Genomic DNA, 57671 nt, shown 5'->3' with positions numbered 1-57671 from the left:
GGCAGTGGAACTGTTATCGGTAATAATTGTACTATCTTGCAACAAGTAACGTTAGGCGAAAAATACGGTGATGGGAGAGATTTACACCACAGATATCCAAAGATAGGCGATAATGTTGTCATTAGTGCAGGAGCGAAAATTATAGGTGGAGTTCATGTTGGAAATAATGTAACAATTGGTGCTAATGCTGTTGTTACCAAGGATGTTCCTAGTAATTCAGTTGCTGTTGGTATACCAGCAAGAATAATTAATCAAGAAGGATAGAAACGAAGGTGGCGTTTTGCAAAGCTATATAGGAAAATACTTAGGGAAATTAAGAAATAATAGTGATGTAAAAAATATTTTTTATAATTTGTTATCATATTTAATCTCTCCATTAGTTATATTAGTTAGCACTCCTATTTTGCTACAAAATCTTGGACCAAGTAATTATGGATTATGGGTTCTAATAAATTCTATAATAGGTATCTTAAGTATATCGAACTTTGGATTAGGAAATTCTTTAATTAAATTAGGAGCAGAGCAAGTTGTTAATAATAATATTGAATACTTAAAAAGAATAGTAAATGTTACGTTTTCTTTTTCCATAATTTCATTTCTATTTGTTAACGTATTTGTTTTACTCTTTGGTAGAGAGATAGTAAAGCTATTTGTAGATAGCCCTATTTATGTTGAAGATATTGCAAATAATATTTATATACTTGGCTTGATTGTAGGACTAAGAATTATTAATAGTGTATTTAGCGCTACTTTTATGGCTAAACAACGTTATGACATCAATGGAAAAATTAATATTATTTCCAATTTATTAACAGTTATAGTTAATACTACTCTGGTTATGTTTTTCGCCAATATAAAAGTTTTAATATTAAACCTATTAATCATGACAGCAATTACTATGTTTATAACCTATTTAATATCAAAAAAAATTACTCCAGAGCTAAATTACCAATTTTATTATGATAAAGAGATTGGAAAAAATATATTGAGTTATAGCTTATATTCTTGGTTTCAAGTAATAATAAATGCTCTTTACACTCAAGGGGATAAGCTTTTAATTAGCACATTATTGGGGACAAAATTCTTAGGGTATTATACTGTATGCATGCAGTTAGCAATTAAAATTCACGAAATTCCTGCTGCAGCTGGGGCTTATTTATTTGCAAAGTTTAGTGCAATGCAAAGAAATAAAAGTAATAGTGATGTTTTATTAGAATATATAAAAGCTTCTAACATCGTTTTAATATGTATAGCTTCCATAGGTATTCCTATGTTTATATTTTCAGAGGATATTTTAAGACTTTGGATATCTCCTGAATTTGCTAGTAAATATTCATTTTTGCTTAGGATGTTGGTAATAGCTATTTCGGTTAGTGCTTTAGGGGTAGTTCCGCATTATTTCTTAAACTCAATTGGTTTTGTCAGATTTAATACAATTAATTCTTTGTTATTATCTTTAACAAACTTATTAGGAATTTTAGTTTTCGCTCCTATACTAGGTCAAATCGGAGTTGGCCTTAGTCGGATAACTGGTATTCCTTTTATAATTTATTCAAGGTATTTAATTGAAAAACGAATTTATAACTTTGGACTAAAGCATCTATTATATCATTTTATTTTATTGTCAATAATGTATTCAATTAGCTTTTTATTTGTTTGTAGATTTGAATTTTTGGGAAATATTGAATTTATAAATTTAATAGTTTTAGGATTGATTATATCTATCTTTTTGATAGGTATATTGTATTATTTTCTAATAAAGAGAATAGGGTTGGAAATAAAATAGGTTATAAAAATTGATTTTTCTTTCACATTTTGTTTAAGCTTGAGTTATGTATCGCTATCGTCAGTCTTTTATTGAATAGTCGATTTTTGAAAGGCTTCTTCATGATAGCCAATCTATTATTACCTTAAGAATCATATACACATGTTGGCATTGGTAACAGTATGCGGTTGATACAGAATGATTGATATAGAAGAAACTTTCAATGTTGAGGGAAGTTAGATGAATCTAATGAAAAATGTAATAGTTTTATTACTGATAATTACAATTTTACTAATAAGACCAGCTATTCTAGGAGAAGTATATACGCCTATAGGGGTCATTTTATCTTCTCTTGGTCTTATTTTTTACGTCATATATAGAAAGAGAGAGATAAATATCTATAAATACGGTTTAAGCATATATATTATTAATTTATTTTATTGGGGGTACCTTTTAGTCCAAACTGTTATTCTGTCTTCTACTGCTTATGATATTGTAATTAATGGACTTATAATTAATGGTATAGTCATCTTTGCATTTGTTACAATTTTGTCCGATGTAGCTATTAGATATAAGTTTTTTAGATCTTTGATAATGTTAATGTATTTGATATCAGTTTCTTATATTGTAACTATTATACTAGGGCTTTTTGTTAAAATAGATAATCTTTATTACTTTCAGTTAAATATAGGAAATTACCATGCTGGTGGCTCGATTTATTTTCCATTTACTCCTTTGTATGGAATTATGCATACGGGAGATTTTGCATTTCCTCGATATCAATTAATATTCCGTGAATCGGGGATAGCTCAAGCTTTTATAACATGGGCTATTTTTAATCTTAAAAAGTATAATTTAGGAAAAAAGAGACATTATATAGTTATGCACTTAGGGTTATTAGGCACTTTATCAACTATAGGTATTTTTATATACTTTAGTACTTTGGCAATTTATTTATTACTAAAAAAGAAAAATAAAATAAATTTATTAAGAATTTTAAAAGGAGGGGTTGTTACTGCTATAGCATTGTTTTTATTATACAATACCCCTTTTATCGGAATAAAAGATAAATATGTTACTCATCAAGATTCTTTTACTGATAGATTTGAAAATAGTTATAATGGAATAAAAAACATGATAAATAACCCTATCGGAATAGGATTTCAGAAAAATAGTGCCCCAAATTCTGGTATCAGTATTATAGCTATATCTCAAAAAATTGGATTTATAGGTTTTATTATTTTAATACTAACATTCTGGTTACCTATTAAATATACTAATGACAAAGAAAGCTATATTATAAATATATTTCCTATATTTTTAACAGCGTTATTAGCACAACCTATATCAAGTGATCCTATAATAGCAATTGTTTTAATGAATAGCATTAGAAATAATTAATGATGTTGTAAAGTTAAGATAAATATGCAATGTTATGCATAATAGATGGTGTTGCAAAACTAGAGTAAAAACTCAAAATTATGGATAAGTATGCATAATTGTACATGTAGTAAATAGCGATTAAAACCATACCAACGTGGTTGTTCTAAACCATCATTCTTTAAGCGGTTAAATGTCTGCTCAATTGAGTTGCGGAAACGAAATAGCCACTTTCCCAATTCTGTTTTCAGAAACTGAGGAATCACCCGACCGTAGGCATCTTTTCGTTCCTCACTATTTCGAGGATTAATGGGTGAAACGAAAAAGATTCCTGTTTGTTCCGCCATTTGACGGACTTTTTCACTGTCATAGGCGGCATCTCCCAGGGCAAACTCAATCTCCCATTCCTTTAAAGATGGAAATAATTCGAGCGCAACGGCTGCATCATTTCGATTCGCAGTCGTGAAGACATGGGATAAAATGACTCCCTCTGCCGTTGTACAAAGATGTAATTTATAACCTTTAAACCAACTATACCGAGTGGAGACTCCCCATCTAGCTTGAGAATCATAAAGACTGCTTCGGAGTGCCGTACTGTCGATGATCACTACTTTTGGATACCGAACGCCTAAATCGTTTAAAAGTTGGGCGTTAAAAGCAGAAAATCCTTGTTCTTGAAACCATGTACTGGCGCGTGAAAACGTAGAAAGATGCGGAACCTCTTTGAGTCCACAAATACGCCGGAAGTAGCCAAATCGATCGAGGGTTTCCACTAACTGACGTAAAGAATCAATGGAAAAATAGGTTTTTAAAAAGAAACATTTTAACAATGATTTTTTTGGAATCGGTGGTCGTCCTGTCACATAAGGTGCTTCTGGTAAAGAAAGTTGGTCAATGTACTGAAATAAAGCCTGTAAAAGAGGATCGATTTCGCTAGACAGTGCATGTTTGATGACAATATTGGAAATCATGATAGTGTCCACCCCTTGGAATAAAGGATTTTTGGTCACTGTATATGATTTCCAAGACGGGTGGATTTTTTGCGTGCTTTTATGCATCCATTATGCGTTTTGCAACACGTTCCATAATAGTGTGTAGTTTTACACGTATCAGAAATCATGTAATCTCGAATGTTTCTGTATATCATTTTTCAATTCATATTTTCGCAGATTAATGGGTGATAGTAACGAATATTGATTGTAGAGTTGGTAATGTAAAAAATACCAAAATTAATATTGAGTGATACAAGAGGGATATAGTTAATTATGGAAAAAATAATATTGTTTGATACTACAACAAGTGGTCATCATTTTGTTTACAATACTGCAATAGTAAATGGATTACAAAAAAGAAAAATTCCCGTTTTATTTATTTCTAAATTTACTGAAAAAGACAAAAAGAGGTTAAAAGCCAGTGGAACAGCTTATTATAACGTCTCATCAAATATACAAAATAGATTCTTTTTGGATTTAATTTTATTGTTAAAATTGATTATTATTTCAGTAAAGAAAGGGTATAAAAGAATTCATTTATTATATCTTGATAGTATATTATTTCAACTTCTAATTTTATTTCCTATATTTGTTGTATTTAAAATCCATGTAACAGGAACATTACATTGGTTACCGAGAAGAAGAATAAAGAGAGAGGTTTTTAATAGCTTATTAAAGCTTAACTTTATAAAAAAAGTTGTTGTCCATGGAGAGTATACGAAACAAGAAATTTTAAGAAATTACCAAATAATTGAAAGCAGAGTATTATCCATACCTTACCCCAATCTTCATATGAACTATGATGTGAATATGGATCTAATGCCGAATATTTTTCCGAATCATAAATATGATAGACCTTATCTTCTTTTGTTTGGTGGATTGAGATATGATAAAGGGCTTGATATTCTCCTAGAGGCTCTACATTTAATAAGAGATGAGAAATTTACAGTTATAATCGCTGGAAAGGAAGACTATTTTACTAAGGATTCAATTCTAAAATTGGTTAAAGATTATAACCTTTCTGATAAAGTTTATTTACAATTAGGTTATATACCTGATGAACATGTGGGATTTTATTTTTTGCTTTCTGATATTGTGGTTTTACCTTATAGAAAAATTTTTGGTGGGCAGAGTGGTCCCTTAACTGAAGGTGTTGTCAAGTCAAAAGTCATCATAGGGCCTAATATTGGAGAAATTGGTTACACTATAAATAAATATAATCTAGGGTATACGTTTATACCAGAAGACGTTAAGAATCTGGCTGATACAATTAAAAAATGTTTGAAAGAGTTTCATATAAAAAAGAAGGAGTTCAATAAAAGCTTAGTTGAGTATCAGAAAATTATAACGGTAGAAAACTTTGTCGGAAATTATATATCCTTTTTGAAAAATAAATTATAAATAAGAGAAATTTTGTATGTTGATAAGTTAAAATAGTCAGAAATAATAATTGTAAAGGTGATAATGTGAACAAACTTGCTCCAATTATTTTATTTGTATACAATCGGCCAAATGAGACGTTAAAAACGATAGAGGCTTTAAAAAATAATGAACTAGCTGCAGAGAGTGACCTATTTATTTTTTCAGATGCCCCAAAGAACCGTAATCAAGAGGAAAAGGTTAATGAGGTAAGGAAAATAATAGATAACATAGAAGGTTTTAAAAGTGTTACAGTTTTTAAATCCGATTACAATAGGGGCTTAAGTAGTTCAATAATTAATGGTGTAACAAGCATAATTAAAGAATTTGGAAAAGTTATTGTTTTAGAGGACGATTTGATTACATCTCAATATTTTATTAGATTTATGAATGAAGCCCTTGACTATTACTATGTTAATAAGGAAATATGGTCGATTTCTGGTTATACTCCTAAACTAACATTTCCTGCAGACTATAAAGCTAGTATATATATAGTACCTAGAGCGTGTTCATGGGGATGGGGTACTTGGAGGGATAGATGGGAGCATATTGACTGGAACATAACCGATTATGAGAATTTTAAGAAAGATAAAGAAAAAAGGCAGAAATTTAACTTAGCAGGCAATGATATGTCTAGAATGTTAGATGAACAAATTAAAGGTTATATTGATTCTTGGGCAATCAGATGGTGCTACAATCAATTTAAATATGGGACTTATACTGTCTATCCTAGAACCTCTTTTATTAACAACATAGGATTAAAAGGTGATGCTACACATGGTTCTTTTAATTCTAAATTTGAAACTGATTTGGCAATGAGTTACGATATTGAGTTTGAAAATGTTGGTTTGAATTATGAAATATTAGAACAGTATTCGAGCTACTATAATTTAAGCTTCGTAAATTATATTGGAGTTGTTTTAAAGAAGTTGGGTTTATATAAACATACGAAACAGTTAATAAAAAAAATACGAAGGTGAATATATATATGAATATTTTTGTAAATGCTACAGCTGCGGATGTAGGTGGACTGCATACAATAGTAAATTTGTTTTTGCAATCGATCAAAAGATATGATAGCAAAAATAAATATTATATTTTCGTAAGTAATAATCTATTTGATCACCATGAAACGCATAATATAAAGATTATAAAAGTGTACAAGAAAAGATGGATAAAAAGATTTTTTTGGGATGCATATGGTGTAAAACAGTGGTCAAAACGAACAGGTATTATTGCAGATAAGATTATTTCTCTGCAAAATACTCCGATTAGATATAATGAACAAACACCTCAGATTATATATTTGCATACTCCTCTTCCTTTTGTTAGATATAATTGGAATTTATTAAAAAGTCATGAACGGAAATTATGGTTCTACAAAAATATTTATCCATTCTTTATTAAAATGTTCTTAAATGAGAATTGTAAAATAATAGTGCAAGGAAACTGGTTAAAAAGAGAAATTACTAGTAGATACAAAATTGCCAAAGAAAAAATCTATGTGATACCACCAAATGTAAATATTTCAAATAATATCTCCCAAAAAGAAACTATTTTATCGTCAGATCACTATATAACGTTTTTTTATCCAGCTAAAGATTATATTTATAAAAATCATTTAACCCTCTTAAAAGCGTTAAAATATATAAAATTGAACAGAGAAGATATTTATAGAAAAATTAAACTAATTTTTACTTTAGATCAGAATAGCTGGGTATTCCAAGAAGCACAAAAACTTTTAGTAAGTGATAGTATAGATTTTGTAGGTAATTTGAAGTATGAGGAAGTTTTAAGCATTTACAAAGAATGTAATAATGTTTTATTTCCAAGTTATGTTGAAACATTTGGATTACCTCTTATTGAGGCTGCGTATTTTAGAAAAAGGATATTATGTGCAAATGAGGAATATGCTCGTGAAGTTATAGGTAAGTATAAAGGTGCGATTTTCATTGAGTCAAAAAATGCCGTTGAATGGGCTAAAGCTATATTGAACTCATTTAACAATACAGCAAATATTAGCTACAATTTTTCTGCGTTTACAAATGAAGATAGTTGGAAAAAATTATTTGATATTTTATTAATGGAAGAAAGGATAGACAAATGAAGTGAAAGTAGATCTATCAAAATATAACCAGACTGAGTATTCAAGAGGTAGGAGTAAAGTATATATATTATTGTGGTGGTTTGTTCAAGGAACTATATTTCGCTTTTCTCTCCATAATATGTATAGATGGCGAAATTTTTTACTGCGTTTATTTGGTGCTAAAGTTGGAAAAGGAGTGAAAGTTCGTGCTTCTGCGAAATTTACATATCCCTGGAAGGTTTCAATTGGCGATTATTCTTGGATAGGAGACAATGTAAAGCTTTATAGCCTTGATGAGATTATTATTGGTAGTCATTGCATCATTTCACAGGAGTCTTATCTATGCACTGGTAGCCATGATATTAAAGATCCGCATTTTGGCTTAATTACTAAGCCGATCGTTATTAAAGACGGGGCTTGGGTCGCGAGTGATGTGTTTGTTTATCCAGGTGTAACCATTCATGAAATGGCTGTTGTAGCGGCTAGAAGTACTGTTACTAAGGATGTCCCAGCAAATGAGGTTCATGCTGGATCACCAGCTAAATTTGTAAAGAAACGATTTGAGGAAGATGAACTATTATGATAAAAAAGAAAAAAATCACTTTTGTAATTAACTACTTTTATCCTGATTTAGCTTCAACTGGTCAATTAATGACCGAACTTTGTTTAGATTTACAGAATGATTTTGATATTACCGTTATTGCTGCTCAGCCGGGATATGCAGGAGAAGAAGTAAAATCAAATCAAGTATTTGAAACAGATTATTTGGAGAATATAAAAGTCATCCGAATCCGTTTACCTAAAGTTGATAAAACTTCTAAATTGAGTCGGATGAAGTATATATTCTCCTATTTTATTTTAGCTAATATCGCTTTATTAAAAGAGAAGGCAGATATTATCTATACCATCTCCCAACCACCGATTTTGGGAGGCTTGATTGGGACAATTGGAAAGTTTATTAAACGATCAAAGCATGTCTACAATATTCAAGACTTTAACCCGGAACAGGCGGAAGCAATTAGTTATACAAATAAACAATTTATCTTTAAAGTCGCAAGAGCGATTGATAAGTTAAATTGCCAATATGCCGACCAAATTGTGGTGGTTGGTCACGATATGGCAGAGACGCTGAAAAAACGTTTTAACAATAAAAAGGTTCCTAATCATGTTGTCATTAATAACTGGACAAATGAAAAGGAAATAGTTCCTTTAGATAAAAATGAGCTACATGTAGCGGGGTTTTTAGAAAGACATAACTTAACTGATAAATTTATTGTCATGTATTCAGGTAATTTAGGTTTGTATTATGACCTTGAAAATATTATTAAAGTGACAAATGAGTTTCGAAACTATAAAGATTTGGTGTTTGTTTTTATCGGTGAAGGCGCTGTTAAAAAACAGATGCAACAATATGTAAAAGAAAACCGTATAGAAAACGTATTATTTTTGCCTTATCAACCAAAAGAGTTTATTAAGTATTCATTAAATGCAGCGGATGTTCACTTTGTTGTGAACCAAAAAGGAATCAAAGGAGTTTCTGTGCCAAGTAAGATTTACGGGGTTATGGCAGCTGGGAAGCCAATTCTTGGGGTTTTAGAACAAGGTAGTGAAGCTCAGTTATTGATTGATAAGAGCAACTGTGGAGTAGTAGTCGAGCCAAAAGATTATAAAGGAATTGTTGAAGCTATTAAATATTTTTATAGCTTAGATCGAGAGCAACGAAAACAAATGGGGCTTAATGGAAGAGCATATTTAGAGAAGTATCTAAAAAGGGAAACTTCTATTAACAAATATCGTAACTTATTAAAATCTATTTAATTTAAAAAGAGGGGAATAAAAGTGAAAATCTCTGTTGTAGGGACAGGTTATGTAGGTCTAGTTACGGGCGTTGCTTTATCTCATATTGGTCATCATGTGACATGTATTGATATAGATGAAACAAAGGTAGAAAAAATGCGCCAAGGAATTTCACCTATTTATGAGCCCGGACTTGAAGAGTTAATGAAGGAAAATATTCAAGCTGGGCGCTTATTTTTTACAACAAGCCATCAAGAAGGCTTTAAAGATGTTGACGTGATTTATATCGCTGTTGGTACGCCTGAAAAAGAAGATGGCTCTGCTAATTTAGAGTATATTGAACAAGCGGTTCGAGATATTGCGGCGAATATCACGAAGGACGTCATTGTTGTTACGAAAAGTACAGTACCGGTTGGAACGAACCATTATATAAAAGAGTTGTTAATTTCTTTAGTTCCTAAGCATATCAATGTCGAAGTAGTGTCAAATCCAGAGTTTTTGCGTGAAGGTTCCTCGGTTTATGATACGTTTCATGGCGATCGTATCGTCATTGGAGCGGATAATGAAGAAGCGGCAAAGGTCATTGAAGAAATTAACAAACCTTTTGGTATTCCGATTTTTAAAACGGATATTAAAAGTGCGGAAATGATTAAATATGCTTCGAATGCCTTTTTAGCGACAAAGATTAGTTTTATTAACGAAATTTCCAATATATGTGAAAAAGTGGGAGCTGATGTGGAAAGTGTTGCGTTAGGCATGGGAATGGATAAACGCATCGGTTCTATGTTTTTAAGAGCAGGAATTGGCTATGGAGGGTCTTGTTTCCCAAAAGACACAAAAGCTTTGGCAAAAATTGCAGCGAACATTGATCATGATTTTGAATTGTTAAAAGCAGTGATAAAAGTAAACAATCAGCAGCAACGCATTTTAATTGATAAAGCAAGAGAACGTTTTGGAAGTCTAACTGGTAAAAAAGTCGCTTTATTAGGCTTATCCTTTAAGCCGAATACGGATGATATGCGTGAAGCAGCTTCGATCGTTATTTCCAAAGAGCTAATTGCTGAAGGAGCAGAGATTGTTGCTTACGATCCGGTTGCGATTGAAAATGCGAAGAAGGTCTTGCCTCAAGAAGTGATATATAAGAAATCCATTGAGGATGCACTGGAAAATGCCGATATGGCGTTTATTCTTACGGAATGGGCACAAATTAAGGGATTGGATTTAAATATATACGTTGAGAAAATGAAACAACCGATTGTTTTTGACGGACGGAATTGTTATAGCATAAATGAAGTACAGCAATATCCTATTGAATACCATTCGATTGGTCGCAAACCAATTTATAATTATCAGTTCCAAACAGTTTAATAATGAATGCAAAGATCAGATCGTTTAAGATCTGATTTTTTTATTATGGAGCATTCCTGTTAGAAAGGTTTTCGGGGACTTGAAAGAAAAAAGCCCTCTTGGTATGATGCAGGGGTGTCAATGGAAAGTTGACCCTATCATCAAACCAAGGAGGACTTACTATGAATTGTACACAAAATCTCAAAATTGAACAAGTCACCGATCAAACATTAGTGATAGGAATGGATATTGCCAAACAAAAACATTACGCAGCGATCGTAGATGCACGAGGTCGGGTACTAAAAAAGTCATTTTCGGTGTCCCAGTCAAGAATCGGATTCGAGCAGTTCTATGCGTTGATCCAAGAAACGATGAGGGAGTTTGGCAAAACGGAAGTCATCGTCGGAATCGAACCGACCGGACATTACTGGTTGAACCTCGCCTATTTCCTTGAGGAAAAAGGGATCCCATTGGTGATGGTCAATCCGATGCATGTCAAACGGTCGAAAGAACTGGACGACAACTTGCCAACGAAGCACGATGCCAAAGACGCTCTCGTCATCGCGAAGTTGGTCAAAGATGGGCGCTTTAGCTATCCGCGTATTTTTCACGAGGTGGAAGCGGAATTGCGGACAGGAAGCACGTTTCGAGAGTCATTAATCAAGGAACGAAATGCCATTCACAATCAAATCATTCGATGGACGGATCGCTATTTTCCTGAGTTTCCACAAGTGTTTCCATCGTTCGGAAAAATGGCATTAGCTGCATTAGAAAAAACGCCGTTTCCGATGGATATCGTCGATCAGACCGTAGAGGAATTAATCGAGCTCTATCGAGAGAGCGAGGCGTTGAAATATCCACAAAAACCAAAAATTCAGAAGCTGTTAGAGGTTTCCCGTCACTCGATTGGGATCACAGAAGGACAACAGATGGCCCGTATCGAAATCACCACGTTGGTCCGCCGATATCGCCAATTGGAACAGGAAATCGCTACGCTAACGGAACAGTTAATCGTACTTGCCCAAACGACTGTGGAATATGAATGGCTTCAAACGATTCCTGGGCTTGGTGATGCGACGATTGTGGAACTATTATCGGAAATCGGGAGTTTCGCTCAGTATCAAGATCCACGACAGCTCATCAAATTAGCGGGCTTGACACTGAAAGAAAACTCGTCAGGACAACACAAGGGGCAAAAACGCATCTCGAAGCGAGGACGAAAACGGCTACGAGCTCTCCTCTTTCGGGTGATGATGCCACTTATTCGCCATAATGAGGCGTTCCGAAAGTTGCACGAGTACTACACGACACGCCCCGTTAACCCTTTGCGTAAGAAACAATCGATCGTTGTATTATGTGGCAAGCTATTGAAGATTCTATACGCGGTTTGTGCGAAACGGCAAGCATTTGATGGGGAACGGATGATGCAAGATATCTTTACCCAATCCCAAGCGCAGGCAGCCTAGAGCCTCCTCCTTTCGCAAAACAAACTGTCTGAACAACCAGATGACACGGAGAAGCTGGCACGATGTTCTCCATTCGACCTAGAGTCCCTTGAGGAGCTTAGCCGGCCTCTGCCTGGTGAAGAGACCGAACGAAGGAATGTTGGCGCGTGGATGCCCAGAGATATGGGAGGGTTCGTCCTCATCAGTTATGCAGAGATCCAAGGTGCATCGCATATGTATTCTCCATTGGTTTTAACATACAAAAATAACCAGTGGTCGCGAAGCGTACCTATGGATTGTTAGATATCAACAAAAATGAAAAAGTATGTGATTTATTTTGTCGAAAAAATTTTTTTTGGCACCCCTATGATGCCAAGAAACCTTGATATATCAACATTTCTAGAGGGAGGGAGGGTTATAAATGAAACTAGTCCTTTTATCCGGCGGTTCCGGAAAACGCCTTTGGCCTTTGTCGAATGATACGCGTTCGAAGCAGTTTTTAAAAGTGTTGGAAGGAAAAAATGGCGAGAAACAGTCGATGGTGCAGCGCGTGTGGGGGCAGTTGGAAGCGGTTGGTCTTGCCGAGTCTGCGGTCATTGCGACATCGAAAATGCAGCGTGATATGATTCATCGCCAATTAGGGACAGATGTGCCGCTGATTATTGAGCCGGAGCGTCGCGATACGTTTCCAGCGATTGCGCTTGCGGCTTCTTATTTATATACCATCGAGAATGTATCAGAAGATGAAACGGTCGTTGTGTTGCCGGTGGATCCATATGTAGAAGATTCTTTTTTCCAAAGAGTGAAAGAATTAGAAAGTATTCTTGAGCATTCGAAGGCCGAGCTTGCGTTAATCGGCGTGAAACCAACGTATCCTTCTTCTAAATACGGATACATCGTTCCTAAGGAGAAGGCGGAAGGTGCAGAATATTTTGTTGTAAATCACTTTACAGAGAAGCCAAGTGAAGAAAAGGCACAAGCGTTAATTGCGATGAACGCTTTTTGGAACTGCGGTGTATTTGCTTTTAAATTGAAATATTTAGTAAATCTTTTAATGGAGAAGGGCATTTCCCTTCATTTTGATCAACTTTCCAACCAATATAGCACGTTGCCGAAAATTAGCTTTGACTATGAGGTAGTTGAAAAAGCGAATCATATTGTTGTCCTTCCATATGATGGTTATTGGAAAGACCTCGGTACATGGAATACACTCACAGAGGAAATGGCAACGAAGCAAATTGGTAAAGGTGTATTAGCGGAAGATGTGGTGAATACCCATTTAGTCAATGAGCTTGATATTCCTGTGACAGTGATTGGCACAAAAGATCTTGTTGTGGCAGCAAGCCCAGACGGAATCTTAGTTGCCGATAAAGCTTCCAGTCCGAAAATTAAAGATTTAATTAACGGCTTTCATCAGCCGCCAATGTACGAAGAGCGGATTTGGGGCTGGTCGCGCGTTCTTGACTATGCCAAATATGAAGATGGACAAGAAATGGTAACAAAGCGAATTTGTATTCATGAAGGGAAAAACTCAAGCTACCACTACCATAATTTACGAGACGAAGTATGGACGATTGTTCGCGGTGAAGGAGAACTAGCGTTAGATGAACATATCACCCGCGTGAAAGCGGGAGATATTATCCATCTTCCAGCAGGACGAAAACATGGAATTCGGGCGATTACGGAATTAGAGTTTATTGAAGTGCAAACAGGTTCTGGTATTAGTGATGAAGATTTTGTACGGCTTTATTTTGATTGGGACGATGTGATTCGTCACTTCCAAAAATCAAAGGCAAAAGTAATTTCTTAATAGTTAACGGGGATTTTTTCCCCGTTCTTTTTTTGTGCAAAGAAATAGAGAGGCTTGGATAAACCAATGAAGACGATTGCTTACTACATTTCTGATTATGGTTTCGGTCATGCCGCAAGAAGTGTCGCGGTTATTCGTCATTTGCTGGCGATGGAGGAAGATGTAAGGATTATTATTTGTCATTCTTTTGCCCTTCGCTTTTTACAGGAGTCTTTTAAGGGTGAGAATCGCGTAACATTCCGCACGATTGCAACGGATATTGGTTATGTGTTGCAAAAAGATTCGATTGAGCCGGATATCAAAAAGTTAAACGTTGAATATAAAAAATATCTGCAAAAGTGGAATTTTCTAATCGAACAAGAACGGGATTTTTTACAGACAAATAGAGTAGATTTAGTCATTTCCGATATTTCCGCTTTTCCGTTTGAAGCAGCGTATACACTAGGAATCCCTTCCCTTGGTATATCCAACTTTACTTGGCACACGGCATATCAAGGATTAATTGCTGATTCGTTGCTTGAACCTTTAAAAGAGGCCTATGAAAAAATGACTTACTTCTTCTCTTTAGCTGGAAGCAAAGAGCCGAATTGGGGGATGAAAGGAATAGAGCAGTTTGGCTTTTTCGCAAGAAACGTAGACAGCAATGAAGTTAATAGGATAAGGAAACTTGTGAATCCAATTGGCGATAAATTGGTCGTTTTTTTCGGACTTGGGATGAAAATTGATATCGAGCAATTAGAACGTCTGCCGATTTGGGGTAGTCCTAATTGTATGTTTATCGTCTCATCGAATGTTCAAGTGAAACGGCCAAACGTTCTCCCAATTCCCAAAGACTATCTCGAATCGCAACATTATATTGCTGCAGCGGATTTAGTCATTTCAAAACCAGGTTGGGGAATCGTCAGCGAAGCAGTATGTAATCGTAAACCATTATTGATTTTAGAGCGACAAACGATGAAAGAAGATCAAAATACGATTTCATTTTTAAAGACCAATCATTTGTGTAAGACGATTACATGGGATGAATTATGTCAGTTTGTCATTAACGAAGAATTTATCGATGAGCTGCAGAGTCAGCATACACATGATGGTGGTTTTTTTGGAAATCAAACAGATATCATCTCAAAAGAAATTTTGCGCGTGTTAAGAACGAAAAACGAAAGGATTTAACTAGATATGACATTCCTTCCAAGCGAACAGGGGAGTGTTGGTCAATTTCTGCACATTCAAACGATCAAAGTGTAAGTCGCTTTGGAGAATTTACAGGAACGATTGTTACGGAAGAAGGGGAACCTGCTTGCCTCTTCCTTATCAACTTGGAACGTTTCAAGTGAAAGGAAATGTGCAAGTGATCGTGTCGCATCCATAGACAAGGAGGGAAAGCAACATGAGTTGGAAAGAAAAAAATGAAAAATGGCTTTCATATCCACATTTAGATGAACAGTTAAAACAGCAATTACTTTCGATGCAAGCAGATGAAAAACTGCTTGAAGATAGCTTCTACAAAAACTTAGAATTTGGCACAGGTGGGATGCGTGGAGAGATTGGACCTGGGACGAATCGGATGAATATATACACGATTCGAAAAGCGTCGGAAGGATTGGCACGTTATATTGTCGAGAAAGGCGAAGAGGCAAAAGCGCGTGGGATAGTCATTGCTTATGATTCCCGGCATAAATCGCCTGAGTTTGCGTTAGAAGTAGCCAAGACGGTAGGAAAACATGGTATTCGAGCGTATTTGTTTAAAGAGCTTCGTCCGACGCCAGAGTTGTCGTTTGCGGTTCGTTATTTAGGCGCGTTTGCGGGAGTCGTTATTACGGCGAGCCATAATCCACCAGAATATAATGGATTTAAAGTGTATGGTGAAGACGGAGGACAAATTCCTCCAGCGATTGCAGATGTATTAATTGAATATGTGAATGCGGTAGAGGATGAATTAGCAGTCGATGTGGCGAGCGAGCAAGAGCTAATTGAGACAGGGTTACTAGTGTATATCGGGGAAGAAATTGATGCAGCGTATATTGCGCAGTTAAAAACAATTCAATTAAATCCAGAGCTTGTGGCGAGTGTCGCGAAAGATGTAAACATTGTTTTTTCCCCGCTTCATGGAACAGCGAACATGCTTGTCCGAAAAGGGTTAGAAGCATTTGGATTTCAAAACGTTACCGTTGTTAAAGAGCAAGAACAACCAGATCCGAATTTTTCGACGGTCGCCTCACCGAATCCAGAAGAACATGCGGCGTTTGCTTTGGCGATGGAATACGGTGAAAAAATAAATGCCGATCTTTTAATGGCGACGGATCCGGATGCCGATCGACTTGGAGTAGCGGTGAAAAATCAAGATGGCGAGTATGTCGTTTTAACTGGTAATCAGATGGGCGCGTTAATGTTAGAGTATTTATTATCACAAAAACAAGCAAAAGGCATCTTGCCAGCGAATGGTGTCGTTTTGAAGACGATCGTGACATCGGAAATCGGTCGGGAGATTGCGGCGCATTATGGATTGGAAACGATCGATACGTTAACAGGATTTAAATTTATCGGTGAAAAGATCGGTGAGTTTGAGCGCACGAAAGAATACACGTTCCAATTTGGATACGAAGAAAGTTACGGTTATTTAATCGGTGATTTTGTTCGTGATAAAGATGCCGTGCAGTCGGCGATTTTTGCGGCAGAAGTAGCCGCGTATTATAAAGCGCAAGGAAAAACGTTATATGAAGGACTAATAGACATTTTTGAAAAGTATGGCTACTATAAAGAGTCATTGCGTTCGTTAACGTTAAAAGGAAAAGAAGGGGCAGAGCGAATCGCTCACATCATGTCTTCGTTCCGCAATCAACCGTTACGTGAAATCGCAGGTGTGGGGGTTGTTGCGGTGGAAGATTACGCTGTGGGCAAACGATGGGAGAACGGAACAGAGCAATCGCTTTGTTTGCCACGATCGAATGTGTTGAAATATGAACTAGCCAATGGTTCATGGTTTTGTGTTCGCCCGTCAGGCACAGAGCCGAAAGCGAAATTTTATTTTGGCGTAAAAGGCAAGTCACAACAAGAAAGTGATGCGCTGTTAGCCGAACTTGAACAAGCCGTTATGTCGCTTGTGGAAGATGCTCTATATCAAATGAAGTGATGGGGAGTTTTTCCCCATCTATCCCCTTTCATACAACTCAATTGGTAATTGATCTGGATCTTGAAAGAATGTGAACTTTTTCCCCGTTATCGGATCGATGCGAATCGGTTCGACTTCAATGTGATGCGCTTGTAAATAAGCGATCGTTTCCTCAATACAATCTACTGCAAATGCTAGATGACGTAAGCCGCATGCTTCAGGATAGCTTTGTCTTTTTGGTGGATGTTCGAAAGAAAAAAGTTCTAGTTGTAAATCCCCGATTTGCAAATCTAACTTATATGATCGTTTATCAGCGCGATAATGTTCGTGAATGATTGGTAGTTGTAAAACACGTGTGTAAAAATGTTTGGATCGTTCATAATTTGAACAGATAATTGCTATGTGATGTAGTTGTGTGAACATTTGTCTTCTCCCCCTTGCACGGTAATGATTTGTATTTTACCACAATTTACGGTAAAAATTTGTGACAATGTTGGTCGGATTGTCCGTTATGATAACAGTGTAACGAATAAAGCGCTTACATAAGGGGGAGAGATGGATGAAATTTGTAGCGATTACGTCTTGTCCAAATGGAATTGCCCATACGTATATGGCAGCAGAGAAGCTAGCGAAAGCAGCTGAACGGATGGGGCATGAGATGAAGGTGGAAACTCAAGGATCTATTGGTGTGGAAAATGAGTTGACACGAGAAGATATTGAACAGGCCGATGGGGTGATTATTGCGGCGGATAAGCAAGTGGATAAAAGTCGTTTTCGAGGGAAACGGGTGCTGGAAGTGTCGGTTACGGATGGTATTCGTCGTCCGGAGGAGTTGATTGCGCGCTTTGAGCAAAATGAAGTGCCAGTATATGAAGGAGTAGAGAAGCTGAAGAGTGTAGCGGAAGCGAAAAAAGAGCGAAATGAGAAGCAAAACCCTATATATCGAAATTTGATGAATGGTGTTTCATATATGATTCCGTTTGTTGTGATCGGCGGATTGCTTATTGCACTCTCGCTTGCGATTGGCGGGGAGCCAACGGCAAAAGGGTTAGTCATTCCCGAAGGTTCGATTTGGAATCGTATTTTAGACGTCGGTGTAGCGAGTTTCACATTTATGGTACCAATTTTGTCAGGTTTTATTGCGGTTAGTATTGCTGACCGACCAGGTCTTGCGCCAGGGATGGTTGGCGGTTACATTGCGGCGAACGGTAGTTTTTATGGTAGTGATGCAGGAGCTGGATTTATTGGCGGTATTATTGCAGGATTTTTAGCAGGGTATATCGTAAAAGCTATTAAGCAAATTCGTGTTCCACAAATGATTCAGCCAATTATGCCAATTTTAGTGATTCCGATTATATCGTCTTTGTTGGTGGCGGCTTCATTCATTTTTGTTATTGGTCAACCGATTGCGGGAGTCATGGAAGGATTAACGTCGTGGTTAAACAGTATGCAAGGGGCAAGTAAAGTTGTTTTGGCGATGGTTTTAGGTGCGATGATTGCTTTTGATATGGGAGGACCAGTAAATAAAGTGGCGTTTTTATTCGGTTCAGCGATGATCGCAGAAGGACATGCGAACATTATGGGACCGATCGCGGTAGCTATCTGCATTCCACCTCTTGGCTTAGGTTTGGCAACGTTATTAGGGAAGGCGAAATATACAGACGAAGAACGTGAGGCAGGCAAAGCAGCGCTTGCGATGGGACTTGTGGGAATTACAGAAGGAGCAATTCCGTTTGCGGCTCGAGATCCGTTGCGGGTTATTCCGAGCATTATGATTGGTTCTATGGTCGGAGCGGTCATTGCGATGTTAAGTAATGTCGCTGATCATGTGCCGCACGGAGGGCCAATTGTTGCTGTGTTTCGTGCGGTAGATAATGTGCCGATGTTTTTCGTTTCAATTGTTATTGGGGTGATCGTGACAGCATTGCTTGTCAATGCGGTGAAAAAGCCAGTGGATGTAGAAAAGTGACAGAGGAAAGGGTGGAATCTTTTTCATGAGGATTCCTCCTTTTATTTATGAATTTTAAGTAACGGTGGTGACAGAGATGATTGCTCGGCATAAAAAAATGATAAAAGCGTTATTAGATGCGAATCATTATGTATCTGTCACTTCACTTGCGGACGATTTGCATTGTTCAGAGAAAACGGTTCGTAACGATTTAAAGGTGTTAGATCAATGGCTTGAGCGGTATCCGACATTAAAAATTGAGCGAAAGCCGAGTGTAGGGGTGCGGTTGAAGGGGGATGACGCAGCGAAAGAGGCGTTGCGTCGTGACCTTGTGCATGCCAGGGATGATGAAGAACGTCAACTTCAGTTGTTGAAAAGGTTGTTGATGGCGGACAAGCCCATTACGATGCAACAGTTGGCGGATCAGTTGTATACGAGCAAGTCTACCATTCAATATGATTTAGAGGACATTGATCATTGGCTACGTCCGTTTCATTTAAAGCTCGTTCGTAAGCCGAATTTAGGATTGAAAATCGAAGGGGAAGAGAAAAATTGGCGAGTGGCTTTATCGAAGCTAATAGAGTCATTAGTCGATCATGCTCACTATATGTTAAATGAACAACAGTTGAAGATGGTCGCTGATGTATTACAACCATATGAAGTGGCTTTCATTGAAAAGGAAGTTCAGGAGATTGAAACGGCGTTGCCGTTTCCGTTAACTGATGAAGCGATAATAAGTTTGACGATTCATATCGCCATTGCGGTAAAGCGCATGAAACAAGGTTACCGCATTCAAATGAATACGACTCAATTGAATGAATTGAAGCAAAAGAAAGAGTACAAGTTAGCAGAACAGCTAGCACGAAAAATTGAAATGTGGCTAGCCATTAAAATTCCTCCTACAGAAGTAGGGTACATTGCTTTGCATTTGTTAGGTGCACGAGTTCGTTATGATCGCGTACATTTAAACGAAGGGGTAGAGAAGTTTTTTAGTAAAGTCGATGAGGAAGCATTACGAGTAACGCGCTTGCTTGTAGAGCACGTTTCTAATCATATAGATAATCGATTAATTCATGACCAAGAACTATTATTAGGATTGACTATTCATCTCCATTCCACAATGAATCGTTTGCGCAACGGTTTGTCGATTACAAATCCGATGTTGCGCGAAATTAAACGAATGTATCCATATTTATTTGAAATGGTGCTTTCTTTTATAAAGCAAATGGAAATAGAGTTGCAGCTAACTATTCCAGAAGATGAGATTGCGTATATTGTTTTGCACATTCAGGCAGCGTTTGAACGCATACAACATAAGCAACATGGACGCAAGAAAGTGCTTATTGTTTGTACGACTGGCTCTGGAACATCGCGCTTTGTTGAAGCGAAATTTGCGACAGCTTTTCCTGAAGTTGATGTGGTTGGCATTGCTTCTATTTCTAAGTTGCATGAAGTGATTGAAGAAAAAAAGCCAGATCTTTTGATTAGTACAGTACCATTGTCGACTCATGCGATTGTACCAACCATTACAGTAAGTCCATTACTTCGTGAACATGAATTAGAAATGATTAAAGATCGGTTGTTTCATTGGCGAAAACAACAAGCGGAAAGAAAATTGTACAAAGCGATTAAATCATTATTGGATGAACAACTTATTTTTCTTGATCTTCCATTTACAAATCGCGAGCATGTCATTGGTTATTTAGCAGAACAACTGCATGCACATGGATACGTATATGAAGGTTATAAACAAAGTGCCAATGATCGAGAAAGCATATCTTCTACGTATATTGGTAACGAAATGGCCATTCCGCATGGAGAAGTACAGTTTATTCGTAAATCGGTCATTGCGGTTGGGAGATTGCATGCACCGGTTGATTGGGACGGAGATCGAGTGCGGCTCGTTTTTATGATTGCTAATGGAATGCAAGAAAAAGAGCGGATTCAAAAATTATTCCAAGAGTTAGTCGATTTATCAGAAGACGAAGAAACGATAAAACAATTGAAACAAGCGAGGACAGTAAATCAATTTTATCAATGTTTATAAAGGAGTCGAAAACGATGACAATTACACAATTGATGACAAAACAATTAGTAAAGTTACATTTAGAAGGAACAACAAAAGATGAAATTATGGAAGAAATGATTAGGCTAATTGATGAAGCAGGGGGATTAAATGATCGAGAAAAATATAAACAAGCGTTATATGATCGTGAAAGAGGAGGAAGTACCGGAATTGGTTTTGGGATTGCGATTCCTCATGGAAAAAGCGGTGCAGTTAAGCATCCTTGTTTAGCATTTGGCGTGAAGCAAGAGGGAGTAGATTGGGATAGCTTAGATGGCGAAAAAGTGAAGCTTATTTTTATGATTGCTGTGCCTGAACAATATGCAGGAAATGAGCACTTAAAAATTTTGCAGTTGTTAGCGAGGAAACTAATGGATGATTCGTTTAGAGAACAGCTATTAACTATACGAAAAGAGGAAGATGTTTTACAATTATTTGATACGTTTCAAGCTTAATGTGTGAGGAGGAATCGATGATGAACAACACGCCACTTTTTTTCGCACCAGTATTTCAAGAGCGTATTTGGGGTGGGAATCGCCTCAGAGAGCAGTTTGGTTATGACATCCCTTCGGAACGGACCGGAGAATGTTGGGCGATCTCTGCACACCCAAACGGACAGACGACAGTCATTAACGGACCGTTTCAAGGAAAGATGTTAGGTGAGTTATGGAACGATCATCCAGAACTATTTGGTCATTTTCCAGCGGACCGTTTTCCACTGTTAACGAAAATTTTAGATGCAAATGCCGATTTATCGGTGCAAGTGCATCCAAGTGATGAATATGCTCGTACATATGAACATGGGGAATTAGGAAAAACAGAGTGCTGGTACATTATTGATTGTAAAGAAGGAGCAGAGTTGATATATGGACATCACGCAAAAACAAAAGAAGAATTACGACAAATGATGGAAGAAGGTCAGTGGCACGAGCTGCTTCGAAAAATACCGATTCGTCCTGGAGATTTTTTTTATGTCCCGAGTGGCACGGTACATGCGCTTTGTGAAGGAACGCTTGTTCTTGAAACTCAACAAAGCTCAGACACAACGTATCGCATGTATGACTACGATCGTGTCGATGAGGAAGGGAATAAACGGGAATTACATTTGGATAAAGCGCTCGATGTTGTTACTGTTCCACATGTCGATGTATACTATGAACCACGTGTGATACAAACAACAGGAGCGAAAATTACAACATTTGTTCAAAACGAGTATTTTACTGTACAAAAATGGGATATTGAACACGAATGGGTTGTAGAACAAACGGATCGTTTTTTATTAGTCAGCGTCCTTGAAGGAAAGGGGGATCTTTGTACGGCACAAGAGACATATCCGTTAAAAAAAGGAGACCATTTTCTTATCCCTTACTCGTTTGATTGTTTTACTATACAAGGACAATTGCAATGTATCGTTTCTTCACCACCACGGGGAAAATAATGTTTTTTCAATTCATATGACAACGAAAGTCAGGTGAAAAGGAAAATGTATTTAGGAGCAATTGAAGCAGGGGGTACGAAATTTGTTTGTGCGGTTGGTGACGAAGAAGGGAACATTTATGAACGTGTTCAGTTTCCAACTACTGTACCAGAAGAAACAATGCAACGAGTCGTTGACTTTTTTCAAAGTTATCATTTAGAGGCGATTGGAATTGGAACGTTTGGTCCGGTCGATTTGAATAAAAAAAGCCCAACCTATGGCTACATTACAAATACACCAAAACCACATTGGTCTAATTTTAACTTTGTTGGCACGATTCAAAAATATTTTCACGTCCCTATCGGATTTGATACGGATGTAAATGTAGCAGCGTTAGGAGAATTATTTTGGGGAAGAGCAAAAGGAAAACATAGTTGTATTTATATGACGGTGGGTACAGGCATTGGTGTCGGGTCTATCGTCGAGGGACGTCCCGTTCATGGATTACTGCATCCGGAGATGGGGCATATTCTTGTTAGGCGCCATCCAGACGACACGTTTGCTGGTAGCTGTCCGTTTCACGGTGACTGTTTAGAGGGGCTAGCTTCTGGTCCTTCGATCGAAAAAAGATGGGGGAAACGAGGCGCTGACCTTTCTGAACAAAATGAAGTGTGGGAGCTAGAAGCTTTTTATTTAGGGCAAGCGATCGCGCAGTACATTTTAATTTTATCTCCTGAACAAGTGATTATTGGAGGCGGGGTAGCCAAACAATCAACATTGTTACCTCTTATTCACCACCATGTCTTAAATCATTTAAACGGATATGTACAACACGAGGTGATTTTAAAACATATTGATGATTACATCACACGACCTGGCTTAGGGGACAACGCAGGCATATGTGGAGCTTTAGCACTTGCGAAACAGGCGTTGAGGGGATAAATAACAATGCTATTCAAGAGATGTCCTATACAAAGGGCATCCTTTGTATTGGCGGTTAAGATGATGAAGTGTGCCCCATACCAATCATGAAAAGAAATTTGGTAGCTGCTATATAGCTATGACTACGAAGTTTAACTTCATTTTTCGATTGACGGAAGAGAGATTTTGTCTTGCTTCCGTCACACTTTTGTGTAACACGGTTGCCCCAAAAATAAGGATTGCCCATGTTGGAGATGCAACATATTTATGATCGATGCCTATCATCATCCTGTTCAAAAGGTGATTGAAACATGTGAAAAAGTATGGCTATCATCCCCCTCTTAAATACACCGATGCTAATCTGTTTTATCGCATTCTTACAAAAAATATTTGACGAGTTGATTTGGAGAGTGAAATGTTTGCTTGAAGAGATAGCGAAACATTCCTTGTTTTTTTTCAAGCCGTATGTTACGCTTCACATGAAAATATCCATGACCAAAGGAAGAGGCAAATGACATCGGAACGAAAAAGGACAAGACGTATATGGATCGGAGTCATTGTTGTATTTCTTGCGTTGGTAGGGGCGTATGCATTTTCTCTTTACTATAAACTACAACAAACGATCAGCGAAATACACGAACCTATTCAACGTGAACATTCAGATAAACGACCAGATGCGCTATCGCTTACAAAACAACAACCGATCTCGATTTTACTGATTGGGGTAGATGAGCGAAAAAATGATCGCGGTCGGGCAGATTCGTTAATTGTGATGACGGTCAATCCGAAAAAACAATCGATAGAAATGGTAAGCATTCCACGAGATACACGTACGATGATTGTCGGTAAAGGGAAAGAGGATAAAATTAACCACTCGTATGCTTTTGGAGGAGTGGAAATGACGCTTGCGACAGTTGAACAATTTTTAGACATTCCAATTGATTATTACATTAAAGTGAACATGGAAAGTTTTAAAGATATCGTAGATGCCGTTGGCGGTGTAACGGTAAATAATTCTTTTGCATTTGAATATGAAGGAGAGTCGTTTCCGAAAGGAGAAATTACGTTAGATGGGGAAAAGGCATTAAAATACGCCCGTATGCGCTATGAAGACCCGCGCGGTGATTTCGGTAGGCAAGATCGCCAAAAACAAGTCATTGAAGCTATTATTAAAAAGGGAGCTAGTTTCTCTTCGCTTACAAACTATGGTGACATACTTGAAGCGATAGGAAAAAATATAAAAACAAATTTGACATTTGACGACATGAAACAAATTCAAGCGAACTATAAAGAAGCACGACGTCATATTGAGCAGCTACACATACAAGGAAAAGATGAAAAAATAAATGGAATTTACTATTTGATTGTACCAGAGGAAGAACGTATAGCCATTTCGCAACGGTTGAAGGAGCATTTGGATATCGGTTTGTAGTATTTTCTGTCTCGACTTGATAAATAGCCTCATCTTTAGGAATTGGTGAAGTAGAGACAATAGTTATCAGAGGACTGCCATTCTTCAGCAGGCAGTCCTTCCCTCCAATCGAATCATCGCCACTCGCTTATTTTCCTCTCTGCGACATTTTTGCTTCTCGTTATTTAAGATTTTTATGGCTGATTGCCTGTACTGAGGGATTTTTCTGAATGGATGTAAAAGTAAAAAATTATTTCGATACATGCAGGAATCTAGACGATAGTAGTGAAAAGAATATATGTGTGAAAAAACAAATGGTTGAGCAGTTTTTTTATAATAAACATGCATCGTTTATGTTATCTAATTGTTGTGAGGAGTTTCGCCATCTTTTCAGTAGATAGGATATACGAAAATTAATCGATTGGGCATTATTTGTAAATAAAACATGTAGCATAGTAGGTGAATACATATGATTCGTTCAGTCGAAATTGAAAACTTCAAAAGTTTAAAGTATATCGCTTTAAACGATTTAGGAAGATTAAACTTATTTGGCGGTAAGAATAATGTAGGGAAAACGACTTTATTAGAGGCGCTATTTTTATTTTTTGATCGTATGAATCCAAATATGTTAATTCGACAGTACAATTGGCGCGGGGTGACAGGCATACCTGTTCGATCTGATACGATGTTCGCACCAATTTTTTATAATTTTGATTTAAAGGAAACGATTAAAATAAAGATTTTAAGAGAACATGGTGTGGAAGAGGTGATGTCCCTTTGTTTTCAAGATGCAAACCAACAAGTGTTTTCTATCCCGGTAAACAGAGAAGAGAGTTCTGGGAGTTCTAATGAAGCGATTCAAAGTATGGTGAAAATTGAATATAGGGATGGAAAGCGAGGAGAAAGAGATCTTTTTCATTTTTTCATTAACACGAGCGGCGGATTCGGCATGCAGATTGTACAGGCAAAATTTAAAGAAATACAAAACGCTTATTTTCTTGGTTCTAAAATTCCGTTCAATCCTGTGGAAACAGCTGTTCGATATGGTGAGCTAGATATCCGTGGTGAAGCAGAACAATTATTACCTTATTTACAAACGATAGAACCCCGTTTGAAAAAGCTTGTTTCTGTGGCATTGCCAAATGGTGAATCCATGTTATATGGAGATATCGGGTTGTCGAAAAAAGTGCCATTTGCCTATATGGGAGACGGCTTGTCTAGACTATTAACAATACTATTAGCCATCGCCTATACGAGAGAAGGGATCATTCTTATTGATGAAATTGAAAATGGGTTCCATTATTCGAAGATGCCGAAAATTTGGGAGATTTTAATGAAGGCAGCCACAGATTATGGGTGTCAAATTTTCGCAACTACTCATAGCTATGAATGCCTAAGTAGCGCGGTATCGGGAATATCGGAAGGAAACAGAGATTTCCGTTATATACGACTCGAGCGTGTTGGTGAGAAGATCACTCCGAAAACATTTACTTTTTCTGAACTTGAAATGGCTATTGAGCAAGGGTGGGAAGTGCGGTGACCTTGAAGCCGAAGGAGATTACAAGTGAGAAGCTCCTTTTAGTGGAAGGAAAGGATGAAGTCAATTTCTTTGAGGCCTTGCTAGACAAAGCAGGGATTGAAGGATTCGAAATGATTAACGTTGAAGGGAAAGGAAACTTTACCCAGCATTTGAAGATGCTTTGTTTGTTAACTGGATTTGAGAGAGTCAAAACGTTAATTATCATTCGCGATGCGGATAACAATCCCGATGCAGCGTTTGCGAGTGTAAAAAACGCACTGCATGCGATCCACTTGCATGCACCTAATCGACAAAACGAGCTGAAGGAACAGCTGGGGAGAAAAGTAGGTATTTTCATTATGCCTGGTAACTTTGAAAAAGGGATGTTGGAAGACTTGTGTATGTCTTCTGTTTCTGATGATCCTGTCATAGAGTGCATTGAGAAGTTTTTTGAATGCGTAAAAGGAAAGGGATGTATCCCTAAAAATTTAGCTAAGGCTAAAGCTCATGTATTTTTGGCCTCCCGACCGGAATTAGTAACAAGTATAGGAGTGGCGGCGAAGAAAGGATATTGGAATTTTACGCATCCTTCGTTACAGTCATTAATTCATTTTTTGCGAGAAGCTTAATTTTTGAAAAAAGAACGTAAAAGACCTGTCTATCATAGGAGCAGAACCAACGATCATCAAGGCTCCAGAACGCTATATTGATTTCAACATGTTTATATTTCATTATTGTGTTAAAAGAGTACAGCTTACCGTTTCTATTGGCAAGCTGTACTTTAAACATATTACGGCACATTCCAACTAGCGGTGTATGATCCGGTCGATGCGAACGGAACGGTGTACGTTCGATTTGAAATGCTTTCCCATATCACGTTCCCAGATTGATCCTTTTTAATAAACTTAAATTCAATTGCTTTTCCTTGTGGAAGTGCTATCGTTGCTTTCCACGTCGGATAGGAAGATGCGGTCATTTTAATCGCATTGGCAGTATTCCAATTGCCTAGCTCTGGAATGTTGCCGACAACATATACGTTTTGTCCACTAGTTGTTGTGGCATTATTAACTGTAAATGTGACGTTTGACGTTTTAGCCACCCAAATTGAGACGGAGCCTCCGTTTACTTTAAATTCTCCCCAACCATCTGCATTAATCGTTACTGTGTCACTTCGATTTCCGGTTAAATCATAAAACACTTTTCCGGCATGTTTTTTACCGACATACATCCATTTACTTCCGCCAGGGCCGTCGGTAATTAAAGCCGCCAGTCCAGAGTTTGGTTTTGTATCAATGCCTTCACGTGTCCATCCGATAATATCTTGATGATCAATATAATCACGTTGCGTTCCATATGCGTAGTCTCGACGAGCAATTAAAAGCGGGTCGATTTTACTTTTTAATCCTGGAATATTGTATTTTGGGATTCCGTAATAGTCACCGTAAAATACGCAAGGGTATCCCTCTTGTCTCGTTAAAATAAAGGCATAAGCAAGTGGTTTAAACCAAGGTTCGACCCATGATTGTAAAGATTGACCAGGTTGCGTATCATGGTTATCGACAAGTGTAACAGCGAGTGAAGGTTGATCTTTCATTAATGTGTTGTTTAATACATAACGCATGTCAAAATATCCACTTGATTTGGAAGCGGTATAAAAGTTGTTATGCAAAGGTGCATCAAATAATGACATCGATCCATTTGTTTTTGTAATGTAATTATGCAGCTTATTGACGTCATAGCTCCAAAATTCCCCAACGGCAAATAAATTTTTTCCTGTTTGATTACGTACATATGTTAGCCAGTCAGGGAAAAAGCTGTATTTAATATGTTTTACGGCATCTAAGCGGAATCCATCGATATTTGTAGTATTGACGTACCACGTTCCCCAGTTTTTTAATTCTGTCACAACCTCAGGGTGATCCATATCTAAATCAGCAAACATTAAATAATCGTAGTTTCCGTTCTCTGTATCGACTTCCCAATCCCATGCTTTTCCTGTGCCGCGGAATTTGTAAATACGATTTAATTTCCGGCTTTCATCCCAATCTGTACCGTCAAAATGATACCAGCGCCATTTAAAGCTGGAGTATGTGTTCCCTCGACCAGGAAAGTCAAATTTCGTCCACGCTTGAATTTGATATGTGCCTGACACTTCTTGATTTCGATTAGAGGCGTTTACTTCAACCGCATCGACAAACTCTGTACCGTCAGCTCCCGCCTTATGATTAAATACAACATCTGCATATACTTGCATCCCTGCAGCTTTAGCAGCTTGGATGGCTTGAATATATTGTGTTTTTGTTCCGTATTTTGTTCGGATCGTTCCTTTTTGATTAAATTCCCCAAGATCATATAAGTCGTACACGCCATATCCAACATCGCTTTGGCTCGTTCCTTTATAGGCCGGAGGAAGCCATAGTGCTGTAATACCTAGTGAAGATAGATTGGTAGCTTCATTTTTTACTTTTGTCCAAAGCGTTCCGTCATTCGGTAAATCCCATTCGAAATATTGCATCATTGTTCCGTTAACAGGTGCAGTATTGGCTTGTGCTGTTGAAAAAGGCGTAAGTAAAGAAATAATTAGTGTTGCAATGAGAAGGTAATACGCCCAAACTTTTTTCCGATTCGCCACCGTCAAACACCCTTTCTTTTATAAAAAATGACAACACTCATGCAAACGTTTGCATTCTTGTGTAAACGCGTTTGAGGTTATTATAATGACGAATGTTAACGCTTACAACTACATTTTTTATTTTCATATGTTTAAACAACGAAGAATGCTTCATGATCATTTTATATGGAGAAATGTATAAAGGGCTGCTTTCTTGCCAAGCAGCCCTTTATGCATTTATTTTAATTTGATCGTCGCCAATCGACTATTTACTTCCTCTATGTCAAAGTGTTCTGGATTAAAATCATCTCCGTACCATTCATCATACCACTCGAGAAACTCTTCCTGTTCTTGTTTTCGTGTATCGTTTTGCATGATGTCGATGACATCTTGGTATCCCCAAACGCCGCCAACATCTTCTGGGGGGCACGCTCGTTTTCCTTTGATGCAAATAGGATGTGTCAACGGTTCCATTCTTTTTTCAATCTTTTCTAATGTAATGACGTGATCCCAATTGTCTCCAAAGTCATACGTATATAACACTTTGTCCTTTTCTTCGCTTAAATATGCTTTAATCCGTATTTTTCGAGAATCGAGCATATCTTTCCAAGGGTGTGAAAAATCGTCTAGTGGATGTGGTACATCGATGATCGCATCGCCTGTTTCGAATTGATATAAGTGATAGTTTTTCCAACCCATTGCCTCTTGAATGACGAGATGAAGCTCATCAAATGTAATGTTGCTTGGAACAAGTACACGTCGCCAAATGGGTGGTCGAATGCCTCGTAACGTAATTTTTAATTGATAAACAGTTTCATTTTTTCGCAAGGTGTTTCCTCCTTTCTTTACTATAATGATAGACAAATTTCTATGTTTTTATAAGAGGGATATTTCCTTTTCTTTCAATAGCTGTATCGTGCAAAAATGCTCACATTTGTGTAAACTGAAAGAAAAAAGCACGGAGGTTGTTATGAACATTGTCGTCGTCGGAACAGGATATGTCGGTTTAGTGACAGGTGTGGCGCTTGCACATATCGGTCATCGGGTCGTATGTGTGGATGTCGATGAAGAGAAAGTAGAGCGGATGAGACGAGGCATCTCGCCGATTTATGAGCCGGGCATTGAGCCGTTAATGAAAGAAAATATGGAAGCGAATCGTTTGTTTTTTACGACAGATGGTGCGCGTGCGTATCGAGAGGCGGATGTCATTTATATTGCGGTCGGCACGCCTGAAAATGAAGATGGTTCTGCGAATTTGACGTATTTGAAACAAGCAGTCCAAGACATTGCTTCATCGGTGACGAAAGATGTGATTGTCGTGACGAAAAGTACGGTGCCGGTCGGAACGAATCACGAAATAAAGCGTATGTTTGAACAGCTGGCTCCACATGTGCGCATCGACGTCGTATCCAATCCTGAATTTTTGCGTGAAGGATCGGCGATTTATGATACGTTCCACGGTGACCGCATTGTCATCGGTGCGGATGATGAGCGAGCGGCGGCTGTTGTGGCGGATATTCATCGACCGTTTGGCATTCCGATTTTTCAAACCGACATTCGCAGCGCAGAAATGATTAAATATGCGTCAAACGCCTTTTTAGCGACGAAAATTAGTTTTATTAATGAAATTGCGAACATATGTGAAAAAGTAGGCGCAGACATTGAACAAGTAGCAGCGGGGATGGGGATGGATGAACGCATCGGTGCCTCGTTTTTACGTGCAGGCATCGGTTACGGGGGCTCTTGTTTTCCGAAAGATACGAAAGCGTTAGCGAAAATTGCGGCCAATATTGATCACGATTTCGAATTGTTGAAGGCGGTTATTGAAGTAAACAATAAACAACAACGCAAATTAATTGAAAAAGCGAAAAAAAGATTTGGACATTTAAGAGGAAAAAAAATCGCCCTTCTCGGTTTATCGTTTAAGCCAAATACGGATGATATGCGCGAAGCCGCATCGCTTGTTGTTGCACGTGAGCTTGTGGCGGAACAGGCAATCGTTGTTGCTTACGATCCGATTGCGATGAACAAAGCAAAATCAGTTTTACCGAAGGAAGTCGTCTATGCAAGCAGTGTGGAGGAGGCGCTAAAAGATGCCGATGCGGCGATGATTTTAACCGAATGGGATGAGTTTCGCCAGCTTGACTTATCTGTATATGTCAAGCAAATGAAAACGCCCATCGTTTTTGATGGGCGCAATTGTTACGCCCTTGACGATATGAAAAAATATGACATCGAATATGATTCGATCGGGCGAAAGCCGATAAAATGAGGAAAAGTGATGCTCGATTTTTCCATATATGTTAATATGGTAGTATATTCGACTGAAAGGAGTTTCTGTATGATTTTAGTCGTTGGTGGAGCGGGATATATCGGTAGCCATGTCGTAAAACAATTAGTTGAAACGAAACCGGTCGTTGTGCTCGATAATTTATCGACAGGGCATCGGTATGCAGTCGATAAACGAGCGGTGTTTGTGCATGGCGATTTAGGCGATCGGGCGACGCTTGTGCGCATGTTTGAAAAATATCCGATCGATGCGGTGATGCATTTTGCGGCGAATAGTTTAGTTGGCGAGTCGGTTGTTGAGCCGATGAAATATTATAAAAATAACGTCGCTGCGACGTTAACGTTGTTAGAAACGATGATGGAATACGGCGTAAAGCGATTTATTTTTTCATCGACAGCGGCTGTATACGGCATTCCAAACGTTGATCTTATTACGGAAGATTGCCCGACAAACCCAATTAATCCGTACGGTCGCTCGAAATTAATGATCGAGCATATGCTTTCAGACTTTGCCTCGGCGTACGATTTACGTTACGTCGTGTTGCGCTATTTTAATGCGGCCGGTGCGCATGAAAGCGGGGACATTGGGGAAGATCATCATCCGGAAACGCATTTAATTCCGCTTATTTTGCAACATTTGCTCGGATTGCGTGATAAAATTTCGGTGTTTGGCACGGATTACGATACGCCAGATGGCACATGTATTCGCGATTACATTCATGTGACCGATTTAGCGGAGGCGCACATTCTCGCGCTGCACGCCCTTCTTTCGGACGAGAAAAAGACAGCGACATACAATCTTGGCAATGGGCTCGGCTATTCGGTTAAAGAAGTGATCGATATGTGCGAGCGCGTCACAGGGAAAAAAGCAACGATTGAATATACGGCGCGCCGTCCGGGAGACCCTGCGCGACTTGTTGCGTCATCGGAAAAAATTGCGCATGAGCTCGGTTGGCAAGCGACCCGTTCGTTAGAAGACATTATCGCAAGCGCATGGCGTTGGCATGCATCGAAAAGAGGTTGAATACAGCCTCTTTTTTCGTTTGTTTCCAAATTTGACAACGAATTTAACCCTTCGTTACTCTATTATTAGAACAAACATGGGGGGACAAAGTGATGAACATTAGTCATTTTTCGATTCGGCGACCGGTATTGACGTTTGTTTCGATGATCATCGTCATTCTTTTAGGAGCGGTATCGTTATTCAATATTCCGATGAAACTCATCCCCGATATTCAGCCTCCTGTTGGCGTTGTTGTGGCGACATATCCAGGAGCGGGGCCAACAGAAGTGCTTGAAAAAGTGACGAAACCGTTAGAAAGCAGCTTAGCGACGCTACCGGGATTAAAATCGATGACATCGACATCGCAAGAAGGATCGACGCTTATTTTACTCCAATTCTCATGGGCGACCGTCATTGATGACATGCAAAATGACGTCATGCAGCGAATCGACCAAACCCCGTTGCCAGATGATGTACAAAAACCGAGATTTTTAAAGTTTGACCCGTCGCAGTTTCCTGTTATTCAACTGACATTAACGAGTAAAAAAGGAACAGACGAGTTACAAACGTTAGCGGAACAGTTAAAAGCGGAGCTGGCCAAAGCGGAAGGTGTAGCGAGCGTGAACGTATCGGGAACGTTGACAAAACGAGTGCGCGTGCTCGTGGATCAAAATAAACTGCGCACGTATCGGCTTTCCCAACAAGACATCGCGAATTTCATTTCAGCGAATAACGTATCGTTGCCGGGGGAAACCGTTGTCATTGATGAGCGACAACTATCGACGCGCATTTTAAGTACTGTGCAATCAGTCGATGAATTAAAAAAACTCGTGATTACGATTAATCCATTGACAAATGAACGCATTCGCCTCCAAGATGTAGCGAAAGTTGAACTCGTTTCAGACGAACAACAAACGATTACACGAACGAATGAACAGCCGTCTGTCTTAATGAGTGTACTGCAAAAAGCAGATGCCAATACAGCAGAAGTGTCAAAAGCGTTTCAAAAACAGTTAGACAAGTTATTGAAAAAAGAGCAGTTTCAAAACGTCCGTGCGAATATATTATTTGACCAAGGGGAGTTTATTGAACGAACGATTCGCAATATCGCACAGTCGCTCGTGTTAGGTGGAGCGTTTGCGATGGCGGTGCTGTTTATCTTTTTACGGAACATCAAAAGTCCAATCATTATTGGTATCGCCATTCCGTATTCTGTTATTGTGACGTTTGTGTTAATGTATTTTTCTGATTTTACGTTAAACATTATGACGCTCGGTGGACTAGCGCTCGGGATTGGGATGCTTGTCGACAACTCCATTGTCGTTATTGAAAATATTTCCCGCCATTTAGCGATGGGGAAAGAGCCGAAAGAAGCGGCAAAAGATGGGGTAAGCGAAGTTGGAAGTGCTATTGTTGCTTCCACGTTAACAAGCGTTGCCGTGTTCATTCCTGTGTTATTTATTACTGGATTAATCGGTGATTTATTTACCGAATTTGCGATGACGATCGCATTTAGTTTACTTGCTTCATTATTTGTGGCGTTAACGGTCGTACCGATGCTTGCGAGCCGTTGGTTGCGTCCGCGCAGACGTTATCGTGAAGAGACGCGGTTATCCTCTGCCCCGATGCGCGCGCTTGAACGAAGTTTACGTTGGTCATTGCGCCATCGTTTTGTTGTGTTGTTGGTGGCCGTTAGTTTGTTCGGCGTTGGCGTTGTCGGGCTGACACATGTCGGGATGCAGTTTTTGCCGAATACAGACGAAGGATTTTTCTCCATTCGTGTGCAAACAGATGACGGTTATTCTCTCGAAGCGACAGAGCGTGTCGTCAAGGCGATTGAACATGAATTAAAACGAGTCGATGATATTGAAACATACGTGAGCCTCATCGGTTCGACGCAAGAACAGTCGTTTCGCGGAACGACGCAAAGCAACGTAGCTGAAATATATGTGAAAATGAAGCCGAAAGATAAGCGCAATCGCTCGGTGTTTGTCGTCGTTGATGAATTAAAATCCCCTGTGCAACAAGCGGCGAAAAAAGTGAACAAAACGGCGGAAGTGTCGTTTAACTTGCAAGCATCGACCGGAAGTGCGCCAAATACGTTAACCTTTAGTGTAAAAGATACGGATGAACAACGGCTCAAACAAGTCGTTCCTCAAATTGAAAAACGATTAAAGTCGTTAAAAGAAGTGAAAGAAGTGACAACAGATTTGTCGGAAACAGTTGATGAAATTCAAGTCAAAATCGATCGGGAAAAAGCGTTGCAACATGGGCTTACGCCTGCACAAGTAGCAATGGTAGCACAACAAATGACGCGCGGAATGACAGCGACACGCATCATTGACACAAACGCCAACGTATATGATGTCACGGTAGAATACGATCGAAACGTGAAAAATTCCGTTAACGATTTAAAACAATTGCTCGTGAAAAAACCGGACGGATCGTTCGTGAAACTTGGCGACATCGCATCTGTTTCAATTGGAAAAAGTCGCGTCCAAATTCAACGGGTGAATGAACAAAGCGCCGTTCAGTTTACGGTGAAATATAAAAATTCCGTTACGCTTGGCGATATATCGGTGCTTGTTGATCGCGAAATCGAAAAGCTCGATCTCCCGTCAGAAACGGATATCGTCTTTAGTGGCGATCGGGAGTTGCTTGAGTCGTCCATTGATGATTTAGCATTAGCCTTTGCGTTAGCGGTGACGTTCGTCTATCTTGTCATGGCAGCGCAATTTGAATCGTTTAAACATCCGTTTATTATTATGTTTACAATTCCACTTATGATCATCGGTATTGCAGGTGGATTATGGCTAACACAAACGCCGATGAGCGTCATGGTCATTATCGGTGGCATCGTTCTTGCGGGGATTGTCGTCAACAATGCGATCGTTCTTGTCGATTATATGAATCAATTGCGTGTCCGCGGAGAGCGAGATATGATTGTCACTGCGGTTAAACTTCGTCTTCGTCCGATTTTAATGACGGCGTTGACGACGATTTTAGGTTTATTGCCGCTCGCCTTTGGCGTTGGGGATGGGGCAGAGCTCAATCAACCGATGGCAATTACTGTGATCGGTGGATTAATTAGTAGCACCTTTTTAACGTTGTTCGTTATTCCGATTGTGTATAGCTTTACGTTATCGAGAAAGTTTTATATCCAAAAATAAACAGCCGACATTAGCGGCTGTTTATTTTTCGTTGTTCTAGCTTTTTCATCATTTGCTCAAGTAGTTTTTCCCATAATGTTTGTTGTTTCGTTCCTTTTTTCTTCGCCATGTGTCACCTCATGAAAGGGTAAATAGTTCGCGCAATTGTTCGTTCGACAGTTCGGTAATCCACGTTTCGCTTTGAATGAGCTGCTCATTGAGCGCTTGTTTTTTCTCAAGCATATCATCAATTTTTTCTTCAATTGTGCCAGTTGTAATGAGTTTATGCACGTGGACGAATTTTGTTTGCCCGATACGATACGCTCGGTCTGTCGCTTGGTTTTCAACGGCCGGGTTCCACCAACGGTCGAAATGAATGACATGGTTGGCGGCTGTTAAATTGAGCCCTGTTCCCCCTGCTTTGAGCGATAAAATGAATATATGAAACTGACCATTTTGAAATTGTTCAATCATGTCATCACGCGTTTGTTTCGGTGTGCTTCCGTTTAAAAAGACGACGTTTTCTTTCAAATGTGTAGAAAGAAGATGTTGCATCATTTCACCCATTTGGATGTATTGTGTAAAAATTAAACAGCTTTCTCCATTTTCACGAATTTGTTCGACAAGTTCAAGCAACTTTTCGACTTTATGCGATCGTTCAACCATTTGTTTTGGCTGTTTTTCTTTTAAATAAAGGGCAGGATGGTTGCATAGTTGTTTTAAACTATTTAACATTTGTAAAATGATGCCACGACGCGCAAATCCGTCCACTTGTTCAAGCTTTTCAAGTGACTGTTGTACAATTTGTTCATATAATGATGCTTGCTCGACGGTAAGCGGGCAATATTCTTTTTGTTCGAGTTTATCCGGTAAATCCAGCGCAATGCGTTCATCTGTTTTCGTTCGGCGCAGTAAAAATGGGCGAATCAATTTTTGTAGTTTTTCGGTTGCTTGTGCGTCTCCGTTTTTCTCAATTGGCGTTCCAAAACGGCGTTGAAACTCTGTTTGCGAACCTAAATAGCCTGGGTTTAAAAAGTGAAAAATGCTCCAAAGTTCATTTAGTCGGTTTTCAATTGGTGTGCCGGTGAGCGCGATTTTATGACGTCCTTTTAGTTTACGAATGGCGCGCGCTTGTTTCGTTTGGGCATTTTTAATGTTTTGCGCTTCATCTAAACAAATGACATCCCAAGCGATGTTTGAAAGGTCGTCGAAATCTAAATGCGCTAAGCTGTATGATGTAATGACGACATCGGCTTCGTTTACAGCGGCAAAAAACGCTTCTCCTTTTGCTCGCGCTTGTCCGTGATGAACGTAAACACGTAGCGACGGAACGAACTGTTGACATTCTTTTTGCCAGTTGCCGATGACGCTCGTTGGACAAATGAGCAGGGCAGGTCCGTTTCGTTTCTCATTTTCTTTCACATATGCGAAATACGCAAGCATTTGTACCGTTTTTCCAAGCCCCATATCGTCTGCTAGACAGCCGCCAAAGCCGAGTTGGCGTAAAAAGATGAGCCAATCGACGCCTCGTTGCTGATATGGGCGCAACGTGCCTTGAAACGTTGTTGGAACAGTGACCGTTTGGATACGGTCGATGTTTTTCATTTTTTTCACAAGCGACGTAAATGAACGGTTTAGTTCAATGTCAATTTGTTCGTCGTCTTCATGTGGTTCGTTTGTTTTCTCGGTAAGTGTTTGCATGAGTACGTCGCGAATCGATAAACCTTCTTGTTTGGCTTGTTTCATTAGTTTTTGTACGTGTTGAATCACAGCTGGATCGAGTTGCACCCATTGATCGCGAATGCGGACAAGACGACGTTTTTGTTCAACAAGCTCCGCAAATTGCTGTTCTGTTAGTTCGACTCCGTTTGTAGCGATGCGCCAATCGAAATCGACGAGCGCATCTAGTCCAAATACAGATGTTGCGGATGATTTCACACGTGCTTTCACCCGAAGGCGTGTTTGTTTCACAACTTCCCACCATTCTGGAACAATAACGCGCACACCCGCTTCAGTTAGTTCTATTGTCGCTTCCACTAAAAAGCGCCATGCGTCGTCCTCGTTTAATTGTGTGCGCAACGCGCCGTTTTCGCTCAGCCATGGGACGATCGTTTGCCATCGTTGTTGTGCTCGTTCGATATGGCTAACGTATGCCTCCCAAGCTTTTGGCATATGCGGATAAACGGTGATGTCGTTTGTTGTTGTGTCGATGAGAACCGTTTCAAGCGACCATGCTCCACCATCCTCCTCTGGTTCATTTAAGCGAATGGCGACGATAAACGGTGGACGGTTTTTATCCCAACCGATTTCCGTTAACCAATCGTGCTCGTCCATAACTGAAGTAACGTCGCTTGCAACAATGGGATACGTTTCAGCGATTTGCTGCCACGTTTGTTTAAGTTCTACGTCTGATTGAATCCAGTCGTTGATCGCCTCAGAACGCCAGACGGAAATAAACGGATGCTTATCTTCTGTCGTTCCTTTCCATCCGAACCGTCCTTGCTTCCATGCGTCAAAATCAGGCATGAATTGTTTTTGTTCAATGTCCGCTATGATTTGTTTTGCCCATGCTTGAAATTGTTTACTTTGTTCGTCCCATATCGTGTCGATGAATGCGTTTGTCGATGGATAAGCAAAAAACGTAAGCGCCTCCCAAGGCGAAAGAAGAACGCCAATATGGTTTCCGATCGTATCGACTGTCGCAAATGTCCCGTAAAACGTTTCTTCATGCCAACAAAAGACGAGCTCTTTCCACTCATCTGGGTCCGCATCATCACTATAAATAAAAAACTGTTTTTGTTCATCGAGCCAACGGCTTTTTAGTTCGAGTTGCATCATATGAATTTCCCTTTCCGTAATAAATCTTGAAAGGCACGTAATCGTTTCGTTTGTTCAGCTAGTTTTGCAATATATGCTTCCCAGTGAGGCATTTGTTTTAATGCGCGGTAATGGGCGCGCAGTTTTCGTAAATGTTTCATTGCTTGTTCGTATGCGCTGCGATTTTTTTGTTCGATGTAGTGCATAATTGTTTGGTGATACAAAGGAAGAACGAGCGAACGATCTGCTTGTTCGACTGCTTTTAAATGGAACGGATGAATCATATCGACGTTTGCTTTTTCGAGCATATATAATTCAATGAGCTCTTTCCATTTTTGTTCATCAAATAAGTAATCGATGTACGTATAAAAACTGTACGGAAGCAGCCTTTGAAGAAGCTGTTCGTACCGTTCAGTTTGTTCGTTTTTTGTAGCGATACGATATTGGACATAGGCAGATAATACATGTTGAACAAACCACTCACGGTCGGTGATATGAAGCGAATATAAGTATGTTTCCACATTTTGTTCGAGCCGATGAAACCAATCAGCTCCACGTTGAATTTGTTTTTTGGCAAATGACATATGCATAAAACGGACGATATGTTCCGTTGCTAAGTATGGAAACGGTTCAATGAGCTGATACGCACGATGATCGTTTTCAAGCAAAAACGATACATAAGAAGCTGCGCCGATAAACGGTATTTTTTCTTCTACGGTTTGTTTCTTATTTAACTGTTCAATCGCCCATGTACATTCCTCTTGGCGATATGTTTTGTCGGTCAATACGGTTGTCCACATCATTTCATATACATCTAATATGTGGCTAAAGTACGTTAATTTGCCTGATAATACGTTTCTTACGTATGGAATGGTAGCGTATAAAAGTTGTTCATGCATTGTTGTACGCGGCTTTTTTGCTAAATTTGTGAGCGCTTGTTGTACGGTTGAAGAAAATTGTTCCACATGCCGCTCTTGCATCATTGCGGAGTAGCCCCATGGTTGTTGCGGAATATGAACAAGTTTAATAAATGTAAATAAAGCGGCATGGACATAATATAAATGATCTAAAAACGGCGCTTTTGACTTCGGTCGCTCGAAAGTTGGGAAGAATGATTGAATAAGCCTACGCATATGTTCTTCTTCTGTTACATTGTATAGCGGGATGCGACGATATTTTTCTTCAAACGATTGCCACCATGTGTCAATGATATTTTCGTTGTTTGACGTGTTGCTCCTATCTTTCTCGTTTGGCTTCTGTTGATGAACGGTTTGTTGTTTCACTTGTATGTCTTTTTGTTTTTCATTTTGTTTTTTCACTGGCTCTTTCCATGTTCTAATCAAATTCCCGACTGCATCAATTTGATTGTACGCATATAAAAATAACGCAACATTGTGCGGACATAGACCGACGGCTGTGCAAGTGCATGATGATCCTGCCGCCTGCTTTAACCGAAAAGATGGCTCATATGTATGTCCCTTATCTGTTACTTTCCCTTTTAGCACATTGTCCTCAATTGTCACGTTATACACATGCCCAGTACGGTACAATTGCCATGCTCGTTTAATGATGTCGCTATGTTTTTTGTACGGTAGCAGCTTCATCAAGCGTTCAGCCGCTTTTGTCATCACTTCGGACGATAGCATCGTCTGCAACATATGTAAATTACTCCTTTTCGTTCATTTGTTCTCATTTTAGCATGCTACCCTTTTGTTTACAAATAGAACAAATCACTCGTATAAAAGGGACGAAAGTAGTAAAATGGTGTGTAGATTTCCATATATAGAAAGGATTTAAATGATGAAAACAAATCGTGTTATATGGTGGGGGCTTGTCGTTGCATGGTGTGCACTTATTTACTATTTCACCGAGTCTCCGCTATTTACCGGGGAACAAACGGCACAATGGATTCGCTATTGGCTTGAATATGTTGGCATTCATACGAACCGTCCGGTGAGCGACGGATTATTTTCATGGAATTTTATTGTTCGAAAAAGTGCGCATATGACGGTATTTGGAACGTTTGCGTTTTTTGCATGGAAAGCGACAGCTTCCTACCGCTTCGCTTGGTTATTGACGCTTGGTTGTGCGATGTTTGATGAATGGCATCAATCGTTTCAACCGAATCGAACAGCATTGTTTTCTGATGTCATCATCGATATGATCGGGGCGACCATTGTGTTATGGATGGTTTGGAAGACGAATAAGCGAGCATAAACACTCGCTTATTCGTTAGTTTTTTTCCACTTTGCGCTTCTTCCTTTACCAATTGGGATGATTTTTTTTGCTTCTTTTAATTCGTTTAATACGCGATTGATCGTTGCTTCACTAATGTCAGGACAGGCATGGCGAATATCTTCTTTTGTAAAGTATCCCATGCTCCCTTCAATAAAATCTTTAATGCGCTTTCGCTTATTTCCACGACTTGTTTCTATATAGCCGACGCGTTCTTCAAGTTTTTTATAGGCGGCAACAATAACTGATAAAAAGTAATGTAACCAGGGGAAAATGTCGTTTTTCCCTTCATGCCAGTGGATCGATGAGCGTTTGAGAACGTCGTAATATGTTTCTTTACTTTCTTCGATAAGCGTTTCTATACTAATATAACGGCCGACTTCGTATCCAAATTTGTATAATAAAAGAAGCGTTAATAAACGTGACATCCGTCCATTGCCGTCGTGGAATGGATGAATGCAAAGGAAATCTAAAATGAAGATTGCAATTGCAATCAATGGATGTACGTCACCTTTTTGAACTGTATCTTGAAAAGTCATACAGAGAAGACGCATGTGCTCATCTGTTTGAAAAGCAGGTACGGGAATGAAACGAATAAACTTTTCCCCACTCGGCAACGTTTCGCTAATATAGTTATCTTGACTTTTCCATTCTCCTCCTTGTGAAGGGACATACTCGTATAAATCACGGTGTAGTTGTTTGATAATAGAAGGGGATATCGGAATGGCATCAGATGAGGCGTGGATCAGTTTTAACACGTTCCGATACCCAGCAATCTCCCCTTCTGATCGATCCATCGGTAACGTCTGTTCTGCCATAATGCTTTTCAGCCGTTTATTTGTAATGATAATTCCTTCAATCGCGTTTGATGATTTTGTTGATTGAATGATGGCTACATTTTTAAGTGTTTCGAGTATTTGGGGGGATTGTTTCTTATACAAATCTTGCTTCCCTTTGTATTCATCAATTTTCGAAAGTAATTGAAGAGTTTCCATCGAATAAGAGAGATGTTTCAGCAACTCGTAATTATAGATGCGCATCATATCACCTCATGTGCAAATGATTATATTAAATTATAGCACACCCAATTATTTTTTATAAAAATATATTCATGAAATAAAAAAAGAGAACATTCCGCTTTAGGCGAAATGTTCATCGGCAGGAAATACAATTCCCGTTTGTTTTCGTGCTTCGTCCATAATTTTCATTGTTGCAAGTGAACGAGCGTGTGAATTGATCGTTGATTGTTTCTCTCCACGTTCAATGAGCGTTATAAACTCGAGCGCTTCGTAATACATTGGCTCATATGGTTGCGGAACAGTAATATCTTCCATACGTCCGTCACGGTAATGAATATGTACGCGCGTTGGAGTATGAATCGCATCAATGACAATCGTTCCTTCTTCTCCTTGAATTTCCGAAGGGGCATACGAGTTGGTGATTTTTGAATACATGACAACGGCATCCATATCGCCATAATCGAGCATGATGCTTCCTTCGCCGTCAACTCCTGACGATAAACGGACGCTATGCGCTTGAATGGCTTTTGGCTCACCAAATAGGACGACGAGCGGATATAAGCAATATACGCCAAGGTCCATCAATGCACCACTTGAAAAGGCAAGGTTAAAGGCGTTTGCGATTGTTCCTTGTTTAAACGCATCGTAGCGTGAAGAATATTGGCAATAGCTTGCGACGTAGCGACGAACGCGTCCGATTTTTGCGAGATGACGTTGAATCGCTTGAAAATTTGGTAAACATGTTGTTTTCATCGCCTCCATCAACACGACACCATTTTTTTGTGCCGCCTCAATCATTGCTTCCACTTCTTTGACATTAGAAGCGAGCGGTTTTTCACATATGACGTGTTTACCGTGATTCATGAGCATGATCGCTTGTTCGGCATGAAAACAGTTTGGACTTGCGATATATACGGCATCGATATGTTCGCTCGCTGCAAGCTCATGTAAGTTTGTAAACGTTTCGGTTGCGCCTGTTTTCTCCGCAAAGGCGTTTGCGGTTTCTTCTTGACGAGAATATACAGCTTGTAAATGAAACGAAGACACTTGTTTTGCGGCGCGAATAAACGCCTCCGTAATCCAATTCGTTCCGATTGTCGCAAAGCGAATCATTCGTTTTCTCTCCCTTTGATATATGTCCAACCGTCTTGTTGGTACACTTTCTTTTCTTTCATTAATCGTCCAAGCGCTCGTTTAAATGCGGCTTTGCTCATATGAAACCGAGCTTGAATGTCCTCGGGATCGCTTTTGTCGCTATACGGCATCGCGCCACCACGGCTTTCAAGATAACGGAAAATGGTTTCTGCATCTGTTTGTAAACTTTCTTGCTTTCGCGGAAGTAGTGATACGTTGATCGTTCCGTCTTCTTTCACAGCGATGACGCGCCCTTCGACAAGTTCGCCAAGGCGTGGCTCACGTCTTCGTTGCGATTCGTGAATAAATCCGACATAGCCAACGTCTGTAATGAGAAAAGATCCTGCTTTAATTAAACGATAAATGCGACCGCGTACGTTTGTGTTAAACGCAGAAGCGGGGGCAGGAACGCTTATTTGTTTGATCGTTTCCTCATCCGCAAGTTTCGCAAGCAGTCGCCCGCGTTTATCTACTTGAAGCGAACAGTACAATTGATCGCCTTTTTCTGGCCAAAGTGTTGGAAGCGGCGGTAAGTCATCGAGAGATAATAGCACATCTTTTTCAATGCCAATATGAACGAAAACACCTAATTGTGAAACGACATCAACCACTTCGACCCAACCGTATGACGATGTCGTAATCAGTGGTCGTTTCATCGTTGCTCGCATGCGCCCTTCATGATCGTGATATAAAAATACGCTTACTTCTTCACCGATTTGTAACTCACTTTCGCATTGACTTTCATGAAGCAAGGCGCTTTCTTTTCCATTTGTGACGATGTAACCGAACGGTTTTTGTTCTTTCACTTGCCATGTAACGATTTGTCCAATCATGTATCTCTTCCTTTTTTATCGGTAGTTTATTTTTCATTGTACACGATAAAAATGAAAGAAACAAAGGATGTATCTTCTTTCATTTTGGCGTGTTACAATGGAAGAAAAAGCATGGAGGTGAAAAGGATGAGCAAAGTAGCACGAAATGCGTTATGTCCTTGCGGAAGTGGGAAAAAGTATAAACAATGTTGCGGCAATAATGTCGTGTCCATTCATGAACTTGTCGATCAAGATGTCGTCCAACATATGCATGATTTCATTCGTTACGCAGCATTTGAACATGAGTCGTTTTTATATCGAACGGTTCAAGAACATATGATTGTTGAACAAACGGATGACGATGAAATATCTGTTTTCCGCTTTTTCATTAGCATGTGGGCCATGTTTTTTAAAAAAGATACAAACGGAATGACCATTTTCGATTATTATTTGCGCACAATTCGTAAACAGGCTGTTCGTCCAACCGTCTATAGCATCATTCAGTCGTGGCGTCAAGCGTTCCCAACGTTCGTTTGCATTGATGAATTACGGGATTCGTATGTCGTTGTAACAGATTTATTAACTGGGGAAACGAAACATATGAAACTACTCGATATGCCGGACGAGTTCGATTTGGAAGAAGGACAAGCGTTGGCAGGAATTTTTGTACCACATGGTCAATATATCGCTTGCTTCGGGACATTTTTCCCTCTCCCTGTCGTTTTAACTCATCCGTTGTACGTATACATACAAGATGTTTGGAAAGCATGCGACGAACAGTATGAACAATGGATTGAGGCGTATCCAGAAACGTTTCAAAAATCATTACGTTTAACGATGTTTGACGTCGAAAGTTTATCGCCAACACAAGAACAAGTGTTTACATTATTCGAACAAAACTTTCCACAAAAAGATTTGTCTATTTTAGATACCGCTCGTCTCATTTGGGTGGAATATTGTCGGCTCAACAATCCGACGATTCGAAAACCTGAAGTGTATGCGGCGGCACTTCATTACATTATGGCTGATGCGATTTTACATGAATGGATTCCACAAAAACAACTCGCTGAGCAATACGGCATATCAGTCAGTGCACTATCGAAACGAATCGATATGTTTTACGATATATTTGAAGACATTGCTGGGCGAATTGATGAGCAATTAAGCGAACTGTTTGACGACTGGGATGATGACGACGATTGGGACGATACGGATACGATATTTGAAGTATGCGAAGACTGTGATGAAGAGGAGTAAAGGGAGCTGCTGGCTCCCTTTACAGTTTACTCAATGCTTTTTTTAGCAACGTATTTCTTTGTGCAGATTTTTGTTGTTCATATGTTTCGCGAAATTCTTTTGCATGACTTGGACTAAAGCCGTTTTTTTTCAGTTCGTTTTCTAGGGCGCTATAAATGATGTTAAATGCTGCATCTGTTTTCGCTTCAAGCTCTTGCGCTGCAGTGTTGTACTTGGCGAAGAAATAATTAAACGATACAGATTGTCCACTCTCTTTTCTTTCACGATATTCTGCAATGGCATGATCGACGAGAGCATCAATTTTTGCATTAGCTTGCTGTTGCAGATGCTCAAACGACGGACGATATTTTTCTTTAATGCTTGCAACGGTGATCTGTTCGACCGGCTTGTTTGATGTGTTTGTTCCATTTTGTTCATTTGTATTATTTTGTTTATTTGATTCACTTTGATGATTTGTTGCTTTTTCATTTGGTGAAGACGACGGTTCGTTTGTTTTGTTATGGTGTGTCTGATTGCTACTTGTTTGATTTGTATCGTTTTGTTTTGTTGAAGGTGTTTGTTGGGCTTTCTCTGATTGAGTAGATCCATTGTCATCAGGCAATAGAATCTCGTACTCTTCTTCCACAATTTCAGCTACTTTTTCATCTTCTTTTTTCAAGTCTACTTTTTTATTTGTAAGAAAATAATAATAGCTCCCTGCACCTCCAAGAAGCAAAACAACGATGCTAAGCGAAATGATAAGCCACTTCTTCACTCGAATGATCTCCTTTCTATTGGTTCCCTATGTTTTATCATACACGATTCCATAGGAGAATGAACATAGGAAAATGAGATGAAGTGAAAAATGGAAATGCATCTTGATATCGTCATAGAATTGAAGTATTATAAACTTATGGAAATAAAAGAGAGATTACATGAGTGTAAATTTTTTATATTTACATATATTCAAATGAGGTGATGGAATGAAAAAGTATCCATGGAGTCAAAAGGCGTTACGTGCGATGATTGCCACAGCGGTTGCTTTCACACCAGCCGTTGCAATTGGTGGAAAAGCTACACATGTTGAAGCAGCACAAACAGTTGATCAAAAAATTGATCAGCTAGCTAATCGATTTTATATTTTTTACAAAAATGCTGATGCGACGACTTTGCAAAATGCATGGAATAAGATTAATACTATTCAATACTCTCATATTTCAGATGCTGTTAGTGGGCTATCATTAAGTGACCCCGATAAACAAAATGCACTTGTTGAACTTATTAAAGGTGTAGCCAATCTCATCTATACAAAGCACGAAAACGCAACTGATCTTGCGCAGGCGGTAAAAAACTTCCGTACAAATTATGCAGATAAGTTTAATACGTTATTTGATGAAACAAACAACGTCACAGCAGATCAACTCATTGATTTCGTATTAGCTATGGAGTCTAATTTAGAAACTGCTATTATACAAAATGCAGCGAGATCAAATGTATCGTATTCGTCAATCATTCAAACTGCTGTGCAGAACACATTAAACACAGGGAGTTTTTCTACTTTACAAGGTAAGCTCAATTCTGTTGGTTTGTCTGTTGGAAAGTTATTCCAATTGCAATCGAATTTGAATGATCAAGTTATTGATACAAATAAACAAGCGCGTTCCACGATGCTTCAAAGTGCATTTACAGAGAAGGGCGCGACAATTGCTAATATAGGAAATGAATATGAACTGCGTGTTCCAATTGTTCAAGGAAGTACCACAACAGTTAGCTTAACAACATCTATTCAATGGGAAACATCCAACCCAACGATTGCAACATTTAGTGGTAATGTCTTGACTGTTCGTCAAACAGGGACGATTGATGTTTTTGCTAAAATTGACGGGATAACAATCGCCAAAAGGACAGTTTCAGTTACAGCTGGTAGCACAGGCGGTGGTGGCAGCACAGGTGGCGGTAATACAGGTGGTGGTTCTGTTGTAACCCCTCTACCAACTACAGGAGCAGAAAATGGTAAAGTGATCGTTGGCCAAGATGCGGTAACGACAAAAGAACAAACAAATGCCAAAGGTCAAAAAGAAAAAGTAACAGAAGTAAAAGTAGGGAAAATTGCGGATATTGTCAATCTTGTTTCAGCGCAAAATAAAGAAATCGCGTTAGGTGTTGGTACGCTTGTAGCGAATGAAGTTGCGAAAGCAGTAATTCCGGCAAAGTTATTTGCGGATGTATTTGCGAAAGAGGCAAAGGCGGTAGTGAATGTTCAAACGGATCGGGCATCATATAAGTTGCCAGTGGCAGAAATTCAAGCGAAACTTGCGCAAGTTGCACAAAAATTAGGTTCAAGCATAGACAATGTTAAAATTGCAATTGAAATCACAAAAGTAAATCCACCTCAAGGAATATCTGCGGTATCGGATGCGGTGGAGTTTCACATCGTTGCTACAGCGAACGGAAAAACCGAAACGATTACACGGTTTACACAATATGTGGAACGTGAATTAAAAGGTTCGAAAGTGTTTATTCCACATCGTTCGGTCGCGGTACGGGTTGATGCAAACGGCAAGCTTGTATCTGTACCAACCGTATTTAACGGCGATCAAGCAACGGTAAAATCATTAACAAACTCCACGTATGTCGTTGTTGAAAATAATAAAACATTCGCGGATGTAGATGGCGGAAAAACATGGGCGGAAGCGTATATTGAGGCACTTGCATCGAAATACATTATTAAAGGGAAAACGGAACAAACCTTTGCACCGAAAGAAAATATGACACGTGCGCAATTTGCTGTTTTACTTGTTCGTGCTCTCGGCTTACCAAGTGAAACGTATGATAAACGGTTCAAAGATGTGAAAGGAACAGAATGGTTTAACGAAAACGGTGAGCTTGCTGCTGCAGTGAAGTACGGTATTGTTCAAGGGAAAGGAAACGGTCTATTTGCACCAAACGCACCAGTTACTCGTGCAGAAGCGGCAGTCATGTTCAAGAGAGCACTAGAGCTTTCATTCTTGAATTATGATCAAACACAGTTAAATACAGCGAAAAAAGTGACAGACTTTAAAGATGCTGCCCAAATTCAAGCATGGGCGAAAGATGGCGTTGAAAAAATGTACCAAGCTGGTATTTTCACAGGACGGGAGAATCATCGTTTTGTGCCAGGTGGCTACATGACGCGTGCAGAAATTGCAAAGGCGTTGGCTGAATTTTTAACATCTGCCAAATTAATGAATAAATTACAATAAAAAGGGAGCTGCTGGCTCCCTTTTTATATGAGTTCAATCCCTTCTAAAATCATGCTAGAGAAAAAGCCGCTAATATGATGAAGCGCTTCTAGCACCGCTTTTGGATCGGCGTCAAAAAAGTCTTTCATCATCGGTTGGTTTTGTTCGTGAATGAAGGCGAAAATGAAATCTGTTTTAATTCGATTGCTTAACAATACCGGGCAATAGCTTAGTTCAAGCTTTCGTTTTATATTTTCCTCGTCACCGAAATGTTTGCGATACACTTCACGCAACGTTGGCAATTGTTCTTGAATTTTTTCATGCGCATCTGTTAACCATGCTTGCACGGCTTCAGCAGGTGGAAATTGTTTATGAAGTAAAATGAGTTCAAAAATTTTGTTTAATGCAAAGCTTGACTCTGTCGCAAAAGCAACGTTCGTTAGTAGTAACGAAACATACTCTTCCTCCGTTTTTGTTTCTAAACGCATGTTCATAAAAATTTCCAATATTTCTGAATGTACTTTTGTTTTCGTCCAATCTTTTGTTAATTGTTGAACGAGCGCCATGACAGCTCGATTGACCGTATCGTTTGTCCATTCCATCGCGAATACAATCCTTTCTTTTGCGTATATGATACCATTAGTTTACCAATGTTATGACGAAGAAGAAATAGTCAATGTCATATTCATTGTGATATGATTAATGGTGTTGTCGAACAATCGAATTAAAGGAGCGTTTTGTATGTCGTTTCAAACGGTTCACATACTTGGAGTTCCGTTTGTACGTGCGACGATGGATGAAGTGGTTTCCGTCATTCACGCGCACGTCAAACAACAAAAGCCGTGCTTTATCGTGACGGCTAATCCTGAAATTGTCATGAAAGCAAATGAAGAACCTACATATATGGAAACGATCCAACAAGCCGATTATGTCGTTGCCGACGGCATCGGGGTTGTGAAGGCGGCTGAATGGCTCGGAACACCGCTGCCAGAGCGTGTCGCTGGTTACGACGTGTTATGTCGTTGTTTACAACTTGCTGATGAGCATCAATATCGCGTATATATGATTGGCGCGAAAGAAGAAGTCGTACAAGCGGCAGCACAACATATTCGCCATCGTTATCCAAATGTTCGTTTAGTCGGAGTACGTAACGGTTACTTTGACTGGAACGACAAGACGATTGTAGAAGAAGTGAAGCAAGCCGCGCCGGATTTTGTATTTGTTGCGCTCGGTATGGGAAAACAAGAACAATGGATCGCTGAACATATGCATACAGTCGGACGCGGCGTCTGGATGGGGGTTGGCGGAAGCTTTGATGTGCTTGCTGGAGTGGTTAAGCGAGCACCAGAACTATGGATTCGCCTAAATCTCGAATGGTTGTATCGCTTAGTAAAGCAACCGACGCGAGCAAAACGAATGTTAGCATTGCCACGCTTTGCGTGGACCATTTTAAAGCAAAAGGTTGTCGGAAAATGAACCAGTCATTCGTAAAAGGAACGATGATTTTAACGATTGGCACGATCATTTCGAAAGTGCTCGGCAGCATTTTTCGCATTCCGCTACAAAATATTGCAGGAGATAAAGTGCTCGGCATTTTTAGTCTCGTTTATCCGCTTTATATGGTCGCGTTAATTTTATCTGTTGCAGGCATTCCGATTGCCGTTTCGAAATTGATTTCTGAAGCGCGTGCGCAACAAAAAGAAGATGAAGTGGCGCGCTTCGTGCAAACAGCAAGCATATTGGCGTTTAGTTTCGGAGTGCTCAGTTTTTCACTTCTTGCAGGTGGTTCGTCGTGGATTGCGAAAGCACTTGGCGGTACGGAAGCGCAATTTGCGATTATCGTCGTAGCGACAACGTTGCTCATCTCGCCATATATGGCGGTATATCGCGGTTTTTTTCAAGGGCTTGAAGATATGAAGCCGACTGCCGCATCACAAGTGCTCGAGCAATTTGTTCGCGTCGCTTTTATTTTACTTGTCGCTTTTTATATGGTACAAGCTGCATATGCCGATGATGTCATCGCCGGAGGGATTATGATCGGCTCGCCGCTTGGGGCACTTGCTAGTCTCATATACTTACGTGCGTTGTATGCGCGTTCTCCTTACCGTCCGAAACGCGTAAGGCTTTCGCGTGTGCAATGGGTGCAGACAAGCAAAGCGATTTTATCTTTGTCAATTCCGATTGCGTTTGGTGCGCTTGCGATGCCATTTTTAAATTTAGTCGATTCGCTTTCCGTACCACTTGCTCTTCATTGGCATGGGACAGAAGCAGGTGAAACGAGCTATTTATTCGGACTATATAGTCGTGGAACAGCACTTGTACAAATAGCGACGGTGTTTTCATCGTCCCTTGTTCTTCCGCTTATTCCTTTGTTAAGTAAACAAATGGCAAAAGGGGAAGCGAGTTTAGCGCAGCAAACAGTTCAAAAATCGTTTGACCTATCACATTTTTTATCGTGGCCTATTGCAGCCGGCTTAGCTGGGTTGACCGTCCCGTTAAACATCGCTTTATTTACAAATAATGAAGGAAGTGCGACGATGGCAGTCGTGTTGGCAAGCTCGGCATTTACGTCCCTTGCGTTGCTTGGAACCGGCATTTTACAAGGCATTGGCGATTCGAAACGCGCTGCGGTCATCATTTTAATCGGCTGTTTCGTAAAATGGGGGACAAACGTCTTGTTTATTTCATGGTACGGTTTGATTGGGGCTGGTATTTCGACGCTTGTGACATACGCGTTCATTACATGGATGAATCATGTTGCCATTCGCCGTCGTATGTCGCTCGTCTTTTGGAATCGAAAAATTGTCGTGTACTTTTTCTCCTCTTTACTGATGGGCGCGAGCTTATTTTTCATTTCTCCGACGTGGGGAAGAGTGGCTTCTCTTGTTTATGCAGCTATCGCAACGATCGGTGGCGGTTTGTTTTATTTTGGAATTGTACTCGCGCTCGGTGGGGTAACGGTTCAAGAGCTTCGCCAATGGTTGAATCAAAAGAAGAAAGGATGAAACGTGTGAAAAAATGGTTGCTGATTATCATCGCCGTGTCGCTTATGCTAATCGCCCCTGCACTGAGTAAACGGCATGAAGCAGAGTGGAACAATCGAACGTATGAAATGATCATGCCATACGATGAAATCGAAGTATGGTTGCAAGAAGAAAATGAAACAGATGTATGGAAGCAACTGAAAGAAGCAGGTTTGACAACAGTTAGCGTGGAAGCAGAAACGCTCGATTCACTTGAAAAATCAGGTCATGTCCTGTTGTTAAAGATGGATGAATTTAAACATGCACTCGTCCTATTGAATGAAACAGTCGATCATATTCCATCGCGCGGGCTTGTCGTTTATCCACTTGATGATATACCGATCGTTTCATCGCTACAAGCAACGTTTGGTGACGATGTCAAAGCCGTACAAGTAAATGGAAAAACGTATTATATAATTGAAGGAAATGCGAAAAAAATTGAACGCGTTCCACTCGGATACGATGAAATGAAAATGGCCCGTCTCATTGAACAAGGCTTGATGGTTGTGCTCCGTATTCCAGATGCGCGTGATATGAACGAGGCGAGTGTGCGTGTACTCCAACAAATTGAAACGCTCAAAAATGAACATACATTTAAACTGCTGCCGACGGGAGAAGAAGTGGCTGGGTATCCAGCGGATGTCGAAAAATGGGGGAAAAGATGGAAAGAAGTAGGATATGCTTTGTTGTCCACCGAGTTTTATGAAGCAAAAGGATTGACGACATTAGCAAAAGCGATGAATGTAAATGTCGTTCGTTTACATAGTTTGAATTTAGAACAACGAAAACAAGACGAAGCGGTGGATGTCGCTATTCGTGCGATCAAAGAACGAAACATTCGCGCGTTATTTATTCGTCCGTATACATCCGCAGAGACAGTACAAAATATTGAAAAAACAGTCGCTGTGATGAAACAAATCGTTCAACATATGCCAAGTCATTATACGCTTGGAAAAAGTGAACCGTTTGCGCCAATTGAACGCTCATCTATTGCAACCATTGGCTTTATTGTTGGAGCGACCGCTTTTATTTTTCTTGCTATTCGCTCGCTCGTTTCACCGCTATTGGCATTTGTTGCTGCAGGAGGCGCATTCGTTCTTGGAATCGCTGGCACGGTGTTATCCATCGATTTGGCATTGAAAGCACTAGCTTTACTTGTAGCGATTGTCACGCCGATTTATGCCGCCAAACCTTCTTCCGTTCGGGAAGGCTGGCGCGGAACGTTTATGGCATACGGTCGCGCCATCGCTATTTCATTCGTTGGAATCAGTTGGATTGTTGCGATGTTGTATGGCAATGAGTATATAGCTTATGTCGGTGAAGGGTTTCGAGGAGTGAAACTCGTTTATGTCGTTCCGCTTGTAGCGATGGTTATGCTCGTTTTACCTTCGATCATTCAAGAGTCGCTTCTTCCGTTTATAAAGCGGCTATGGAAACATCCGATTACGATCGGACATGTCGTTGTTAGTTTCTTTATTTTTGCTTTGTTAGCGTATTACGTGTTACGTTCTGGCAATACAGGAACAGCGAGTGCGCTTGAACTAGCAGCGAGACAAAAATTAGAAGAATGGTTATATGTACGTCCACGTACGAAAGAGTTTTTACTCGGTTTTCCAGCGTACATGCTTGCTTTATTTGTGATAAATAAGCAAAAAAAATTAGGCGCTGTCCTTCTTGTCGTTGGAACAATCGGGTGGTTATCAATCATGAATACATTTACACATTTGCACATCCCACTTTTTATCTCATTCATTCGCACGATGTATAGTCTTGGGCTTGGGTTATTGATCGGTATCGTGCTTATTTATGTATATGAGTGGGTATGGAAAAAGGTGATACGATGAACATTGTCATTTCTGGATATTACGGCTTTCATAACGTTGGCGATGAAGCGATTTTATATGCCATGATTCAAGCGCTTCGGGCACATGATCCGAACGTGCAAGTTACTGTGCTCTCAAACGATCCGACATTTACAAAACAAACGTATGGGGTTCATGCGGTCAATCGTTGGCGAATCAGTGACGTCATTCAAGCCCTTCGTGAAAGCGATGGTTTAATTAGCGGTGGGGGAAGTTTGCTTCAAGACCAAACGGGATGGCGCAGCATTCCGTACTATACAGGCATTATGCAAATGGCCAAATGGCTCGGCAAACCAGTCATGGTTTACGCGCAAGGCATGGGTCCTGTGTCTAAAAAACAAAATCAATGGCTCATGAAATGGACGCTCAATCAAGTTGATCGCCTAACGGTGCGCGATGAGCCATCTGCCGAGTTATTAAAAACGCTAGGTGTAAAAAAGCCGATTACGGTTGTGCCTGATCCAGTCATGGGACTGAAGCCACCGACATCCCCAACAACATGGTGGAAAGAACAATCGTTTACACGTCCTGTCATTGCTGTTTCGGTGCGCGAGTGGGCGCGCGGTCGTGATTTTGAAAGAAAAATAGCCGTTGCACTTGATCGCTCGGTTCAAGCAGGCTTTGATGTCGTATTTATTCCGATGCATGGGCATCACGATGATGAAACGTCTCGTCGCGTATTAGCCATGATGAAAGAGCATGCCGTCGTTGCACCTTATGATGCAAGCATACAAGAAAAAATGGCGATGATTGCGAGTTCCCGATTGCTTGTCGGCATGCGCTTGCATGCGTTAATTTTCGCAGCGGTCGGCCATACACCGTTTATTGCGTTATCATACGATCCGAAAATTGATGCATTTGCCAATCAAGCCAATCAGCCCGTATTTGCGCATGTCGAAGATGATCGTTGGGATGGAGACGCGCTATTTTCATATATCCAGCAATGTATGGCTCAACATGAACAACAAAAAGAAATCATGATTCGTGCTGTTGCACCGCTCCAACAAACCGCCCAACAAACTGCCAAAGAAGCGCTTGCATTGTTTCGAAATAAAAATTAGGTCTAATGGCCTAATTTTTATTTTTTTTATATAATTTTCATGAATCGTCTGATAAAATAGAAAACAATATGTACATATTGTTTTCGTAAGGAGCGTGGATGCGCGATGTTTACGTTCGGAAAAAAGCTGCTCAATCGGTTGCCTTTTAGTAAAAAATTCGTGTTGTTAGCAACGATTTTTATGTTTACGTTGTTTGCAGTCAGCGTGTTATACCTTCGACTGTTAATACATAAAGAAACGTTTATTGAAAAAGAACAACAAGGCATCGCCTACATCGCTCCGATGATGGATGCGATGTACGGTATACAAAAACATCGGGAATATACAACGACCGTCCTTCTTGGTCATGGGAATGAAGCGAACGTTGCTGAAGCGCAAAAAATGATCAAAAAATCCATGACCATGATGCAAACCGTTCATAAACAACAACAAGCTTCATTTATTGAAGAGGAACAATGGAAGCAACTTTTGCAACAAATGAACGACATACAAGAAAATTGGAAAACATTCACTGTGTCAGAAGCGACAAAACGTCATAATGCGCTCGTTTACGACTTGCAAAAAATGTTGCTTCACATTGCTGACCGCTCAAACGTCTCGCTTGATAACGATATGAACAATCATTATTTAGCTCGTCTTGTGGTTGAACAAGTTCCGTTACTTACTGAAACGATCGGGGGAGCGCAATCGTTTGCGGCAGAGCTGACGTTAAAGAGCGAATTGTATGAAATCGAGCGGTCGAAAATGACGTATTGGACAAACGTGTTAGAAACAGCGATGCAAACCGTCAGCCGCTCAACAGCACCGCTTTTTGTCGATGATGAACCGTTGCGTAAAAAAGTGCAACAATATAATGATGTCATTTCGACAGATTTATTAAGCATGGTAAGCTTGTTTCAACGTGAATTTTTACAAGCGAATCAAATTTCGTTAACGTCGGTTGAGTTATATGAGAAAACGAACGATGCGTTCGAAAAATTACATGAGCTTTCCCGTTTTTCGTTAGATGCGTTTCACAACCATTTACGACATGAATATGAAGCAGTCATGTTTGAAAAATGGGTGACAATTGGTGCAGGTGCACTTGCGGTGACGGTCGTTATTTACTTATTTATTGCGTTTTACATGGCGGTACGGGAACAAATTGCAACGATTGAACAAGCGAGCATGCAAGCAGCAAGCGGTGATTTGACGGTGCAATTGTCCGTCACATCAAGCGATGAATTTGCTCGCATTGCTCAGTCATTTCAATCGCTTATTGCTTCATTCCGTTCCATGATCGGCGCGAACCAACAATTGACGCACGACGTATCTGCATCCGCGCACGAATTAACCGCCATTACAGAAGAAGCAGCGCACGCGATGGAACAAGTGGGAGCGACAATGGAAGAAGTGGCGGCGGGTTCGAGCAAGCAACGCATGTGGACGCAACAAAACGTCGAAGCTGTTCATACGCTTGTCGATGATACGAACTACATTTTATCTCGCTCACAGCAGGCGGCAGAAGCGGCGCGGGCAATGACGAGCGAAGCGGAAAAAGGAACGGCAGCGATGGATAAAATGATCGAACAAATAAAAACGATGAACGATTTCATTACGCAATCGAGTGAATGGATTCAAGCGTTGCATCAACGTTCCGCCCATATTGCTCAAATGGCGACAATGATTACAAACATTGCCGATCAAACGAATTTACTTGCGTTAAATGCGGCGATTGAGGCAGCGCGCGCAGGCGAACACGGACGTGGATTTGCGGTCGTGGCAGATGAAGTGCGGAAGCTAGCGGAACAATCGTCTTTATCAGCAAAACAAATACGTGAACTATTGCAAGAAGTACAAACAGATACGTCGCAATCCGTTGAAGCGATGCAACAAGTGCGTCATGAATCGGAAAAAAGTATGACGTTAGCACGTGAAGCAGATCAGACGTTCGACCGCATTCAGCAAACGACAAACGAAGTGATGGTTCAAATGGACGATGTCGCTCAAAAAATTGCAGTCATGACGAGCGCATTTGACGAGCTTGCCTTGACGATGAAAGAGACAGAAACGATCGCGCAAGAAGCGGAAAGACAAACACAAACGGCCGCAGCAGCGCACGAACAGTTGCTTTCTTCCGTTCAAGAAATTGCTGCAAATGTGCAAACGTTAAGCGACAAAGCGCAACATTTAGCGGAAAAAGGGAAGCAATTTACCGTTTAATCTCGGAGTGATCCGAGATTTTTTGTTGTTAAAATTATGAACATTCATTATAATGAAGGCGAACATATATTTGTGAGGGGGAGTTTGGATGGAACGAATGGAAGAGTATATTATTATGGAGGAAACGGCTGCCCTTGTGCCAAAATACGATGAATACGGTCGGCTTGGCACGATTGTTTACGAATTGTACAATACGTACAATGTCGAGCGATCGCCAAAAGAAATTATGCAACAAAGTTGCCGTTACTACGGAAGTACATATGAGGGGAAAGTGCATGCAGCAAAACATATTCTCGGCATTCGGCAAATGGTTCCCGTCTCCGTGTGTGAAGCACTTCAGCTCTATTTCTTTCCAACATGTTCTCCTGACAGCGATCGATGCATATGGATTGCACAATCCCACATCAAGACGATACAACCGTATGAAAAAAAGAAAACGAAAGTCATTTTAAAAAATAAACAAGAACTCATTGTTGATATACAAAAAGGAACGTTGGAAGGAAAAATGTATAAAACGGCGATGCTTATTTTCACATTGCAACAAAGAATGATGAATAACTATGAAAAATAGTGTATAATATTTCGAGAGTAAGAAAGAAAAGAGGACGATTATGCGGACGTTGCGAGGACATCATTTATTATGTGTGCACGGATTTCAAGGGATGGGGTATAGCGAATCGTTCGTGAAAAAGATGACGGAAATCGTTGCGTTTATGCGCGATGATCGTACAGATGGTCCGATTCGCGTTATTGCAGCTCTCGATGAAGCATGTTATGCATGCCCACATCATGGAGTAGACCGCTGCGAAGCGGACGAGGAATCAAATGATCATGTATTAGCGATGGATCACCGTGTACTAAAACATTTACAGCTCGAAGAAAACCGAGTATATATGAAATCCGAGTTAATTGAACGAACGAAGCAAGCGGTTGAACCGGATGACTTAGATGTACTTTGCGCAGGATGTTCGTGGTTATCGTACGGAGTTTGTAAAGAAGGGATACGAAAATTGAAAAATTTTTCTGACAAAAATAACTGAAGATGTGCTATGATAATGAAATAAAAATAGAAAGAAAGGGTTATGGCATATGAAAGTAGCAAAATTCGGGGGAAGTTCTGTCGCCAATGCACAGCAATTTCAAAAAGTAGCCAACATCATCACATCGGATGAAGCGCGCAAATTTGTTGTCGTCTCTGCGCCGGGGAAACGATGTAAAGATGATACGAAGATGACAGATTTGTTAATTACACTTGCCAAAAAAGTAATAGAACATGACATATACGAAGGGGTGCTTGCTCAAGTGGTCGCACGCTATGATGAAATCGTCACGGATTTACATTTGTCGCGCGACATTTTAGACGTCATTTCGGCAAGCTTGCAACAAATCATTGATACGTATCACGATCAGCCTGAACGTTTACTTGATGCGTTAAAAGCAAGTGGCGAAGATAACAACGCTAAACTGATGGCTCACTATCTTCGTCAGCTCGGTTATGAAGCGCATTATGTCAATCCAAAAGATGCTGGTATTGTCGTGACAGACGAGCCAGGAAATGCACAAATT

At 39.7% G+C, this 57671-nt stretch carries 46 protein-coding genes (2 of these 46 cut by a window edge); 35 read left to right on the top strand and 11 right to left on the bottom strand.

What is annotated here, in order from left to right; all coding sequences use genetic code 11:
• The 3 genes from epsC to HNQ84_RS08860 all read left to right on the top strand — a co-directional run.
• A protein-coding gene (gene epsC / locus HNQ84_RS08870; protein WP_435621879.1) for a serine O-acetyltransferase EpsC crosses the window boundary here: on the top strand, positions 1-264 show its final stretch. The gene continues 273 nt to the left of window position 1, outside the view; 264 of the gene's 537 nt are visible here — the last part of the coding sequence; its start codon lies off the left edge, out of view; it ends in the stop codon at positions 262-264.
• 16 nt (positions 265-280) lie between these two features.
• Complete coding sequence (locus HNQ84_RS08865) at positions 281-1786, top strand: lipopolysaccharide biosynthesis protein (protein WP_435621878.1); 1506 nt, start codon at positions 281-283, stop codon at positions 1784-1786.
• 219 nt (positions 1787-2005) lie between these two features.
• Positions 2006-3166 carry a hypothetical protein gene (locus HNQ84_RS08860; RefSeq protein WP_435621877.1) on the top strand — a complete coding sequence of 387 codons (1161 nt, stop codon included), beginning with the start codon at positions 2006-2008 and terminating at the stop codon, positions 3164-3166.
• Positions 3167-3225: 59 nt separating this feature from the next.
• On the opposite strand, the gene HNQ84_RS08855 is transcribed toward HNQ84_RS08860, so the two are convergent.
• A complete protein-coding gene (locus tag HNQ84_RS08855; RefSeq protein ID WP_435621876.1) occupies positions 3226-4116 on the bottom strand; it encodes a transposase in 891 nt (296 codons plus the stop codon).
• A 294-nt stretch (positions 4117-4410) separates the two neighbouring features.
• On the opposite strand from HNQ84_RS08855, the gene HNQ84_RS08850 reads away from it, so the two are divergent.
• From HNQ84_RS08850 to HNQ84_RS08805, 10 genes are all read left to right on the top strand, one after another.
• Entirely contained in the window at positions 4411-5538 is a 1128-nt protein-coding gene (locus HNQ84_RS08850; protein ID WP_435621875.1) for a glycosyltransferase family 4 protein, read from the top strand.
• Positions 5539-5603: 65 nt separating this feature from the next.
• Positions 5604-6536 (top strand): sugar transferase, encoded by a 933-nt coding sequence (locus HNQ84_RS08845; RefSeq protein WP_435621874.1) that lies wholly within the window; start codon positions 5604-5606, stop codon positions 6534-6536.
• A gap of 8 nt (positions 6537-6544) precedes the next feature.
• A complete protein-coding gene (locus tag HNQ84_RS08840; protein ID WP_435621873.1) occupies positions 6545-7663 on the top strand; it encodes a glycosyltransferase in 1119 nt (372 codons plus the stop codon).
• Between the two features lies 1 nt (position 7664).
• Positions 7665-8225 (top strand): putative colanic acid biosynthesis acetyltransferase, encoded by a 561-nt coding sequence (locus tag HNQ84_RS08835; protein WP_435621872.1) that lies wholly within the window; start codon positions 7665-7667, stop codon positions 8223-8225.
• Positions 8222-9460, top strand: a complete 1239-nt coding sequence (locus HNQ84_RS08830; RefSeq protein WP_435621871.1) for a glycosyltransferase family 4 protein — start codon at positions 8222-8224, stop codon at positions 9458-9460. Before HNQ84_RS08835 ends, HNQ84_RS08830 begins: the two co-directional genes overlap by 4 nt.
• A gap of 21 nt (positions 9461-9481) precedes the next feature.
• The gene (locus tag HNQ84_RS08825) at positions 9482-10807 is read left to right on the top strand and encodes a UDP-glucose dehydrogenase family protein (RefSeq protein WP_435621870.1); all 1326 of its coding nucleotides are present in this window, start codon (positions 9482-9484) and stop codon (positions 10805-10807) included.
• A 161-nt stretch (positions 10808-10968) separates the two neighbouring features.
• Complete coding sequence (locus HNQ84_RS08820; protein ID WP_435621869.1) at positions 10969-12252, top strand: IS110 family RNA-guided transposase; 1284 nt, start codon at positions 10969-10971, stop codon at positions 12250-12252.
• Between the two features lie 400 nt (positions 12253-12652).
• Positions 12653-14041 carry a sugar phosphate nucleotidyltransferase gene (locus tag HNQ84_RS08815; protein WP_435621868.1) on the top strand — a complete coding sequence of 463 codons (1389 nt, stop codon included), beginning with the start codon at positions 12653-12655 and terminating at the stop codon, positions 14039-14041.
• Between the two features lie 54 nt (positions 14042-14095).
• On the top strand, positions 14096-15211 hold the full coding sequence (locus tag HNQ84_RS08810) for a glycosyltransferase family protein (RefSeq protein ID WP_435621867.1): 1116 nt from the start codon (positions 14096-14098) through the stop codon (positions 15209-15211).
• Positions 15212-15428: 217 nt separating this feature from the next.
• Positions 15429-17171, top strand: coding sequence for a phospho-sugar mutase (locus HNQ84_RS08805; RefSeq protein WP_435621866.1), 1743 nt, complete (start codon positions 15429-15431; stop codon positions 17169-17171).
• 18 nt (positions 17172-17189) lie between these two features.
• On the opposite strand, the gene gloA2 is transcribed toward HNQ84_RS08805, so the two are convergent.
• Positions 17190-17573 (bottom strand): SMU1112c/YaeR family gloxylase I-like metalloprotein, encoded by a 384-nt coding sequence (gene gloA2, locus HNQ84_RS08800; RefSeq protein ID WP_055440742.1) that lies wholly within the window; start codon positions 17571-17573, stop codon positions 17190-17192.
• Between the two features lie 136 nt (positions 17574-17709).
• Here gloA2 and HNQ84_RS08795 point away from each other — a divergent pair, with 136 nt between their 5' ends.
• The 8 genes from HNQ84_RS08795 (at position 17710) to HNQ84_RS08760 (ending at position 27060) form a co-directional block, all read left to right on the top strand.
• Positions 17710-19119 (top strand): PTS fructose transporter subunit IIC, encoded by a 1410-nt coding sequence (locus HNQ84_RS08795; protein WP_435621865.1) that lies wholly within the window; start codon positions 17710-17712, stop codon positions 19117-19119.
• A gap of 76 nt (positions 19120-19195) precedes the next feature.
• Complete coding sequence (locus HNQ84_RS08790; protein WP_183247493.1) at positions 19196-21145, top strand: BglG family transcription antiterminator; 1950 nt, start codon at positions 19196-19198, stop codon at positions 21143-21145.
• A 14-nt stretch (positions 21146-21159) separates the two neighbouring features.
• A complete protein-coding gene (locus HNQ84_RS08785; RefSeq protein ID WP_435621864.1) occupies positions 21160-21618 on the top strand; it encodes a PTS sugar transporter subunit IIA in 459 nt (152 codons plus the stop codon).
• A gap of 20 nt (positions 21619-21638) precedes the next feature.
• On the top strand, positions 21639-22601 hold the full coding sequence (manA, locus tag HNQ84_RS08780; protein WP_435621863.1) for a mannose-6-phosphate isomerase, class I: 963 nt from the start codon (positions 21639-21641) through the stop codon (positions 22599-22601).
• A gap of 45 nt (positions 22602-22646) precedes the next feature.
• Entirely contained in the window at positions 22647-23522 is an 876-nt protein-coding gene (locus HNQ84_RS08775; protein ID WP_435621862.1) for an ROK family protein, read from the top strand.
• A 490-nt stretch (positions 23523-24012) separates the two neighbouring features.
• A complete protein-coding gene (gene tagU, locus HNQ84_RS08770) occupies positions 24013-24933 on the top strand; it encodes a polyisoprenyl-teichoic acid--peptidoglycan teichoic acid transferase TagU (RefSeq protein WP_435621861.1) in 921 nt (306 codons plus the stop codon).
• A gap of 448 nt (positions 24934-25381) precedes the next feature.
• Positions 25382-26452: an AAA family ATPase gene (locus HNQ84_RS08765; protein WP_237811405.1), complete on the top strand. Its 1071-nt coding sequence runs from the start codon at positions 25382-25384 to the stop codon at positions 26450-26452.
• Positions 26449-27060 carry a DUF3226 domain-containing protein gene (locus tag HNQ84_RS08760; RefSeq protein WP_435621860.1) on the top strand — a complete coding sequence of 204 codons (612 nt, stop codon included), beginning with the start codon at positions 26449-26451 and terminating at the stop codon, positions 27058-27060. Before HNQ84_RS08765 ends, HNQ84_RS08760 begins: the two co-directional genes overlap by 4 nt.
• Positions 27061-27221: 161 nt before the next feature.
• Here the strand turns inward: HNQ84_RS08760 and amyS are convergent, their stop codons facing one another.
• Positions 27222-29012, bottom strand: coding sequence for an alpha-amylase (gene amyS, locus HNQ84_RS08755; protein ID WP_435621883.1), 1791 nt, complete (start codon positions 29010-29012; stop codon positions 27222-27224).
• 267 nt (positions 29013-29279) lie between these two features.
• Positions 29280-29870, bottom strand: a complete 591-nt coding sequence (locus HNQ84_RS08750; protein WP_435621859.1) for a plasmid pRiA4b ORF-3 family protein — start codon at positions 29868-29870, stop codon at positions 29280-29282.
• A 142-nt stretch (positions 29871-30012) separates the two neighbouring features.
• On the opposite strand from HNQ84_RS08750, the gene HNQ84_RS08745 reads away from it, so the two are divergent.
• The 3 genes from HNQ84_RS08745 to HNQ84_RS08735 all read left to right on the top strand — a co-directional run bounded on the left by HNQ84_RS08745 (position 30013) and on the right by HNQ84_RS08735 (position 35504).
• Complete coding sequence (locus HNQ84_RS08745) at positions 30013-31314, top strand: UDP-glucose dehydrogenase family protein (RefSeq protein ID WP_435621858.1); 1302 nt, start codon at positions 30013-30015, stop codon at positions 31312-31314.
• A gap of 69 nt (positions 31315-31383) precedes the next feature.
• A complete protein-coding gene (galE, locus tag HNQ84_RS08740) occupies positions 31384-32355 on the top strand; it encodes a UDP-glucose 4-epimerase GalE (protein WP_435621857.1) in 972 nt (323 codons plus the stop codon).
• 92 nt (positions 32356-32447) lie between these two features.
• Positions 32448-35504 carry an efflux RND transporter permease subunit gene (locus tag HNQ84_RS08735; RefSeq protein ID WP_435621856.1) on the top strand — a complete coding sequence of 1019 codons (3057 nt, stop codon included), beginning with the start codon at positions 32448-32450 and terminating at the stop codon, positions 35502-35504.
• Between the two features lie 117 nt (positions 35505-35621).
• Here HNQ84_RS08735 and HNQ84_RS08730 read toward each other — a convergent pair whose 3' ends face one another.
• Together HNQ84_RS08730 and HNQ84_RS08725 are read right to left on the bottom strand one after the other, a co-directional pair.
• Positions 35622-38318: a DEAD/DEAH box helicase gene (locus HNQ84_RS08730; RefSeq protein WP_435621882.1), complete on the bottom strand. Its 2697-nt coding sequence runs from the start codon at positions 38316-38318 to the stop codon at positions 35622-35624.
• Positions 38318-39958: an SWIM zinc finger family protein gene (locus HNQ84_RS08725; protein ID WP_435621855.1), complete on the bottom strand. Its 1641-nt coding sequence runs from the start codon at positions 39956-39958 to the stop codon at positions 38318-38320. Before HNQ84_RS08725 ends, HNQ84_RS08730 begins: the two co-directional genes overlap by 1 nt.
• Before the next feature lie 139 nt (positions 39959-40097).
• Between HNQ84_RS08725 and HNQ84_RS08720 the strand changes: the two genes are divergently transcribed.
• Positions 40098-40517, top strand: a complete 420-nt coding sequence (locus HNQ84_RS08720; protein WP_435621854.1) for a VanZ family protein — start codon at positions 40098-40100, stop codon at positions 40515-40517.
• A gap of 8 nt (positions 40518-40525) precedes the next feature.
• On the opposite strand, the gene HNQ84_RS08715 is transcribed toward HNQ84_RS08720, so the two are convergent.
• The 3 genes from HNQ84_RS08715 to HNQ84_RS08705 form a co-directional block, all read right to left on the bottom strand.
• Positions 40526-41575, bottom strand: a complete 1050-nt coding sequence (locus HNQ84_RS08715; RefSeq protein WP_435621853.1) for a Fic family protein — start codon at positions 41573-41575, stop codon at positions 40526-40528.
• 99 nt (positions 41576-41674) lie between these two features.
• Positions 41675-42667: a Gfo/Idh/MocA family protein gene (locus tag HNQ84_RS08710; RefSeq protein WP_435621852.1), complete on the bottom strand. Its 993-nt coding sequence runs from the start codon at positions 42665-42667 to the stop codon at positions 41675-41677.
• The gene (locus HNQ84_RS08705) at positions 42664-43521 is read right to left on the bottom strand and encodes a CvfB family protein (RefSeq protein ID WP_435621851.1); all 858 of its coding nucleotides are present in this window, start codon (positions 43519-43521) and stop codon (positions 42664-42666) included. The genes HNQ84_RS08710 and HNQ84_RS08705 overlap by 4 nt, the downstream gene beginning before the upstream one ends.
• 126 nt (positions 43522-43647) lie before the next feature.
• Between HNQ84_RS08705 and HNQ84_RS08700 the strand changes: the two genes are divergently transcribed.
• Entirely contained in the window at positions 43648-44757 is a 1110-nt protein-coding gene (locus tag HNQ84_RS08700) for a YecA family protein (protein ID WP_435621850.1), read from the top strand.
• A 19-nt stretch (positions 44758-44776) separates the two neighbouring features.
• Here HNQ84_RS08700 and HNQ84_RS08695 read toward each other — a convergent pair whose 3' ends face one another.
• Positions 44777-45511, bottom strand: a complete 735-nt coding sequence (locus tag HNQ84_RS08695; RefSeq protein ID WP_435621849.1) for a hypothetical protein — start codon at positions 45509-45511, stop codon at positions 44777-44779.
• Positions 45512-45719: 208 nt separating this feature from the next.
• Between HNQ84_RS08695 and HNQ84_RS08690 the strand changes: the two genes are divergently transcribed.
• A complete protein-coding gene (locus HNQ84_RS08690) occupies positions 45720-47978 on the top strand; it encodes an S-layer homology domain-containing protein (RefSeq protein WP_435621848.1) in 2259 nt (752 codons plus the stop codon).
• A gap of 23 nt (positions 47979-48001) precedes the next feature.
• On the opposite strand, the gene HNQ84_RS08685 is transcribed toward HNQ84_RS08690, so the two are convergent.
• Positions 48002-48559, bottom strand: a complete 558-nt coding sequence (locus tag HNQ84_RS08685) for a hypothetical protein (RefSeq protein ID WP_055441701.1) — start codon at positions 48557-48559, stop codon at positions 48002-48004.
• A gap of 139 nt (positions 48560-48698) precedes the next feature.
• Here HNQ84_RS08685 and HNQ84_RS08680 point away from each other — a divergent pair, with 139 nt between their 5' ends.
• From HNQ84_RS08680 to HNQ84_RS08645, 8 genes are all read left to right on the top strand, one after another.
• Positions 48699-49433 (top strand): WecB/TagA/CpsF family glycosyltransferase, encoded by a 735-nt coding sequence (locus tag HNQ84_RS08680; RefSeq protein ID WP_075039190.1) that lies wholly within the window; start codon positions 48699-48701, stop codon positions 49431-49433.
• On the top strand, positions 49430-50962 hold the full coding sequence (locus tag HNQ84_RS08675; protein WP_435621847.1) for a putative polysaccharide biosynthesis protein: 1533 nt from the start codon (positions 49430-49432) through the stop codon (positions 50960-50962). The genes HNQ84_RS08680 and HNQ84_RS08675 overlap by 4 nt, the downstream gene beginning before the upstream one ends.
• The gene (locus HNQ84_RS08670) at positions 50959-52824 is read left to right on the top strand and encodes a DUF5693 family protein (protein ID WP_435621881.1); all 1866 of its coding nucleotides are present in this window, start codon (positions 50959-50961) and stop codon (positions 52822-52824) included. Before HNQ84_RS08675 ends, HNQ84_RS08670 begins: the two co-directional genes overlap by 4 nt.
• Positions 52821-53903, top strand: coding sequence for a polysaccharide pyruvyl transferase CsaB (gene csaB, locus HNQ84_RS08665; protein ID WP_435621846.1), 1083 nt, complete (start codon positions 52821-52823; stop codon positions 53901-53903). Before HNQ84_RS08670 ends, csaB begins: the two co-directional genes overlap by 4 nt.
• 105 nt (positions 53904-54008) lie before the next feature.
• Complete coding sequence (locus HNQ84_RS08660; RefSeq protein ID WP_435621845.1) at positions 54009-56105, top strand: methyl-accepting chemotaxis protein; 2097 nt, start codon at positions 54009-54011, stop codon at positions 56103-56105.
• Positions 56106-56193: 88 nt separating this feature from the next.
• Entirely contained in the window at positions 56194-56676 is a 483-nt protein-coding gene (locus tag HNQ84_RS08655; RefSeq protein ID WP_435621844.1) for a competence protein ComK, read from the top strand.
• A 40-nt stretch (positions 56677-56716) separates the two neighbouring features.
• Positions 56717-57145, top strand: coding sequence for a DUF1284 domain-containing protein (locus HNQ84_RS08650; RefSeq protein WP_435621843.1), 429 nt, complete (start codon positions 56717-56719; stop codon positions 57143-57145).
• 49 nt (positions 57146-57194) lie between these two features.
• Positions 57195-57671, top strand: the beginning of a protein-coding gene (locus HNQ84_RS08645; protein WP_435621842.1) for an aspartate kinase. The gene runs 870 nt beyond the window's last position; only the first 477 of its 1347 coding nucleotides appear in the window; the start codon lies at positions 57195-57197; its stop codon lies beyond the right edge, outside the window.

The organism is Anoxybacillus eryuanensis, from assembly GCF_051200995.1.
In the GTDB taxonomy this organism is placed as follows: domain Bacteria; phylum Bacillota; class Bacilli; order Bacillales; family Anoxybacillaceae; genus Anoxybacillus; species Anoxybacillus tengchongensis.
Note: the sequence above shows the minus strand (reverse complement) of the source record. Positions and strands in the feature narration are given on the sequence as shown.

Coding starts and splice junctions, on each gene's coding strand:
- HNQ84_RS08860 (WP_435621877.1), top strand. CDS start 2,006: ATGAATCTAATGAAAAATGTAATAGTTTTATTACTGATAATTACAATT.
- HNQ84_RS08855 (WP_435621876.1), bottom strand. CDS start 4,116: ATGATTTCCAATATTGTCATCAAACATGCACTGTCTAGCGAAATCGAT.
- HNQ84_RS08850 (WP_435621875.1), top strand. CDS start 4,411: ATGGAAAAAATAATATTGTTTGATACTACAACAAGTGGTCATCATTTT.
- HNQ84_RS08840 (WP_435621873.1), top strand. CDS start 6,545: ATGAATATTTTTGTAAATGCTACAGCTGCGGATGTAGGTGGACTGCAT.
- HNQ84_RS08830 (WP_435621871.1), top strand. CDS start 8,222: ATGATAAAAAAGAAAAAAATCACTTTTGTAATTAACTACTTTTATCCT.
- HNQ84_RS08820 (WP_435621869.1), top strand. CDS start 10,969: ATGAATTGTACACAAAATCTCAAAATTGAACAAGTCACCGATCAAACA.
- HNQ84_RS08815 (WP_435621868.1), top strand. CDS start 12,653: ATGAAACTAGTCCTTTTATCCGGCGGTTCCGGAAAACGCCTTTGGCCT.
- HNQ84_RS08805 (WP_435621866.1), top strand. CDS start 15,429: ATGAGTTGGAAAGAAAAAAATGAAAAATGGCTTTCATATCCACATTTA.
- gloA2 (WP_055440742.1), bottom strand. CDS start 17,573: ATGTTCACACAACTACATCACATAGCAATTATCTGTTCAAATTATGAA.
- HNQ84_RS08795 (WP_435621865.1), top strand. CDS start 17,710: ATGAAATTTGTAGCGATTACGTCTTGTCCAAATGGAATTGCCCATACG.
- HNQ84_RS08790 (WP_183247493.1), top strand. CDS start 19,196: ATGATTGCTCGGCATAAAAAAATGATAAAAGCGTTATTAGATGCGAAT.
- HNQ84_RS08785 (WP_435621864.1), top strand. CDS start 21,160: ATGACAATTACACAATTGATGACAAAACAATTAGTAAAGTTACATTTA.
- manA (WP_435621863.1), top strand. CDS start 21,639: ATGAACAACACGCCACTTTTTTTCGCACCAGTATTTCAAGAGCGTATT.
- HNQ84_RS08775 (WP_435621862.1), top strand. CDS start 22,647: ATGTATTTAGGAGCAATTGAAGCAGGGGGTACGAAATTTGTTTGTGCG.
- tagU (WP_435621861.1), top strand. CDS start 24,013: ATGACATCGGAACGAAAAAGGACAAGACGTATATGGATCGGAGTCATT.
- HNQ84_RS08765 (WP_237811405.1), top strand. CDS start 25,382: ATGATTCGTTCAGTCGAAATTGAAAACTTCAAAAGTTTAAAGTATATC.
- HNQ84_RS08745 (WP_435621858.1), top strand. CDS start 30,013: ATGAACATTGTCGTCGTCGGAACAGGATATGTCGGTTTAGTGACAGGT.
- galE (WP_435621857.1), top strand. CDS start 31,384: ATGATTTTAGTCGTTGGTGGAGCGGGATATATCGGTAGCCATGTCGTA.
- HNQ84_RS08735 (WP_435621856.1), top strand. CDS start 32,448: ATGAACATTAGTCATTTTTCGATTCGGCGACCGGTATTGACGTTTGTT.
- HNQ84_RS08730 (WP_435621882.1), bottom strand. CDS start 38,318: ATGCAACTCGAACTAAAAAGCCGTTGGCTCGATGAACAAAAACAGTTT.
- HNQ84_RS08725 (WP_435621855.1), bottom strand. CDS start 39,958: ATGTTGCAGACGATGCTATCGTCCGAAGTGATGACAAAAGCGGCTGAA.
- HNQ84_RS08720 (WP_435621854.1), top strand. CDS start 40,098: ATGATGAAAACAAATCGTGTTATATGGTGGGGGCTTGTCGTTGCATGG.
- HNQ84_RS08715 (WP_435621853.1), bottom strand. CDS start 41,575: ATGCGCATCTATAATTACGAGTTGCTGAAACATCTCTCTTATTCGATG.
- HNQ84_RS08710 (WP_435621852.1), bottom strand. CDS start 42,667: ATGATTCGCTTTGCGACAATCGGAACGAATTGGATTACGGAGGCGTTT.
- HNQ84_RS08705 (WP_435621851.1), bottom strand. CDS start 43,521: ATGATTGGACAAATCGTTACATGGCAAGTGAAAGAACAAAAACCGTTC.
- HNQ84_RS08700 (WP_435621850.1), top strand. CDS start 43,648: ATGAGCAAAGTAGCACGAAATGCGTTATGTCCTTGCGGAAGTGGGAAA.
- HNQ84_RS08690 (WP_435621848.1), top strand. CDS start 45,720: ATGAAAAAGTATCCATGGAGTCAAAAGGCGTTACGTGCGATGATTGCC.
- HNQ84_RS08685 (WP_055441701.1), bottom strand. CDS start 48,559: ATGGAATGGACAAACGATACGGTCAATCGAGCTGTCATGGCGCTCGTT.
- HNQ84_RS08680 (WP_075039190.1), top strand. CDS start 48,699: ATGTCGTTTCAAACGGTTCACATACTTGGAGTTCCGTTTGTACGTGCG.
- HNQ84_RS08675 (WP_435621847.1), top strand. CDS start 49,430: ATGAACCAGTCATTCGTAAAAGGAACGATGATTTTAACGATTGGCACG.
- HNQ84_RS08670 (WP_435621881.1), top strand. CDS start 50,959: ATGAAACGTGTGAAAAAATGGTTGCTGATTATCATCGCCGTGTCGCTT.
- csaB (WP_435621846.1), top strand. CDS start 52,821: ATGAACATTGTCATTTCTGGATATTACGGCTTTCATAACGTTGGCGAT.
- HNQ84_RS08660 (WP_435621845.1), top strand. CDS start 54,009: ATGTTTACGTTCGGAAAAAAGCTGCTCAATCGGTTGCCTTTTAGTAAA.
- HNQ84_RS08655 (WP_435621844.1), top strand. CDS start 56,194: ATGGAACGAATGGAAGAGTATATTATTATGGAGGAAACGGCTGCCCTT.
- HNQ84_RS08650 (WP_435621843.1), top strand. CDS start 56,717: ATGCGGACGTTGCGAGGACATCATTTATTATGTGTGCACGGATTTCAA.